Genomic DNA, 57671 nt, shown 5'->3' on the forward strand with positions numbered 1-57671 from the left:
CTGTTAAGGACACTTGGGCAGATGTCAATCTCAACGAGTGAGTTCTGCCAGATAATAGGCAGGATGAGATTATATCAAGCTCTTACACCCAACCAACAGAAACGCTTACCTCGTCTATTGCTGGGAGACAGTCAAATTAATGCAGCTTGTAGAGCATTCGTTTCTGATGTGAATTTCAAGAGTACTGGGGACAGCATTACAGGCTGGCAGCTCTTAAACCTGCTCAATGGTTCTGTAAAGTCAAGTTACATTGATAACTTCTTGGAGAGGAATCTTAACTGTACAGAGTTTGTACAAGGCATTCAACGTGCCAAATTAGGAGATAGTGAATACGCTTGGTTCTTGGGCTGAGTGGATTGTTGATTGAGAGAGGAAGGGACATCATTAAGTTGGTGTCCTTTCTTTATTTCTACCAACTTATTAAACATTGTACATTATGGATATAGATTATACTGTGGGTGAAGTGGAACTGTCCTACAAACCAAAATTTAAAAGTCTGCATCAAGTAACTTGTTCAGAGGATGCTTATAAATACTTGCTTCCTACCTATAAGGAGGGTACAATCTGTTACAAAGAATACTTCAAAGTACTGTTTCTTAACCAAGCCAAGCAAGTTTTAGGTTACACTCTTATATCAGAGGGTGGAATTACTGAAACTTGTGCTGATGTAAGAGTAATTCTACAAGCTGCATTGCTCACCAATTCAGTAGCCATTATCCTTGCACATAATCATCCAAGCGGTAATCTGAAACCAAGCAGGCAGGATATGGAGATTACTAAGCAAGTCAAGGATGCAGCCCAACTTATGAGAATTACAGTTTTAGACCACCTCATACTTACAGATGCAGGATATTACAGCTTCGCTGATGAAGGACAGTTATAGCGTATCATCTTGAAAAGGACATTCAATTTTTAAGTTGGGTGTCCTTACTTACATAAGCTGAATGTTCGTTCAGCATTTGTAACCAACTATTAATAATTGTGAATTATGAAGACATACATAGCATATCTAAGGCAATCCACCATGAAGCAACAAATCTCAGGTCTTGGTGTAGAAGCACAACGAGAGATTATACACAACCATGTGAAGAACCAGCCTATACTTGTTGAGTACATTGAAACGGAGAGTGGGAAGAAATCTAATAGACCTCAACTTCTTGCAGCTTTGGCGATGTGCAGGAAAACCAACTCTATTCTGATTGTAGCCAAATTGGATAGACTATCAAGAAATGTAGCGTTTACTTCCAAGCTGTTGGAGAGTGATGTTGAGATTGTGTTCTGTGACTTTCCACAAGCCAACAGATTAATTCTGCATATCATCAGCAGCATAGCCGAATATGAAGCAGGATTAATCAGTCAGAGAACCAAACAGTCACTTCAAGCCAAAAAAGCAAGGGGTGTAAGGCTCGGTAAATCGGAGAACTTGATGAGTAAATTTGAACAAGCTGTTCAACATAGTATCATTACCAACAAGGCTAAAGCAGATAACAATCCAAATAACATGAGAGCGATAGCACTGTTACGGTCGCTGTCAATGCAAGGCAAATCATTATCTGAAATGACTTGTCTGTTGAATGAGCAAGGCTTTGTTACATCTAAGGGATGCAAGTTTCAGATTACACAAGTCAAGAGATTACTTGTCAGAGCAGGGTTGATGTAGTGAAATCACTTTGAAAGGCAGGACAAATTTAGAGCAAGGTTAGTCTTATATACCCCAATCCAAGTTTGTCCTGCCTCTAAATTCAGTCGGAGAAATTGACTTTAGCTTTATAAATCCATGTGGGTAACAAATTCTAAAATTCACTTCTTATAAGGGGAATTACCATTTTGATACCCGCATGGATTTACAGAGTATGGATGCAAATCTTATTAAATATCCCGTTCAGACCATGTTTGAGAGCATGGAAGTTACTATTAATCCTCACTTCATGCCTATTAATTTAGAACCTTTCGCTATCTTTGCACCAATTCCAATGAACTGATGCGTCAAGGAGTTGGAAGGACATATTTAACGAAAGGTGTTATTGAAATTATCTTCCATTCTCAAATCTCGCAAATTTGACAACGGTACGAAGATGATAGCAGTAGCGCCACATCATGGATATATACCTACCCAATCTTTGGGCTTAGATATTATCTTATGGTGTGGGCTATTGTTTTATCCGTACCAAAGGCAATGCGAGAGCCTGAGAATGAGATAAGACAGTACGTTCCCACACCTTTTTATTTTATAACAGCTTATCGTAGGGAACAGGTGAGCAGAATAAGTCAACAAATATGAAAGCGAAAGATTGGTTCATTCTAATTTTTGCACTAATATGCTTACTGTTTTTAATTTGCTTCTTAGGAGCTGCAATCATTAAAAACTTACCATTAATAATAATAGGAATTATCGTCATTGTTATTATATACTACATTATATCATCACTTTAACAATATGGATATATTCTCAGTTTTTACAGCAGGCCTATTCATTGGAGGATTTATTATAGTTATTATCATGTGCAGTTTTAAAGATTAAATTTTAATTAACAATGAGAACATTTAGATTATTAGCAGCCTCATTATTGGTTGCATTAAGCATGGGAGTTAGTTCCTGTGGCGATGATGTTACGAACGAAATTATTCAACAAGAGCCAGACAATACTTTGGAGTTGTTGCTTGGTACTTGGCAGGGAACAGGTGAAGCAGAGGGTGAAACACTTACCTTTAACAAAGACGACACCTATACAGAAATAAGTGAGAATGAAACTCTAAACGGTACATTTGAGTACTTCCCTAACAGATATATGTTTGTTACTTACTATACAACTGATTGGGGAGAGGAGAATACCATTTACACAGTAGTTAAGATAACAGAAAAGGAACTATACCTTAACGACAACGGACATAGTGATATAGTAATTTATAAACGTAAATAATAACCAATTTAGCAACAATGAGAACATTAAGATTCTTAGGAATGACCTTGTTAATGGTCATGTTAGCTGTAAACTTTACAGCTTGTAGCGATGATGAAGAAGAACAGACAATCATTGACCAAGCCAACCTTATAGGTAAATGGCAGTCCACTTGGGAGAAGATTCACAAAGTGGAGAATGGCAAGGAAGTGGTTACCTCTGATGAAGCCTACACCAATGGCTTAAGAGAGTTCAAAGCTGACGGTACTTGTACAGAAGGCTATGCGGACGGTGGATATACAGAAACAAGTCGCTGGTCTTTGAAAGGCAATAAGCTGACTATCTCTTACGATGACGGTTATTCGGATGTCCTTACTATCAATGAGCTTACAGCTAATAAATTGGTTCTCGCCTTTGAGGATTGGGATAATACGGATGACGGTGGTTTAGAGTTAGACGATATTACTACGACCACCTACAAGAAGATTAACTAATTGCCAAACTAATTTAAGGCAGGGCAGCATTTGAGGGAACTCTTATGCTGCTTCTCTTTTATAGAATGTTCCACAACACCCCATTCGCAAGAATATAACAACCAAAGCATTGCTATTAAAAGAGGAATGATTACCTTTGTCTTAAACTCATAATCAAACAAATTATGGAATACATCAACGAATTTCACAAAGAATGGATAGAACGCACTCGTCAATCAATAGCCTCTTGGAGCAAGCGACCTGCATCGCCAGAAGAAGTAAGGAAGCAGCAGGAGAAACTGAATCAACAGAGGGCTATAAGAGAAGACAAACAGAAGAACTGATAAAGTTTGCCAATGACAATGGTCTATGGATTGACTTATCACACCTCAATATTACTTATATGGATAGAGGTGGTGAGAATGAAGTGTTCCATGATGGTAATGTGTCTGTTGTAAAATTAAATAACTTTGAGTACGCAGGGGATGATTTAGAGAACTTCTTCATCCGCATTGCTGCACATAACAAGTTCTTTGGCAATGTGCCTTATCAAATGATAGGCTTCGCTTATAACAGTCAGCAAGAATTTTGCGCAGTTCTCGTACAACCTTATATATTAGCTGAACGAGAAGCTACGGAAGACGAGATAGCTGCTTATATGCAAGCATTAGGCTTTGAAATGGACTATTACGACGAATACCATAATTCGGATTATGAAGTGTTTGATGCAGTTCCCAATAATGTACTTTATGGCATAGACGGAGATTTATACTTCATTGACACGCAAATTAGATTACGGTCTTAACTCCATTAGGAGTACTCTCATCTAAAGGGTAACGCATAGGCATTTGCCCATGATGCAGCCCTTTTTGATAATTCGTTCTTTTATTTACTAACAAGGAGTTTACCCATTGCTATTATAGTATTGATTAATAACAGCTTGCAAATACTTACAGGGATGCTGTGTCGCTGCTTCTTACGGTATGACGGACACTATGGGGCGTATGCACTCAGACGCTCAGTTCGCTGGTTCTTCATCAGTTCCTGCTCACGTGGAAATGATGGGATTCCTCGGTATCGGTAACAACCCGATGGTAGGATGTACAGTGGCTTGTGCGGTTGACGTAGCTACTGCCTTGAATAAGTAATATAATACATTACTAATATATAAATCCCTGTAACTGTAATGGTTATAGGGATTTTTATTTTATATCCATTACAATACTTATCTCCCTATTCTGATACTCATTTCTTCTTATAATAGGCGGTGATTGAATGATGGCAATAAAATAAAAGCGCAATTCAGATTGCTAATGAGTTGTGCTTTTATTATTTTTGCCTTTGGTATCTTAGTGTTAAACGAATAACTACATACGCACTATGAAACAGATATTATTTTTATTACTAATAACCCTATGTTCTTGCCATTCCACTACTTCTAAGAAAGGGCAAGAAAATGAAGCAGACAGCATCCTATTACAAGAAGAGTTGTATCCAGACAGTATTTTTAAATCTAAACCTATTCCAACGGAAGAAGAACAAGAACAACCATCGGAAACAACATCCTTTGTCCTGCAACCTGTTCCGCGTGATATTCCTACAGGAGAAGCCGTCAGCCCTACTTCACTTTCCATGCAGACAGAATACGATTATTATCCACTGTCAACTACAGAAGTGAAACTAACCGTTACCAATTATTCCCAACAAGAGTATATGTGTGGAAACGATTACAGCCTTACCTATTACAATAATGATAAACGACAATGGGAAACATTGCCGACCGACCCGATCATTGAAGATATAGTTTGGATATTAGACCCTGAATATCCTTCGGGAGAACAGACAATCAAGCTTTATACTTCCGAAGTTCCTAATCGTGCTGGCAAATATCGTATCTACAAAACTTTCAACAGAAACGCCCAAGTTGCTTATGCAGAGTTTGAATTAGTTGGTGAAGCCGGAGCCAAACGGCTGAGAAAACAGATGGATGCCGCTTCCTGGAATGGCAAGACAATTTCATCACAGAATATTTATGGCTCTGGTATGCGCGGTGATTCAATCTTTGTGGATCTGATTAATAATTCCATTCATTTTCAAAAATTATTCAGAAAGGAGATGCTTAACTATTCTGCCATTAACTATGGAGCAGTACGCAAACCTTCCCCCTTTACACAAAGAGCATATACCGACACACTGCAAATAAGCATGAAAACCGAGAAGCCTGTTTACCCGATTGGAACAGAAAGTGTAAATGTAATACTAACCAACAAGAACTTGAGCCAACAAAATTTATTCTTTGGCGAATATTATTTTGTAGCACGCAAACAGGGAGAACAATGGATACCATTACATGACAACAGTTTGGTACACGACATTGGCATTATATTGAAACCTGACGGTGATTACCATTTCAAAGCCAAACTCTATCCATTGTTCAATGACAATACTTCCGGTCAATATCGGGTTTACAAGGAAGTTGAATTTAACGGTACAAATAAGAAGTGGTATATGGCAGCAGAATTCAAGATTGAATAAAAATAATAGCATAAAACCATTACTGTTTTTTAGACAGATTAATATCCTTACAAGTATCTGTCACGCCTATATACCTGTTATAAGAAAACAAAAACTATACACAGTAACAGATAAAACGAAGTATAACCTATTAGTCCTCAGCATGAAACTTTTAGTTTCGCTACAGGAAACAAAAATTCCAACTGGCAAAACATCTATTTTCCTTTCACTATCTTTATATTAAGATAGAATGCGGCTCGGCACAGTCAAGTTTGAAAACTGTGTTTTCACTTGCCTCTGCTCTCGCCTTTCACTATCTTTGCCGCATGAAAACGGAATTAAAGGAAAACGGAGGGCTCCCGGCACATATACTCTGGACGCTTGCTATCGTGGCAGGTGTCTCTGTAGCCAATCTGTACTATAACCAACCCTTACTGAACGTAATACGCCACGAGCTGGGCGTGTCCGAGTTCAAAACCAACCTTATCGCCATGATAACGCAAGTGGGCTATGCTATCGGTTTGCTGTTCATCGTGCCATTGGGCGACCTCTACCAGCGGAAAAAGATTATCCTGACAAACTTTACCTTATTGATATTCTCGCTCATCGCCATAGGTGCGGCCCCCGACATCTACATCATATGGGGAGCTTCGCTCATCACCGGAATCTGCTCCATGATACCGCAGATCTTCGTGCCGATAGCTTCCCAGTTTTCCCGTCCGGAGAATAAAGGACGCAACGTAGGCATCGTCATATCCGGTCTGCTCACCGGCATACTCGCCTCGCGCGTCGTCAGCGGGTTTGTCGGCGAAGTGCTGGGTTGGCGCGAAATGTACTTCATTGCGGCAGGCATGATGATGCTGTGCGCCATTGCCGTGCTGAAAATACTGCCGGACATACAGCCTACATTCCAGGGAAAGTACGGCGATTTGATGAAATCCCTGTTCTCCCTTATCAAAGACTATCCGTCTTTGCGCATCTACTCCATACGCGCAGGCATTGCATTCGGCTCTTTCCTCGCGATGTGGTCGTGCCTCGCATTCAAAATGGGACAAGCCCCGTTCTATGCCGACAGTGATGTTATCGGCATTTTGGGACTATGCGGAATAGCAGGTGCATCTACCGCATCCCTCGTAGGGAAATATGTGAAAAAAGTAGGAATACGCAACTTCAACTTTATCGGCTGCGGTCTGATTCTACTGGCATGGGCATTGCTCTACTTCTGCGGCAACACCTATGCCGGCATCATTGCCGGCGTGCTACTGATAGATATCGGCATGCAGTGCATCCAGCTCAGTAACCAAACGAGCATTTTCGATATATGCCCTTCGGCATCCAACCGGGTAAACACTATTTTCATGACAACCTATTTCACCGGCGGTTCATTGGGGACCTTCCTCGCCGGCAGTTGCTGGCAGACCTGGGGCTGGGTAGGAGTAGCAGGCATAGGCACGGTGCTGACCCTGCTGTCTCTTCTGATTACCATCTGCCACAAAGAGCAACAGCATGCCCTATTCCCTTGATATTTTTTCATGGAAAACGCAAAAGAAATTTCAAATTGCTTTGATTTTCTCCATAATTATTATACATTTGTCGAATACAGATTTAATTAATAAACATTTATCTAAAATCATCTAATTATGGAAACACACAAGAAAATCACAGTGACAGGAGTTCTTTCCGAAGGTATCGGCTTAGGCATTAAAAATGCAGTATCCATGTTGGGAGCTACTGTTCTCTGGCTGCTCACTATTTGGATTCCTTACCTGAATGTAGGCACAACCATCGCTATGAACACCATTCCCATTGAATTGAGCAAAGGAAAGGTTATTTCCCCCTTATTCATCTTCGACGGGAAATACCGTAAGTACATGGGGGAATATTTCACCTTGATAGGTTTGATGTACCTTGCCATTATTCCCGCCTTGTTTTTCATGATTATACCGGGGATCATCATATCCATAGGCTGGTCGCTCGCAATCTACATCTTACTCGATAAAGGCGTGGCTCCGGGCGAAGCCATGATTCGAAGCAACAAAGCCACTTACGGTTACAAATGGACTATCTTCGGCGTATCATTCCTGTTGGGACTGGCTTTCTATGTCCTTATGATGATTATCTTCAACATAGCAAGCGGCGGATTTGCAATGCTCCTTCTCTTCATCATTGCCATTGTATACACTGTGGCAGCACTTGGATGTACCGCTGTCATTTACCGCAACCTGACGGCAGAAGCACAGCCGGAAGCAACGGAAACTGCGGCAGAAGTATAAACAGCTATTGAAAAACACACCCCAAAGCCCCTTTCGCTTTTAAGAGGGTATGTCAAAACTAAAATTCGCTTACGATTTTTTAGGCACGGAATTACACAGAATTCACGGAAACACAAATTACACGGAAAACACAGATTTTCTTTATTCTTTTTTCGTGAAATCCGTGTAATTCCGTACCTAAAAGAAATCATTAAATGTATTTTGACCCCCTCATACGGAACAGCGAAAGGGGCTATTGTCTGTCGATATTTCCTCTTCTTATCTCGATACTCGTCCCGATGTATTTCCATTCATCAGGCTTTCCACCTCATCCACCGTCACCAGATTGAAGTCTCCATAAACGGTATTTTTTAATGCGGAAGCGGCAAGAGCAAAATCCAATGCCTTCCGGTCATCATCCGGATAAGTGATCAGACCGTATATCATACCACCCACAAAAGCATCACCAGCGCCTACACGGTCTGTTTCATGTTCAATATCATAAATGCCTGTATGCTTCAAAGTGCCGTCGGAATAAAGAACAGCAGCAAGCACGTTATGATTGGATGTTATGGAATTACGCAATTCCAGAAACACTTTTTGACAACGTGGGACAAGTCGCTCCACCTCTTGTCCGAACTTCTCGAAAGATGGCAAATCAGACTCAAAAGAAACATCGGCGGTATCAACAGCTCTAAATCCTACGGGCTGTATGCCGAGAATCTCCTGATACTCAGGTTCTGCGCCGAAAATGACATCGCTGTACTGCACCAACGGCTGCATCACTTCGGCAGCAGTACAACCGTAGTTCCAAAGTTTCTTGCGGAAATTCAAATCACACGAGATGGTAAGCCCCATACGGTCGGCTATTTCAAGCGCTTCCCGGCAAGCGTCGGCTCCCTCTTGCGAAAGGGCGGCAGCAATGCCCGACCAATGAAACCAGCCTGCATCGGCAAAAATGGTTTCCCAATCGATCATACCCGGACGAAGCGTGGCGAAAGAAGAACCCTCGCGGTCGTACACCACATTGGAGTTTCGGAAAGCTGCGCCGCATTCCAGATAATACAATCCCAAACGTTTACCGCCAAATACAATGCCGTCCGTCCCCAGCCCACTGGCACGAAGCGAATTGATACATGCACGCGACACGGCATTATCGGGCAGACGGGTAACAAATTCCGTAGGAATGCCGAAGTGCGCCAAAGACACTGCCACATTAGCCTCACTGCCACCATATGTAGCAATAAATTCATTAGTCTGCGAAAAGCGGCGGAAACCGGGCGTAGTAAGCCGTAGCATAACTTCACCGAAAGTAACGACTTTCTTATCGGTGGAAAGGGATTTCTTTTTCATAAGTCTTATATATTCAAAAGCATCAATGGGAAGTCAAATATACTATCAAAATTCCAAGTAAACGCAAAGAATTGATAATATTTATTGGCAGGAAAGGAAAATAGAAAGGTATTAGGCAGTTTTGTTGTATTTTTGTCACGTCATATTTACAGTAAGATTATCGCATGAGTACAACAAAGAAAATTCCTTCTCCTCTTGTATCCTTTCTCCCTATCGTCCTCTTAATAGGAATGCTGTTTGCCACCATCCGCACTTTCGGCAGTGACGCTTTGAGCGGCGGAAGCCAGATATCCCTGCTCACCACCACAGCCGTTTGTGTCTTTATAGGCGTAGCTTTCTACCGGATTCCCTGGAGAGATTACGAAATAGCCATTACCAACAATGTGGCGGGAGTGACTTCCGCCATTATCATACTGCTGATTATCGGTGCGCTGAGCGGCGTATGGATGATTAGCGGAGTAGTCCCTACTCTCATATACTACGGAATGCAGATTATACATCCGGACTTCTTCCTCACCTCCACCTGCGTTATCTGCGCATTGGTGTCCATCATGACGGGAAGTTCGTGGACCACCATCGCCACTATCGGCATCGCCCTCCTGGGAATAGGCAAGGCGCAAGGGTTTGAAGAGGGCTGGATTGCAGGTGCCATTATTTCGGGAGCGTATTTCGGCGATAAAGTATCGCCGCTGTCGGATACAACGGTACTTGCCGCATCCGTCACGGACACTCCGCTGTTCCGCCATATCCGCTACATGATGATTACCACCATTCCGTCGCTCGTCATTACGCTGGTTATCTTTACGGTAATGGGATTTGCCTGCGAAACCAGCGGTACGGAGCAGATAGCCGAGTTTACCGCATCGCTGAATGCCAGATTCCACATTACGCCGTGGCTGCTGATTGTTCCGGTGGTTACGGGGATATTGATTGCACGTAAAGTACCCTCTATCATCACCCTGTTTCTATCCACGCTGCTGGCTGCAACTTTCGCCATTATATTCCAGCCCGAACTGCTGCATGAGATTTCCGGAAACAATGATTTGTTTGAAGGAACAATGATGAGCCTGTACGGCAGTACCAGCCTGCAAAGTGACAGTGCCATGCTGACAGAGCTGATTGCCACACGGGGCATGGCGGGAATGATGAACACGATATGGCTCATTATCTGCGCCATGTGTTTCGGTGGAGCAATGACGGCAAGCGGCATGCTGGGAAGCATCACTTCCGTATTCGTCCGGTTCATGAAGAATACGGTCAGTGTGGTAGCATCCACCGTCGGTTCGGGAATATTTCTCAATCTTGCCACAGCCGACCAATACATCAGCATCATCCTTACCGGAAACATGTTCAGCAACATCTACGAGAAGAAAGGATACGAAAGCCGCCTGCTGAGCCGCACCACGGAAGACGCCGTTACCGTAACCTCAGCCCTCATCCCGTGGAACACGTGCGGAATGACTCAGGCCACCATTCTGAGCGTACCCACACTGACCTATCTCCCTTATTGTTTCTTCAACCTCATCAGCCCGCTGATGAGCATACTCGTTGCGGCAATCGGATATAAGATAGTGAGAAGGAAATAACTTCATAGCCCCGCCGCCGGCTCCTTAAATCTCATAAAATTAAAAAAGAGAGTGAACAATCGCGGATGGGCATTGTTCTTGCAATAAACTTATAACGAACAATATAATTTAAACCTAAACAAAAATTAAGTATGAAAAAGTTTATTGCATTAGCAGCATTAGTATTGACGAGCATGGTGACAACCACCGTGTATGCACAAGAGAGTAACGCACAACGCCGTGCAGACCGCAAAGCCCAAAGAGACGCAGAGCGCGCACGCCTGAAAGCGGAACAGCAGGCAGCCGACGCTGTTTCCTACGATGATGCCGTAGCAGCGCTGAAAGCACAGAAGTTTGTATTGGAAGCCAACCAGGTAATGTTCCGCAACGGGCAGACGGCTTTCGTCACTTCCAACACAAACTTCGTATTGGTAAATCAGGCACGCGGTACGGTACAGGTGGCTTTCAACACGGTTTATCCCGGTCCTAACGGTATCGGCGGCGTAACAGTGGACGGAACGGTATCGGACATGAAAATGTCTACCGACAAACGCGGCAACATCAACTGCAATTTCAGCATCCAGGGTATCGGCATCTCCGCACAGATATTCCTTACGCTGACCAACGGCGGCAATAATGCAACCGTTACCATCAGCCCGAACTTCAACTCCAATACTATGACTTTAAGTGGCAGCCTGCTGCCGTTGAACCAATCGAATATCTTTAAGGGACGTTCCTGGTAGGCCTATTACAATATATATATTCTCAACTCCGCTGCAAGTCGCTTAAAAAGTGTACATTTGCAGCGGAGTTTTATATATTATATTCATCATGAGAGAATTTATCATCGCGGACAATCAAGATATAACCAAAGCAGGCATGATGTTTCTGTTGAGCAAACAGAAAGACACCGCCTTGCTGCTGGAAGCCGACAATAAAGCGGAGCTTATACAACAGCTACGGTTACATCCCGAAGCGGTGGTTATATTGGACTATACACTGTTTGACTTTACCGGCGCCGATGAACTGATTGTATTGCACGAACGCTTCAAAACAGCGGACTGGTTACTGTTTTCCGACGAACTGAGCGTCGGCTTTCTGCGACAAGTATTGTTCAGCAGCATGGCGTTCGGAGTAGTGCTGAAGGATAATTCCAAAGAAGAGATACTCACAGCACTGCAATGCGCTTCACGTAAGGAACGCTTTATATGTAATCACGTCAGCAACTTATTACTCTCGGGAAATAACCAGTCAGCTGCTCCCCACCCCGCTCTGCAAAACGCTCTGCTGACGCCTGCCGAAAGAAGTATTCTGAAAGAGATTGCATTAGGAAAAACGACCAAAGAAATAGCAGCCGAAAGAAACCTCAGTTTCCATACCGTGAACAGCCACCGGAAAAACATCTTCAGAAAACTGAATGTGAACAATGCCCACGAAGCTACGAAATATGCTATGAAAGCGGGCATTGTGGATTTGGTGGAGTACTATATCTGATTTCCCCGCTTCCGATACAAAGCTTGGCAGCCTCATCATATACAACGCCAAACTGGCCGGGAGCTATGCCCTGCAACTTCTCATCTGAAACAATACGATAGCCTGTTTCGTCCTGCCACAGCCTGCCGCCGATAAATCCGGGAGCATGGCGTATCTTGAACGTAACCGGAATCTCATCTTTAATGCCTTCCCACGGATTTTCCGTAATAAAATGAAAATCCTGCATACTGAACTCATGTCCGTATTGCAGTTCCGTATCATATCCGTGCGACACATAAATTACATTCTCGTCCGTATCTTTACGAACCACAAACCAAGGTCCGCCACTCAAGCCCAAGCCTTTACGCTGACCGATAGTATGAAACCAATAACCGCGATGCGTACCCAGTATCTTTCCCGTTTCCAACTCAACAATCCGGCCTTCCTTTTCTCCGAGGAAACGACGGACAAAGTCATTATAATTAATCCGTCCCAAGAAACAGATTCCTTGACTGTCCCGTCTTCGGGCACTGGGCAACTGAGCTTTCAAAGCAATATCGCGCACTTCCTGTTTCATCAGTCCGCCCAACGGGAACATCAGTTTGGACACTTGCAGGTAGTCTATCTGCGCAAGAAAGTCCGTCTGGTCTTTTACGGGGTCGAGGGCTGTTCCCAGCCAGGTCTTTCCATTCTGCAGAACGGTAGTAGCATAATGTCCGGTTGCCGTAAAGTCGAAGTGCCTGCCGACCAGCTGTTCAAAGCAACCGAATTTAATCAGCTTGTTGCACATCACATCCGGATTCGGAGTGAACCCGCGGCTAACTTTTTCAATAGCATAAGCGGCTACATTATCCCAGTACTCCCGATGTAAATCGACGACTTCCAGCGAAAGACCGTAACGGCGCGCTACGGCAGAAGCCATCTCCAGGTCTTCCTCTGCCGAACAGTCCATATACTCGGCATCATCCTTTCCTATCTTTATATAAAACAGAGAGGGACGGTGACCTTGCTCACAAAGGAGATGTACGACAACCGAACTGTCAACACCCCCGGATAATAAAACGGCAATATTCATATTAATAATGTATCTAACATTTCATCCGACGAACAAATGGTTTCATCGGACGAAATGCTCTTTTGTTCCGGACTTAAATTTTCTCCAACGCTTGGGACAAATCATCCAACAAGTCATCTATATGCTCTGTCCCGACGGAAAGGCGTACCGTTCCCGGCTTGATGCCCTGCTCTGCCAATTCCTGTTCATTCAATTGCGAATGGGTGGTAGTAGCGGGATGTATGACAAGCGACTTTACATCTGCCACATTTGCCAATAATGAGAATATCTGCAAGTTGTCAATAAATGTCTGAGCTTCCTTCTCTCCACCCTTTACCTCAAAGGTAAAGATGGAACCTGCTCCTTTCGGGAAATACTTCCAGTATAACGCATGGTCCGGATGATTTGGTAAAGACGGGTGGTTCACGGCCGCCACTTTAGGATGATTCTTCAAAAACTCCACCACTCTCAGCGCATTCTCCACATGGCGTTCCACACGCAAAGAGAGTGTTTCCAAACCCTGCAAAAGAATAAAGGCATTGAAAGGACTGATGGCAGCTCCGGTATCACGCAACAAAACGGCACGGATACGGACAGCATATGCAGCCGCACCTGCCGCATCGGTAAAGCGCACGCCATGATAGCTCGGATCGGGTTCGGTCAGTTGCGGAAATTTACCGGAAGCAACCCAATCGAACTTGCCGCCATCTACAATAACACCGCCTAAAGAAGTGCCATGCCCGCCAATGAATTTTGTGGCGGAATGTATCACAATATCAGCGCCATGTTCGATAGGGCGAATCAGATAAGGAGTACCGAATGTATTGTCGATAATCAAAGGGATTTTATGACGATGAGCGATTTCGGCAACAGCATCAATATCAATAACATTGGAGTTAGGATTTCCCAATGTCTCGATAAATACGGCCTTTGTATTCTCCTGAACAGCTTTCTCGAAGTTGGATAAATCGCTCGGATCAACAAAGGTGGTCGTGACACCGTAAGCCGGTAATGTATGCGCCAGCAGATTGTATGTTCCGCCATAAATGGTTTTGGCGGCTACGATGTGGTCACCTGCACGCGTAATATTCTCGAAAGCATAGGTCACAGCCGCTGCACCGGAAGCAACCGCCAGCCCTGCAACACCGCCTTCAAGGGCGGCAACACGTTGCTCGAATACTCCTTGTGTGGGATTCGTCAGTCTGCCGTAGATATTCCCCGGCTCTTGCAACGCAAAGCGGGCGGCTGCATGTGCCGAGTTGCGGAATACATACGAAGTAGTCTGATAAATAGGTACGGCACGCGCATCTGTAGCGGGGTCGGGCTGTTCTTGTCCTGCATGAAGTTGCAGTGTCTCAAAATGTAAATTCTTTGTGTCCATTGTCAGTTGTATTTATGAGAGGATAAAAGCCTGTTTCCAATCCTCCCCGATTTATACTCGGATGTTGCAAAGATAGAGGGATAAAACCAAGCAAGCTATGACATACAATAGGGAATTTTATACCATATTTGTGGTAGATACAAGAAGTATTCGCTATTTTTGCGGACGAAAACCAAATGATATAGAGACTGATGAAGATAAGGAAGCTATTATATTTTCCCTTACTGGGACTCCTTGCACTGACAAGCCTGTTTTCCTGCGGAGAAGACCGCTGGAAAGAATACTATCCGCTGACAGGGCGCGACCTGTGGATGGACAGCCTGATGCGGGAAGTCTACTTATGGTACGAGGATATTCCGGCTGCCAACAGTCTGAACTATTTTCAGGCTCCGGACGCTTTCTTAAAGAGTATCTTATCAAAAAACGATAAAGGTTTTTCCACCGTCGATTCAATAATGGATACGCCGCTGCCAAGTTATGGTTTTGACTACACATTATATAAAGTGGCTACCAGCGACACAACCTATACTGCCCTCATATCATACGTGGCAAACAACTCTCCCGCCGAGGATGCCGGACTGGAACGCGGCAACTGGATAATGCTTGTCGACGGTGACTCCATCACCAAAAAGACGGAAGAAAGGCTTATAGATGGCGGTGCACGAACATTGCGCATCGGAAAGTATGTGATAGTAAAAGAGGAGAACAACGGCGACACAGAGGGGGATACGGAAAACGGAGAGAACGAAGAAGAAGATAAAGAGGTAGGAATCATACAGGAAACAGGAGATGTTGCACTCCCGGCAGTCCGTCCGGTAACGGAGAGCGCCATTTATGACACTAATTTTATACAACTGGAAGGCACTGATTACAAGATAGCCTATCTGGCATACAACTCTTTCACTGCCGGCACTGCGGAACAGAGTGAGAAGTACAACAATGAGTTACGTGCTTTCTCCCAAGAATGCAAGCAACGCGGCATTAATAATCTCGTACTCGACTTCCGCTATAATTCCGGTGGAGAAATGGAATGCGTGCAACTTCTCGCAGATATCCTTGTACCTGCCGATAAATTGGAAAGTCCTTTTGCTTTCTTGCAATATAATGATAAGCAAAGCGCCCAAAACCGTGACCTGATATTGGACTCCCAACTTTTGCAAGGCGGAGTCAATCTGAATCTGCCCACCGTTTATATCATCACAAGCGGAACCACTGCCGGTGCAGCGGAAATGCTTATTAACTGCCTGAAACCCTATATGAAGGTAGTGCTCATCGGACAGACAACCAAAGGAGAATACGTGGCTACGGAAACTTTCATCAATCCCAAATACCCCTGGGCGGTACGTCCGGTCGTATGCGAAGTATTCAACTCCAACGGAGAAGCGGACTATAGTGCAGGCTTTAAGCCGGATATTGCTATCAACGAAACATCCTACCTGCAATACTATCTGCCTTTAGGCGAGCCTGACGAAATTTTGCTCCATACAGCCCTGCAAGTCATAGCTGGAATTGTCGAGTTGCCGACCCCAAAAACAGGCACTGCCATAGTCCGGAGTTTCACCACTCAAAAGAACCTGCGCAAGGGGTTGATTGTCAAATAGCAGAAACAATGAATTAAACAACGGAAATAATGAGAAAAATAGTCTTTGCATTGTCGGTTGTACTCACAGTAATGACAGCTTGTGAAGACAATAATGACTCTACCATCAACGGAAACCGCTCTGCCGTACCCTTTTCCAAAATTCAATTATCGGAAAAAAGTGCCTATGAAGCGGGAGTACCTACAGTAACCACCACTCAAACCTACTCATACAGTCAGGGACAATTGACCGGATGTACTATCGTACAAAGTTATTCGGTTCAAGGCGAACCGATGTGCATTGAAAACGCAGCATCAGTAACTTATAGTGAACATCAGGCTGTAGTAACGGATAATTTCGGCAATGTGTCAGTCTATACCCTGGACGACAAAGGATACGCCACCTCATGTACACGGCAGGAAAACGGTACGGTCCGCACCTATACTTTCTCGTATTTCACCGCTCCGGAAGGTAAATATTACCTGAACAACATAACCGAAAGCATCAATGACGGCGTACACGCATCCATCGACATAGACTACGGCAACTATCAGGCATTGCGCATCCTACAAAAGACAGATACTTACGAGCAGGCATATACGGCTACCACCCCGGCAAATGACGGAATAAATAATCAATCAGGAGTTCCTTGCCTGTTTCTTGCCGAATTATATCCGCTTTCGCTACATACAGCCGCTCTATACGGGAAATTCCTGGGAGAGCCGTTTCCTATTTTAATAGACCGGATTATCCCCGATGGAAATAAAGAGGTCACCAATTATATCTTCTCTTTTGACAAACGCAATCTCATGACTTCCTGCAAAGAGGTCATAAACAGTTACGGCACGGATTATACCCGTACCGTAAGCTATGTGATTGAGTAATCATCTGCTAAAGAATTTGCAGAAAAACAGAATGTGATAATCTATGGAATTATTCCAATACGTACCGGTATGACCGCCGGGACGTGTTATAAAATCGTGGTCTATCTTGCACTCCAGCAACCTTTTGTGCAGACTCCTGTTCACATCAAGGAAGAAATCGCTTTCACCGCAATCGACAATCAGAGCCAAATCGCCGTTCTTCAGTTTATCAACCTGATTGATTACCGTATGACTATCCCATACCGCCTCATTGGCGGCAAGCTCGCCCAACTGCTTCTTCATTTCCCAGTTATCAGGAAACGGACGGATATCCACTCCGCCACTCATACTTCCCGCCGCACCGAATATGTCGCTGTGGCGGATGGCATTCCACAACGCACCGTGTCCACCCATACTCAAACCACTGATGGCACGCGCACTCTTCTTGGGAATCGTAGCATAATGCTCATCCGTATACTTCACCAGTTCCGAAGAGATGAAAGTTTCATAACGATAAGCGGAATTCCGGGGACTGTCCCAATACCAACTGTTCTTACCATCGGGACATGCGAATATTACGCCTTTTTCATCGGCAACCCGAGGCAGCTCCGGCTTGACGCCAATCCATGTACGTGCGTTGCCTCCATAACCGTGCAACAGATAGATTACCGGACAAGCTTGCGGATTTCCGGCAACGGCCTTATCCGGAAGGATATAAACCACCTTTACCTCCCTGTTCATCGAAGGACTTTTTACAAACACAGTGTCTACACGTGCGGCATGTACACTTAAAGCCAGCACTTGCAATAAGAATACGAACAGATAAAGTTTGTTTTTCATGCTATTTTGTTTAATCTTCTTAAGGAACGGCAATATTAATAATAAATATCCAAAAAACATTATCTTTGTACACAAACAATTTGTAATCCAAACATGGAATTTATCATTATTCTATTTCTACTTATCCTGAACGGCATCTTTGCCATGTACGAAATTGCATTAGTATCTTCAAGTAAAGCACGCTTAGAGACTCTTGTAAGCAAAGGAAACAAAAGTGCAAAAGGGGTTTTGAAACAACTGGAAGAGCCCGAAAAATTTCTATCTACCATTCAAATCGGCATTACGCTGATTGGTATCATATCAGGTGCATATGGCGGCGTAGCCATAGCCGATGATGTAACTCCGCTATTTGCCATGATTCCCGGCCTGGAATTGTATGCCAAAGACCTGGCAATGGTTACTACAGTAGCCGTTATCACCTATTTGTCGCTCATTATCGGAGAGCTGGTTCCAAAATCAATGGCACTGAACAATCCGGAACGCTATGCCACCCTGCTCAGTCCTTTTATGATTATCCTGACAAAAGTATCCTATCCGTTTGTCTGCCTCCTCAGTGCTTCAACCAAACTGACAAACAAGCTTATCGGCATGAAAGACGGGGAAGAACGGCAGATGACACAGGAAGAACTGAAAATGATTTTGCATCAAAGTTCCGAGCAGGGCGTTATCGACAAAGAAGAGACCGAAATGCTGCGTGATGTTTTCCGCTTCTCGGACAAACGTGCCAACGACCTGATGACGCACCGCCGCGATGTAATCGTGTTGCACCCCTCCGACACGCAAGAAGAAGTGCTTCGGATTATCCAGGAAGAGCACTTCAGCAAATATCTGTTGGTGGAAAACGGCAAGGACGAAATCATAGGTGTTGTTTCTGTAAAAGATATTATCCTGATGTTGGGTGGTGAGCAACCGTTCAATCTTCGCACAATTGCACGTCCGCCCTTGTTTATTCCCGAAAGTTTGTATGCCAAAAAGGTTTTAGAGCTATTTAAGAAGAACAAAAACAAGTTCGGAGTTGTTGTAGACGAGTATGGCAATACAGAAGGCATTATCACTCTGCATGATTTGACGGAAAGTATCTTCGGCGATATTCTGGAAGAGAACGAAACGGAAGAAGAGGAAATAGTGACCAGAGCCGACGGTTCCATGCTGGTAGAAGCTTCGATGAATATAGATGACTTTATGGAAGCAATGGGGATATTGAATTATGATGACCTGAAGGAAGAGGACTTTACCACTTTAAGCGGGCTCGCCATGTTCCTTATAGGACGCATCCCGAAAGCCGGTGACATTTTCAGCTACAGAAACCTGGAGTTTGAAATAATGGATATGGACCGCGGCAGAGTAGACAAACTGCTCGTTATTAAACGGAATGATGAAGAATAACGCCACCGGCGTCTCTTTATATTAATTTAAACCATTAAAGCAATGAAAAAAGTAATGATGATTGCAGCGATTGCCGCTGCATTGGTATCCTGCCAATCAAAAGGAAATCAAAACAACAACACCATGGACGAAGGCGTAATGACTGTTGCCGGCAACGATTCTTCCGCAGTAGCCGTTTACGAAGGCATACTTCCAGCTGCCGACGGTCCGGGTATCCAGTATGTGCTGAGTGTAGACAGTGTAGGCCCTAACGGTGAAAGCGGCTATACATTGGTCACAACTTATCTGGATGCGGAAGGACAGGGAAAAAACACATCCTTTACCTCCAAAGGGAAACGTCAGGTTATTCAGAAAGACGTTAACAATAATAAGAAAACCGCCTATAAGCTGACTCCCGACAACGGTGACTCTCCCGTGTACTTCGTGGTTGTAAACGATACTACATTAAGACTGGTAAACGATAGCCTGCAAGAAGCTGTAAGCGATTTGAATTATGATATCGTACAGGTAAAGTAAAACAGTTGCCACTGAATATAAAAAAGGAAGTTAACTTCATGCCAAGCATGACATTAACTTCCTTTCTTTATGATATAAACTTATTACGGTTATCTTCTTAACTCATTATATCAACCAAGCTAACAGAATATCCCGCAACTATATTCCGACTTATTTCTTCGGAGAAGAGTATCTTGCATTCAGACCGTCCAAAATTTCACGGGTAATGTTATAAATGCTGTCGGCATACAACAGATTGTCAAAACCGGTGTTGCTGATAATCATACTGTAACCCTTAGTCTTGTTATACTCCTTCAGGAAAGCATTGATAGAATCACGCAACTGCAAGCTGTTCTTTTCGTTCTCGCTCATCAGTTCAGCCTGCAACTTATTACCTAAGTTCTGCAAATCCTGTTCCAATTTGGCAATACGGTTATACTCCTGCTGGGCGCGTTCCTGCGTCAGATAAGCATTGTTCTGAACTTTTGTCTGGAATTCCTGTTTCTGACGGTCGAGGTCTTTGGCTTTCTGGTTCAAAGTCAAACGTACATTTTCGCTCTTCTTCACCATTGCCTCATTCAAATCGACACAGTAGTTATATTTTGCCAAAAGCGTATCTATTTCTACATAAGCAATTTTCATTCCGGACAGTCCGGCTGCCTGTGCTGATGCATTAGTCGTCTGATTATCCGCTTTACCGGCGCATTGAGAAAATAAAACGATTAGTGCAAGAGCTGCCAAACCGTTTACGAGGTAGTTTAATCTCTTCATAATTTGTAAAAATATTGTTTTTAGTTTATTTAGTTCATACTATCGTTTAAGGCTTTCTCCAGTTCATCGATAGAGAAGCGGCTTTTCTTCTGTGCTTCCCTGTCTTGCGACTGCACGCATCCGATTCCTCTATCACGCATCGCCTTATTACCGCTGACATGTCCGTTAGGAAACTTACCGCCTTTCACAAAAAAGACCTTCACGCCCAATAAAACAATGCAAATAGCAACTATTAACAAAGTTATCAATAATGTACCAAGCATTTCCATTAAATTTGTTGCACAAAACAGAATATCGTCCGATAAAAAGCATTTGGAATTTGTTTTTACTTTTATCAGCACTGTTTTGTGGGTGCAAATATAGGGCTTTGGTTGGACTAAGCACCCTTTTTTACTCTAAAAAAAGAGAAAGGGAAATAAAATAGCCAATTAATTTAACCATATTTAGCAATAAGAGGTTAATTTGTACAAGATAACAGAAGATCAGGATACGCTTCACTTGTATCCTGGCTGCTATAAACTATTAAGATATGGAAAAAAAAGATTTGAAACCGGCTGGCGTATTCCACTATTTCGAGGAAATCTGCCAGGTACCGCGCCCTTCCAAAAAGGAAGAAAAGATTATCGCTTTTCTAAAAGCATTCGGAGAAAAACATAAGTTGGAAACAAAGGTGGACGAAGCCGGAAACGTACTGATTAAAAAGCCTGCCACTCCGGGCATGGAAAACCGAAAGACCGTTGTGCTACAGTCGCATGTAGACATGGTATGCGAGAAGAATAATGATGTGAAGCATGACTTCCTCACCGACCCTATCGAGACCGAGATAGACGGGGAATGGCTGAAAGCCAAAGGTACGACGCTGGGGGCGGACAACGGTATCGGTGTAGCCACCGAACTTGCCATCCTTGCCGATGACAGTATCGAACACGGACCTGTCGAATGCCTGTTCACCGTAGACGAGGAAACCGGACTGACCGGTGCCTTTGCCTTACAAGAAGGTTTCATGAGCGGTGACATCCTGCTGAATCTCGATTCCGAAGATGAGGGAGAATTGTTCATCGGCTGTGCGGGCGGCATAGACTCCGTAGCCGAATTCACCTATAAAGAGGTGGATGTACCTGCCGGATATTTCTGCTGCAAGGTACAGGTAAAAGGACTTAAAGGCGGACATTCCGGCGGCGATATCCATTTAGGACTCGGTAATGCCAACAAATTATTGAACCGCTTCCTGAGTCAGACTTTCAAGAAGTACGATATGTATCTCTGCGAAATCGACGGCGGCAACCTGCGCAATGCCATTGCACGCGAAGCACATGCCGTTATAGCCATCCCCGAAGCCGACAAGCATGCGCTGCGTACCGACTTGAATGTATTCGCCGCCCAGGCAGAAGCCGAATATGCTGTAGCAGACCCCGATTTGCAGTTTACCCTCGAATCGGAAAATCCCCGTGCCAAAGCTATCGACAAAGACACTGCCAAACGTCTGTTACAGGCTCTTTACACAGCTCCACACGGAGTATATGCCATGAGCCAGGACATTCCGGGTCTTGTGGAAACCTCCACCAATCTGGCATCCGTAAAGATGAAACCCGGTAACATCATCCGTATCGAGACAAGCCAGCGCAGCTCTATCGAGTCTTCCAAACAAGACATTGCGACTATGGTACGTACCGTATTCGAAATGGCAGGAGCCAACGTATCTTTCGGCGACGGCTATCCGGGCTGGAAACCCAATCCGCACTCGGAAATCCTGGAAATTGCGGCGGAATCATATAAGCGTCTGTTTGGTGTGGATGCCAAAATAAAGGCTATCCATGCCGGACTGGAGTGCGGGTTATTCCTCGACAAATACCCCTCTTTGGATATGATTTCCTTCGGGCCTACCCTGCAGGGAGTACACTCTCCTGATGAACGGATGCTTATCCCCACTGTACAAAAGTTCTGGGATCACCTGCTTGATATATTGAAGCATATCCCTGCCAGGAATTGATGAGCTTACATAAATGGAGATATAAAGAAAGAATGCGGAGCAAAAGAGGACATGCTCCGCTTCTTTTTATCCCGCTATCCGCTCTGATGCTTCTTGCTTTCCTGACTTCCGCTCCACTCCACGGGCAAGAGAAGAAAGATACTCTTACCTTCCGCATCATGGGTTACAACGTAGAAAACCTGTTTGACTGCCGCCATGATACCCTGAAAAACGACCGTGAGTTTCTGCCCGATGCCGTCCGGCGCTGGAACTATACCAAATACAAAAAGAAACTGAATGCCATTGCACGTGTCATCATTGCCGCAGGCAAATGGACACCACCCGCACTGGTTGCCCTCTGTGAAGTGGAGAACGACAGTGTGCTACGCGACCTTACCCGCTACTCCGTCCTGCGTGAGGCCGGCTACCGCTATGTAATCACTCACTCTCCCGACGAACGGGGCATCAATGTGGCGCTGCTCTATCAAAGAGGCATCTTCAAATTACTTTCCAACCGAAGCTATCCGGTAATGAAACCTCGCAGAAACAGCCGCCCCACACGCGATATTCTCCACGTCAGCGGACAGCTTTTAAACTCCGACACTTTGGACGTATTTGTCGTGCATTTTCCGTCCCGGTCCGGCGGGGCAAAAGCGTCCGAACCGTACCGCCTGGCAGCGGCACAAAGATTGAAAGACACAACAGACAGCCTGCTCCGGATCCGCACCCGCCCTCAAATCATCATTATGGGAGATTTCAACGACTATCCTGACAACAAATCCATACAGAAGATACTGAAAGCCGGAATACCGCCCACAGAAACGGACTCTTTGGATTCCCGGACGCTTTACCATCTTTTAGCAAGAAAAGGCATTGACAACAAGCATTTCGGCAGCTACAAATATCAGGGGGAATGGGGACTGCTCGACCATATCATTCTTTCCGGCAACCTGCTGATGCCAGGTTCTCCCTTATACACCGCAGAGGAGAAAGCCGGTGTGTTCCGTGCTCCTTTCCTTCTGACCGAAGACCGGAAATACGGCGACGAACAACCCTTCCGCACCTACTACGGCATGAAATATCAAGGGGGATACAGTGACCACCTGCCCGTATGGGCAGAGTTCCGCCTACTGTATTAATCGGAATACTGGTAGAGCTTTAAATCGAACTTGCCGACTATTGCCAGCAAATGATCGAAAATATCGGACTGAATGCGCTCGTATTCTCTCCATACCTTATTACGGGAGAAGAAATAAACCTGTATGGGTACTCCGTAAGTGGTTGGTTCTTTCTGACTGATAATCAAATCCATATCCTGATTGACAACCGGAAGGCTGCGCAGATAGCGTTCAATATAAATACGGTAAAGCTGCGAGTTAGTGGGCACTTCCCCTTCCGCGGGCTGATAATCCGCCATCAGAGGTACATTCTTACGGATAGCATCCAAGTCTTCCGGCGTACAGAACTTCAGGGTAGTCATATCCAGATAGATATTTTTATTGACCCGGCGTCCGCCACTCTCCTGCATCCCCCGCCAGTTCTGGAAAGAGTTATTGACCAGCGTATAGGGCGGAACGGTAGATATCGTCTCATCCCAATTCCGGATCTTTACAGTATTCAACGTGATTTCCTCGACAGTACCGTTAGCTACTCCATTGGGCAACTGTATCCAGTCGCCGATACGCAGCATATCATTGGCAGAAAGCTGTACCCCCGCCACAAAACCCAGAATACTGTCTTTGAATACCAGCATCAGTACAGCCGCCGATGCACCCAAGCCTGCAAACAAAGTCATCGGGGACTTATTCACCAGCACCGCGATTATAACAATGCCGCCGATAAAGAACAGCAATACCTGAAGAACCTGCACAAACCCTTTCATCGGACGGTTCTTCTGCTTGTCCCTTGCATTATATACATCCAGCATCACCAGCAACAAGCCGTTGATAGTGAACAGTATGGCAGCAATGATATACACCGCACATATTTTCTGTGAGAAGTCCAGTATCTCTTTTCCCCGCACAAAGGCCAGGGGCAATAAGAAGTAAACCAATACACCGGGCAAGATATGAATAAGATGATGCACCACCCTGCGTTTCATTAGCAATGTATTCCACTGGTGGGGTGCACGCTTTGTATAATGTTTCATCCCCCCTACAAATATAGCCTGACACAGATAATCCAGCCCTATCGATACGCCTATCATCAATACGGCAATGATCGTCTCGTCAAACATGTTCGCAAGTTTCGGGTCTACTCCCCAATCGATGAGGATTTCGTTCATCCAGCTTCCTAAGCTCACCATAAGCATTCTGTTTTTATTAGTCTGTCGATAAGGATAACAAATCCAAAGGAAAGATGTTTATTCGCCTTTGCCTCAAAGAAGCGGACAAAGCAAGCCGCTACAACATCGCCCGTATCAGTGCATAAGCCAGAATGCCGGATATGGTAATTCCCCCTACCCAGATTGGAACATAGATATGCTCATAACTCTCTTTACGCCTATACTTACACAGCCGGCTGAAAAGCCAGTAACAGAGAGAAGCACCTACAAAGCCCACAAAAGCACCTACCAGCAAGTCGCCGGGATAATGTACTCCCAAGTAAGAACGGGAATAGCACGTTACCACCGCCCATAACATGATGAACCAGTTCAAGGCACGGTTACGAAACAGATAGAACAGGAAGAAAGCCAGGCCGAACGTATTGGCGGCATGGCAGGAGGGAAAACCGTACCGACCGCCCCTATAACCGTTTACTATCTGCACGAACTCCGAAACGGGATTCTCCAGATTCGCCGGACGAAGCCTGCACACTACCGGACGGATAACGGTTGCCCCCACCTGGTCGGCAAAAACAATGGTCAGCGCAATAGCCACGACACAGCCGATGGCAACTTTCCAATGCAGGTTGCGGACAATTACATAAAGGATGGCGGCATACAACGGCACCCAAATCCACTTCCCGCTAAAGGCATACATAAAATAATCCGCCCATTCGGCACGCCACCCGTTTATTGCGAGCAACAGGTCGGTGTCCGTTTCGACCAACCCCGACAAAACATCTGCTAATATCATTCTATCTTTTGGCTATATCGTCATACAACTTCTGCAGATAGGCCTGCCCCAAAGAGAGGTTTTGCCCTTTCTTCGGGCCTTCATCTACAACAATCGCATCCGCTTCATTATTAAATATCAATTGGTTGTCCGGCGTCAAAAAGCCGAAAGCGTCCGGCACGGTAAAGAAAGCAAAATGAGGAGAAGCCGGATTGAGCATATCTTTGCTGAACGTAAACTCACCGTGCGGTATCGACAACTGCGCCAATAACGTAGCGGCAATATCCTGTTGGGAACCGTAGACACCGATACGTTCCGGTCCGCGTACCGCCCCGCCCACTATCAGCAGAGGAATCCGGTATCTGCCCGTTTCAAGGTTTCCGATACGTTCGGGATAGGCTCCCAAGTGGTCGGGAACCAGTACCACTGCCGTATTCTTCCATTGCGGCAACCTGCGGAACAGTTTCACAAAATCACCGATGCAACTGTCCGTATACGCAAAAGCATTCAAACGTTCGTTCGCCAAACGGCTGTACGGAACTTCAAACGGCTCATGGCTGCTGGAAGTCTGCAACACACGGAAATGCGGCGTCTCCCTACCCGCCAGGGTACTGTCGGCAGCTTCCGCCTTCAGGTCGTCCAGCAAACGGCGGAATACAAGATGATCGTGCACGCCCCACTTGCTCAGACGCTCCGATACTGGAAAGTCCCGGTCGGCAACAATGTCCTCAAAACCGGACGACATCAGATAGGAACGCATATTGGTGAAGTCGGCATCACCGCCATAATAATATTTCGTCCTGTAACCGGCATTCTTCAAACTGCCTGCAATGGCAGGGATAGACTGCGTCTTACGGGGATACTTCATTATGCTGGTAGTGGGCTGTGCCGGATACCCGCTCAATATGGCAACCAACCCGCGGTCGGTGCGGAAACTGTTCGCATAGAAATTCGTGAAGAGAACGCCCTCTTGCGCCAGGCTGTCCAACTGCACGGCCACGCCGGGTTCTCCCCCAAGCGTTGTCATCAGCCACGAAGAGAAACTCTCCATGATGATAAAGAGCACATCGGGACGCTTTGTCGTAAACAACGAATGCAAAGAATCCGGAGCCTGCTGCAGGGAATCTGCCGAAATACCGTCCCGCATCGGAACGGCAGGGTCTGCCAAACCGGAAAAAATACGGTCGGCCGCATCCGCTTCCATGAAACGGTATTGACTGCCGAAGTCCTTCTGCTTAGAGAGAGACTCCATTAAGCTGAAAGCCGGATTAATGGCGGCATAGTTCAAGCGCTGGTCGGTACTGAAATACACCTTCCCGGTATTCATGGTGGAGACTGTAAATCCGCCGCGAATCGGGATAAACAATAATCCGGTCAGCAGCAACAGTACCCCCGATACCCTCAAACGCCGATAAGGTATCTTCATGCGTTCGAAAACCCGTTTCCGCAACAGCACGCCATGGAATATCCCGTATAATGCCGCCGCATAGGCAACCATTGCAATAATTCCCCCGATTACCACCCATATACTGACACTTGCCACCGCATCTTTGGGCGAAGAAAAGAAATAGAACAGAGGCGTAGCGTCCAACCGGAATCCCCAGTATTCGTATAATCCCAAATCGACGGTAAATATAACGGAGAGCAAAACCGAAATGAAAGCAAAATAACCGTACCATATACGGCGAAGAAGATTGGATACCGTCCAGGCAGAACAGATAAAGAGCAATCCAGGAACAGCAGTCAGATAGCCTGCAAGCGATAAGTCCAACGGAAGTCCATGCCACATCACACCCAACCACTCCGTCCACGAAACGCCCTCGTACAAGGAACGGTAGAAGAGCATAAAAAACGGTTTCTGTAATGCGAATATACAGATAAACAAGCAGTATGTCTTGAGAAATCCTATAAGCCTATCTTTCATCGGTGCTTTTTCTTAAACTGAATATATTCGGCAAAAATAAAGTTTTTTATTCTATTTCTCGCCAATATTGGTTAAGAAATGCGTGAAAGATAGGCTTATAAGAATTTAAGAGCTATCCGTTTACACGTTTATAGTCTTCCAGAAACTTCTTTAATCCGGCGTCCGTCAGCGGATGATTCAGCAGTCCTTTTATGGCGGAAAGCGGACATGTAGCTACATCCGCCCCTACCTCTATGCACTGGATGATATGCGCCGTATGGCGGATGGAAGCCGCAAGCACCTGGGTAGCGTAGCCATAATAACGGTATACGTCCACAATCTTACCCACCAAAGCGATACCGTCTTCACTGATGTCGTCAAGACGGCCTACAAAAGGCGAAACGTAAGTTGCTCCGGCTTTTGCCGCCAGCAGCGCCTGCCCTATGGAAAATACCAGTGTACAGTTGGTGCGGATACCTTTTCCCGAAAAGTATTTAATGGCTTTTATGCCGTCTGCGATGCAGGGTACTTTCACCACGATATGCGGATTGAGCGCGGCGAGTTCTTCACCTTCCTTAATCATGCCCTCGTAATCGGTGGCAATAACCTCTGCACTGACATCTCCCTGCACGATGTTGCAGATGTCTACATAATGCTTGCGCTGGTTTTCCACGCCTTTGATACCTTCTTTCGCCATGAGCGAGGGATTGGTAGTCACTCCGTCGAGTACGCCCATATCATAGGCTTCCCGAATCTGGTCTAAATTTGCAGTGTCGATAAAGAACTTCATAATATAATTTGTTTAAGGATTTATTTTACAAATATAGCGATTTACGCCATAGTCTGTTCTTTATCAGCAGGATATTTTAACGGTTACGCGTCAGGCACAAACGGTGGGTTATCGTTTCCGGCAACTCGTTCTCGTAATGGGTCACCATAATCATGGTCTTGTCCCTACGACGGCAGAAGGCTTCTATGATTTTCCTGACGCGACGGCGGTTGTACGTATCCAGCCCGTGCAGCGGTTCGTCAAGAATCAGCAGTTCGGGATCTTTCACAAAGGCACGCGCCAGCAAGGCAAGGCGCTGCTCGCCGCTGGACAGTTGCAGGAAAGGCTTGTCCTTCAAATGCGCCACACCGAAAATATCCATCCACCACTCGCACACAGCCATCTGGCCGGCATGCGGACGTTTGTACAAACCGATGCTGTCGTGCAGTCCGGAAGCTACGATTTCGATGGCAGGCAGGTTTTTCAGATAGGCACGGTGCATCTCCGGACTGACGTAACCTATATGCTTCTTGATTTCCCAAATGCTCTCTCCCGTACCTCGCTTACGGCCGAACAGACGGATGTCGCAGGCATAAGACTGAGGATTGTCCGCACATACCAGACTGAGTAAAGTGGACTTGCCCGCACCGTTCTCACCGCTCAATGCCCACTTCTGCCCACGCATCACCGTCCAGTCCAGTTCTTTCAGAATCGTACGGTCACCGTAGCGGATACTGACTTTGTTCAGCCGGACCACTTCGTCCGAAGTAAAGTTCATGTTTTCGTAAGGAAGACCGGCAATGCGCTGCTGCAATTCGCCCAAAGAAGCGACATCCGCCTCAGCACGGAGGGCATCTTGTTCACGGAAAGCCTGCAGGTAGGCTGCACGCGGCATTTTCTCTCCCACTGTTTTATTGTCAACAGGAACTACGTGGGTAATAAAAGACGGTATATCATCCAGCATGGAAAGTACCAGTACGATTTGCAGGGAAGCAAGTTGCGCCAGCTTCTCCAAGACAGTGTACAACAGCTCGCGCGTAGCAGCATCCAGTCCGATGAAAGGGTTATCCATGATAAGGACACGCGGAGCCGTAAGCAGCGTCTTGGTCAACTGGAACTTACGGAGTTCTCCGCTGGAAAGGAGAATAACCTTCTTGCCCAGCATCGGTTCGATACGGAAAAGCTCAAACAGTTGCTGTCTGAGAGACTCGTCCTTTACCTCGCCCAGCAGGTCGCACACCAGCGGAGCATCTTCCTGGTCGTGAGCATTCCAACGCTGCTGGTAGTAATAATTGGCATCGGCGGAACCGTAGGTGTCACGAAAAGCGATGTACCTGATGTTGTCGTAAGCGGTTTGTGTGGCGGAAGGACGGAAATCGTATGTCAGCGTACCGTCGCGCAAGGGATATTTGCCCGTAAGCAAATCGACCAACAGACTCTTTCCTGCCCCGTTAGGGCCTGCGATAGCGATATGTTCACCGTCGAGAAAATCAAGGGTTATGGGGTTCGATAAACGGACAAGCGGGTTGCGTGCCACGCCCCCCGCTATATGTATGGTATGTTGTTGCATCCTGTCAATGGTTTGTGGTTTGAACGGAGCAAAGATAAGAGAAAAAAATCTTTTTCCGACATCGCCACTCCTGTTGTTGTCACTTCCCGATTCCGTTTTCACATTTTTCAAACTTTCACCAATTTTGCGGATATGAGAACCGTATAACCACAAAGTAAGGAAAATAGAAATTCAAAATCTGTTAGCCGATGTTGAAAAACAGAAAACGGCTTAAAAAGCCAAAACAGCCCGTACCCGGTCAAGCATATTGCCTTTAACTCCATTCGACACGTAGCCAAGGTACATATTTACAAAAAATGCATTGTCGCCATTATCCGGAACTTCTGAAGAAGACCAATAAAGAGCTTCACCAACTTTTTGAGCTTCGAAGTCAGACAAAGCCTCTAACTTCTCATTGACAACGTTGACATTACTTCCGGAAACATTTATACCGCCATAGTTTCCATTTTCCGACCAGCCACTTTCTACCCAGCCCGAACAGAGTGTGGAGAGTTCACGTACAGAAGGAAAATACCAACCGCTACTGCTCTGTGGAGTCGGATTGTCAGAAGTGTATGCAGCAATTTCCATATAAGCTTTTAATAAACTGCCACTATTACTCGCATCATCATTCCATGCCTTCATTGCCTGTGTATTGCTATAACCACATATATGGCTTGTTTCGGAGACACCTATACCGGTTTGCCGATAAACGGATTGCCAACTGATGCCAGCGCTTGCATCCTTCAAGGCAACTACCAAACCATGTGCAGACTTTTTAATACTATTTACTTCATCCCCCATTATAATGGTTTTGGAAGTATCGCTTATTTTCCCTTTCAATTTACTATCATTCTCCGCTACATTACCTGTATGGAAAATGACACCTATCGGAGTTTTCGTATTGTCAAGAGTTGTGGAAAAAGTGCCGTCACTGTAATAATAATCGCCCACAGTCGCTGTGATATTGGAAATCAGTGCACGAGCAACACATGTTATTCTTCCGTCTGTCCCCACTATGGTTACCTCAAGCATGGCTTTGTCGCCAATATCAATGCCCGCAGGAGCATGAACGGTAATAACAGATGTATAAACTCCCTGTGAAGCAACAGGTTTCGTTATTGTTGCACTCCAAGGCGTTGCAACGGCTCGTGTCCGGATATCGGTGCCGACACCCTTGTCACTGACGACTTGAACCATGATAGCAGTACAGTCGCTTTCCCTGAAACCTGCTGGAAACGTGAAAGGAATTTCGGTAGTAAAGGCAGTTATGATTAAGGCGGAATTAGCCTGCCCTGCCTGGTCGTCACCAATGTAAAAAGCCCTATAAAGGGGAAGTTCTATCAGTTCAGTGCAAGTTACCATTCCTGCTGCATCCGTATTGGTTATAGTAATAATAACAGAATTGCCGCTATCGTCTACTGTAATAGAGCTGGAAGCCCCATTTATCCCGTCTGTGCCGTCAACGCCGTCTTTACCTATAGCTTTTACCCCTGTAGATGTCCAAGAAGCACCTTTGTCGATAGAGATTTCCCATTCTTTGCTAACTGCATTGATGCGGACTTTCGGAGCAACAGCATCGTCACCTTTCATACCGGTCTCGCCCCGTTCGCCTGTAACACGCAGAGGGCTACCATCGTTGTCCAATATATAGGAACCGTCCAAAGTCCAGTAATAAACGCCGCCGTTCTCTTTCACGCCTATATTGGGAACAATACCTGGAGCGCCGTCATTACCTTTTTCGCCTTGCCTTCCGTTCTTTATTATTACAGTTTCATTTTTCAGAAAAGCAATCATATAACCTGAACCATCTGGTAATTCACTTACACCTGTAACGTAATCGTTATCAGCAAGAGCAGCAATAAGACTTTGCATACTCTCGATTTGCACGTTAGCTGTCTTCTGCCACTCCTCAAGGGCAGAAAGTCGGGCATTGAGGGCAGTCTGTTCTGCACGTATTTCATCAAGGCTCTGATGAGCACAACTGCACAGTATAAATGTGGCAGCAAACAATAAAAATAAACTCTTTTTCATGAGAAGAAATTTTAATTGATTAACGGATTAGAAAGTAAAATACAGCCGGCAAATGCAAGAATGCTTCCTGCAAGAATATCTTTCCGATACAATTGCATCGGAAGCAGCACTTTTCGTTCCGTACAATTTTCCTTATAGAACATTTCCCGGTTGGAAGCATACAAGGAGTCTTGAGCTGCTGCCTGTAACTGCATAAAGGATGAGAGATGTGTTTTTTTCGTCATGTGGCATAGTATTAAGTTAAACATACAAAAAACGTGAGTCGCTGTATTTGTTTATCTTATCTATCAGGCCTTCGCATTGCCTTGCACTTAGATAAACAACAGCCACTCACGTCGTTTTGTATATAGATACTTTTCTTCCCGGTATACCTGGGAAAAAAGTAGGTATATAACACAGACGTGAGCGTTGTTGTTATCACCTTCAAGTGCATTTCAAAGTTGCGAAGTTTGATAGACGAAGATAATTTCAATAACGCTTCTTACAAAAATATAGCTCCATTGCACCCAACGGACTGTTACAAAGATAAACAGTTTTTCCCAACCAAAGCGGGATTGTTCTGTTTTTATTTCACTTTTTTCAGGAATACCTGAAACTGCCACCACTTATTACGCTAGCTTGCCAACGGATATGCTCATTATCTCTTCTCATTTCTCGCGGATGCATCACCAGTTTATCCCCATTAAACTTCAGGTTCATTAGGAATAAACTTCAGGTTTATTCCTAATAAACTATCAGTTTAACCTAAGTAATCAGGAATAAACTCCAGCATTCTTGTACCCAAAGCCCTCTTATTTATAGAAAATAAGCGCAGACTGTGCCGGAACAGAAATCTCCGGTCCGTACATCGTTCCCAATCCCTTCTCACTGATAAATCCGTCCTTACAAACAACCGTATATTTGCCTTCGGGTACTGATACCTTAGCCGTTTCCTTACGCGCATTCAACACCACATAGATATCTCCCCACGCATCACCACCGGCATGCTCTTTCAACCGATAAGCCACTACGTTGCCGCCCTCAGCCGGCAGGAACTCCAGGTGTTTGCGAACCAGTCCGGCATCTCCCAGGCGGAAAGCCGGATGATGCTTACGCAATTGAATCAATCCTTTATAATAAGCAAACACATCGGCATGCTCCGTCTTGCGTTTCCAGTCGATGGCATTGACGGAGTCCGGACTTTGATAGCTGTTGTGTACGCCCTTCTTATCGCGCATCACTTCCTCGCCTGCATAGATGAAAGGCACGCCCTGCGAAGTGAACACCGCCGTTTGCGCCAGCTTATCCAACCGGGCAAGCTCTTCGGGAGTGATACCGGGGATGCTGGACTTCAGTCTGTCCACCAGGCACATATCATCGTGGCAAGATACATAGCTAATCATCTGCGTGGGTTGTTCCGCCCAGGGAGCCTTACTGTAATTCACTTTTCCATTATCGACCTGCGGATGCCTTACAGCACCGACAATACCGAATTTGATACTCTCCTCTCCCCCCGGCAGTCCGGCAAGGAAAGCGCCCTGACGGTTATCGTTGAACGGACCGCGCAACGCATCACGCATTTCGTCGGAGAAAGCTGCGATGCCCGGCATCTTATAGGTATTGGCTTTCATCGCCAAAGAGTCCTGCGCCAATTGGGGAGCCGATGCGGCCCATCCCTCTCCATAAATAAAGATGGTAGGGTCTACCGCTGTTGCCGCCTTGCGTATTTCGTTCATGGTTTCGATGTCGTGAATGCCCATTAAGTCGAAACGGAAACCGTCGATATGGTATTCGTTTATCCAGTGTAATACGGATTCTACCATATATTTGCGCATCATAGGTCGGTCGCTCGCCGTTTCGTTGCCGCATGCAGAGGCATCTGCGAAACCGCCGTCTGGAGCCTGACGATAGAAATATCCGGGAACGGTACGCTCGAAATTGCTCTCGGCCGTATTGAAAGTGTGATTGTACACCACGTCCAACACTACGCGGATGCCTGCCTTATGCAAGGCTTGCACCATTTGTTTGAACTCACGGATACGCACATCCGGTTTATAAGGGTCGGTAGCGTACGAGCCGTCGGGCACATTGTAATTCTGCGGGTCATACCCCCAGTTGTATTTGTTCTCGTCCAGTCTGGATTCATCTACAGAGGCATAATCATAGGAAGGAAGGATGTGCACATGCGTCACCCCCAGTTCTTTCAGGTGGTCGATACCGGTTGCCAGCTTGTCCGGATTTACCGTACCCGTTTCCGTCATTGCAAGGAACTTGCCTTTATTCCGAATGCCCGAAGAGGGGTCTATGGAGAAGTCACGGTGGTGTACCTCGTAGATTATCACATCGGCAGGCGATGCCAGCGGCGGACGTTTATCTTCCGCCCAGCCTTCCGGGTCGGTTTCCCGCATATCGATAACAGCCGCACGCTTACCGTTTACACCTACAGCCTGCGCATTGATACCCGGCGTATCGCCCAGCCATTTTCCGTTGATTTTTACATTGAAAGTATAGAACTTGCCTTTCAAATCCTGCTCCACCTTAGCCGTCCACGTACCGTCTTCGGCGGGCGACATGGCAACCGTTTCGTAAGCATGTCCGCCCTCTCCCGCATCATACAGCATCAGACGCACTTCATCCGCAGTAGGCGACCAAAGCGTAAATTGCGTAGCAGCCGGAGCATATTCCATTTCTGCCAGACTGCCCGTACGGACCGGATAGAGTTCGTACGACGCGTATTCTTTCTTTGAGGGGGCGCAACTGGCAACTGTTGTAGCCGCAACTCCGATAATGACAAGATTGTTCAATTTCATGGTAGTATTTTTAAGTATAAAATATTAAGTATAATATATAAGGTATAGGTCAGCGTTTTACTTTGTCGGGATTCTTGGCTATGAAGTCTTTCCAGCCGTGATATCCTTTCTCTGCAACAGGACGCCCCATTTGCAGAAAATGGCAGTAGGCAGCGGCAAGCCCGTCGGTGGCATCCATGAATACGGGCATTTCCTCCTTCGGAAAATGAAGCATGCGCTGCAGCATATCCGCCACCTGCTCTTTAGATGCCTGTCCGTTTCCCGTTATCGCCATTTTTATCTTCAGAGGAGCATACTCGGTAATGGGAATATCACGGCTCAGAGCAGCAGCCATAGCCACCCCCTGCGCACGTCCCAGTTTCAGCATGGACTGCACGTTCTTTCCGAAGAAAGGCGCTTCAATGGCAAGTTCGTCCGGCAGATAACTCTCGATAATACCCAGTACCCGTTCGTGGATGTGGCGAAGTTTCAGATAGTGGTCGCCAAATTTGCGAAGGTCTATGATACCCATAGCAATCATTTCGGGCTTGGTTCCCGCCACACGCAGCACCCCGTACCCCATAATGGTAGTACCGGGGTCGATACCCAAAATAATTTTTTCCTTTACCGGCTGTATCACACTATCACCTCCATTAATGTCGGGAAACCGATTACTTTGTCCTTGAATATTTTCAGTAATTCCTCGTTCAGCTTCACTCCCTGTTCCTGATGCCAACGATGAAGTATGGCTGAATTTTCCACCTCAAACTGTACAGAGTAACAGACACTTCCCTCCTCAATATGGCTTAGTATGCGTGCAATGCGCGGAGCATACAGCGCACCGTGCTTCTCTACTTCGGGAAGATAAAATTCCTGCATCCAGGTGAGGAAGTATTTCTCCTGTCCTTCCTCTACATGATAGGTCGTATTATAGATCAACATAATTTCTTTTTGCATTTTATTGCGCAAACATAGCAATTATTTCAGAATAATGCATTATATTTGCGCCATCAAATAAAGCAGGTAGTTCTGCAAACGTTAGCAACGGGGCGTTAGCTCATCTGGCTAGAGCGCGACACTGGCAGTGTCGAGGTGATGAGTTCGAGTCTCATACGCTCCACAAAGGTTGACTTCATGGTCAGCCTTTTTATGCATTTAAGGAACAAATAACAACAATATGATAGCCAGAATCAACGAGCTTCTGCAAGAAGTAGAAGCACTGAAAGCCGCTAATGCCGAGGAATTGGAAGCACTGCGAATCAAGTACCTCAGCAAGAAAGGAGCCGTTAACGAACTGATGGCAGACTTCCGCAACGTGCCTGCCGACCAGAAGAAAGAAGTAGGCATGCGCCTGAATGAACTCAAGAACAAGGCACAGGAAAAGATTGCCGCTCTGAAAGAACAATTCGAGAGCCGGGACAACGGTTGCGAAGACCTTGACCTTACCCGTTCGGCCTATCCCGTGAAATTAGGGACACGCCATCCGCTCAGCATCGTAAAGAACGAAATCATCGATATATTTGCCCGTATGGGATTCAACATCGCCGACGGTCCTGAAGTGGAAGACGACTGGCATGTATTTTCCGCCATGAACTTTGCCGAAGACCATCCGGCACGCGACATGCAGGATACTTTCTTCATCGAAAACAATGCCGAGAATGTATCGCACAATATCATACTGCGCACACATACATCCAGCGTGCAAAGCCGTGTCATGGAGAATACACAACCGCCCATCCGCATTATCTGTCCGGGACGCGTATACCGTAACGAGGCTATCAGCTATCGTGCACATGCTTTCTTCCACCAGGTAGAAGCGTTGTTTATAGACCGTAATGTATCGTTCACCGACTTGAAACAAGCTCTGTTGCTCTTTGCACAGGAAATGTTCGGCAAGGATACCAAGATACGCCTTCGTCCTTCCTACTTCCCGTTTACGGAACCAAGCGCCGAAATGGACATCAGCTGTAATATCTGTGGCGGCAAAGGCTGTCCTTTCTGTAAAGGAACCGGTTGGGTCGAAATCTTAGGTTGCGGTATGGTAGACCCCAATGTACTGGAACTGAACGGTATTGACAGCAAGATATACAGCGGCTACGCTTTAGGTATGGGTATAGAACGTATTGCCAATCTGAAATATCGCGTAAACGACCTGCGCCTGTTCTCGGAAAACGATACGCGCTTCCTGAAAGAATTTGAAGCAGCTTATTAATATAGAAATCCTGATATTTCTATATTGGGCATAAAATTGGGATGTGCCAGAACCCAAAAAGGCACTCACCATTTATTTTTAGGCACGGATTGCACGGAGAAACACGGATTAAATCAAAAAAAGGACCGTGAAGTCCGTATAATCCGTGCCTAAAAGAAATTATCAGGCGTATTTTTACTCTCGATTATTTGCAACTAACGGTTTTTAATACAGCCTGATTATCAATCCTATTAAATCTCCACCCAATGAAAGATAGGCTCGTAACTCCCGGCTATTGTTTTATCCTCGCTGCCAACTTCCTGCTGTACTTCGGCTTTTGGCTATTGATACCCGTATTGCCATTCTATCTATCCGAAGTATTCAATGCAGGAAACTCCACTATCGGCATCATTCTTTCCTGCTATACGGTAGCTGCCTTATGCATCCGTCCGTTCTCCGGATATTTTCTGGACAGTTTTGCCCGCAAACCGTTGTATCTGTTAGCTTATTTCATCTTCATGACCATGTTTGCCGGATACATCATTGCCGGGTCACTCACTTTATTTATCCTGTTCCGCATCATACACGGCGTATCATTCGGCATGGTAACCGTAGGCGGCAATACGGTGGTCATCGACATCATGCCCTCATCAAGACGCGGAGAAGGCCTCGGATATTACGGGCTCTCCAACAACATAGCCATGGCAGTGGGGCCGATGTCCGGTTTGTTCCTGCACGATGCAGGCATGAGTTATACTACCATATTCTGTTGCTCGCTGGGTTCCTGCATTGCCGGGTTCATCTGTGCTTCCTTAGTGAAAACCCCGTATAAGCCGCCTGTCAGACGCGAACCGATTTCGCTCGACCGCTTTATTCTGCTGAAAGGCATTCCTGCAGGTGTCAGCCTGCTCTTATTATCCATTCCTTACGGAATGACTACCAATTACGTAGCCATGTATGCCAAAGAAATCGGTATCCATGCAACTACCGGCTTTTTCTTTACTTTCATGGCGGTGGGCATGGCTATCTCGCGCATCTTTTCCGGCAGGATTGTAGACAGAGGAAAAATAACGCAGGTGATTTCGGCAGGATTGTACATCGTGGTATTCAGTTTCTTCCTGCTCTCGGCATGCGTCTATATCATCGAGTGGAACAGTATGGCATGCAACATCGTGTTCTTTGCAGTGGCATTGCTGCTTGGCATAGGCTTCGGCATCATGTTTCCGGCCTACAACACACTGTTCGTAAACCTTGCCCCCAACAGTCAACGGGGCACGGCCACTTCCACCTACCTCACTTCGTGGGATGTGGGGATAGGTATCGGTATGCTGACAGGCGGATACATTGCAGAAGTCAGCACTTTCGACAAAGCCTATCTTTTCGGAGCCTGCCTGACAATTGTTTCCATGCTCTATTTCAACATCAAGGTAACTCCTCATTATCATAAAAACAAATTACGATGAGAAAGAAAGAACGTTATGAAAAGATACTCGCCTGGTTCAGGGAAAACCGTCCCATAGCGGAGACCGAGCTGCATTATAACAACCCATACGAACTGTTGATTGCGGTAATTCTTTCCGCCCAATGCACAGACAAGCGGGTGAATATGATAACTCCCGCCCTCTACCGGGACTTCCCCACTCCCGAAGCGCTTGCAGCCACTACTCCGGAAGTAGTATACGAATACATACGCAGCGTATCTTACCCGAACAACAAGGCCAAGCATCTTGTAGGCATGGCTCAAATGCTGGTGAAAGACTTCAACAGCCAAGTCCCCGACACACTGGAAAAGCTCGTGAAACTTCCCGGTGTGGGACGCAAAACGGCAAATGTAATCCAGTCGGTCGTCTTCAACAAAGCCGCCATGGCGGTAGATACCCACGTTTTCCGCGTCAGCCACCGTTTGGGACTGGTATCCGACAAATGCACCACCCCGTTCAGCGTAGAGAAGGAATTGGTTAAATACATTCCGGAAGCAGAGATTCCCATTGCCCACCATTGGCTCATCCTGCACGGACGGTATGTATGTCAGGCACGTACCCCTCAATGTGACAACTGCGGTTTGCAATTGATGTGCAAATATTACTGCCGGAAGTATAAAGTTAGTAAAGAGAGTAACGATGGAGAAGAATAAACAATAATTTAATAGCGGGAAAAAGAAATAAATACTAACTTTGCCGTCACAAAAAGAAAACGGTAACACTTTTAAATAAAAATAGAGTATTATGACAATTGATCAATTTAACTTTGCCGGAAAAAAGGCATTCGTTCGCGTGGACTTCAACGTGCCTCTGGACGAAAACTTCAACATTACAGACGATACCCGTATGCGTGCCGCTCTTCCTACATTGAAGAAGATTTTGGCTGACGGTGGCAGTATTATCATCGGTTCTCACCTCGGTCGTCCGAAAGGTGCAACCGACAAGTTCTCTTTGAAGCACATCCTGAAACATTTGTCAGAACTGCTGGGTGTTGAGGTACAGTTCGCCAACGACTGCATGGGCGAAGAAGCTGCCGTTAAAGCTGCCGCTCTGCAACCGGGTGAAGTGCTGTTGCTCGAAAACCTTCGTTTCTATGCTGAAGAAGAAGGCAAACCGCGCGGTTTGGCCGAAGATGCGACAGACGAAGAAAAGAAAGCTGCCAAAGCTGCCGTTAAGGAAAACCAGAAAGAGTTTACCAAAAAACTTGCTTCTTACGCTGACTGCTACGTAAACGACGCATTCGGTACCGCTCACCGTGCACACGCTTCTACGGCATTGATCGCCAAATACTTCGACAAAGACAACAAGATGTTCGGCTACCTGATGGAGAAAGAAGTGAAAGCCGTAGACAAGGTGTTGAATGACATCCAACGTCCGTTCACTGCTATCATGGGTGGTTCCAAAGTATCTTCCAAGATTGAAATCATCGAAAACCTGCTGAACAAAGTGGATAATCTGATTATCACCGGCGGTATGACTTATACCTTCACCAAAGCTCAAGGCGGTAAAATCGGTCTTTCCATCTGCGAAGACGACAAGCTGGATCTGGCTCTCGAACTGTTGAAGAAAGCAAAAGAAAAAGGCGTAAACCTCGTATTGGCTGTAGATGCCAAGATTGCCGACTCTTTCTCTAACGACGCCAACACTCAGTTCTGCAAAGTAAACGAAATACCTGATGGCTGGGAAGGTCTGGATATAGGTCCTGAGACAGAAAAGATTTTTGCCGAAGTTATCAAGAACTCCAAGACTATCCTTTGGAACGGTCCTACGGGCGTATTCGAGTTCGACAACTTCACTCACGGTTCACGCTCTGTAGGTGAAGCTATCGTAGAGGCAACCAAGAACGGTGCGTTCTCACTCGTAGGCGGTGGCGACTCTGTAGCTTGCGTCAACAAGTTCGGTCTGGCAAACGGCGTTTCTTACGTTTCTACCGGTGGCGGTGCATTGCTCGAGGCAATCGAAGGAAAAGTTCTTCCGGGTATCGCTGCTATCAACGAATAACAAGAACCTCATTCATACAAAAGGCAGCTCTTTGAAAAAAGGGTTGCTTTTTTTTTAATTATATATCCGACACATGAAACGAATTCTACTATCCTGTCTTCTTCTCCTCTCCATATATACATTAAAAGCCCAGGATACGCGTCTGAACAATGTAGTGAATACATTGAAAGAACGCATCACCCTGGCAGGGTATGCCCAAGTGGGATATACCTATGATGATGCCGGCGAAAAGGCCAGCAATACCTTCGACCTCAAACGCGCCATATTCATGGCACGCGGCAAGATTACCGACAAATGGTCGTGCTACTTCATGTACAGCTTCGCCAATACCGGAAAGATACTGGAAGCTTATACGGAATACCGGTTCCTGCCCCAACTCACTGCCCGCATCGGACAGTTCAAAACAATGTACACCATTGAGAATCCGATGTCTCCCTGTTTTGTCGAACTGATAAACTGTTATTCACAGGCGGTCAACTATCTGGCAGGCATCAATGGCAGCGACCCACTCTATGGCTCGAACAGCGGCCGTGACATGGGTATCCTTATCTACGGCGACCTTTTCAAGAAAAAGCTGAGTTATAACCTTGCCGTCATGAACGGGCAAGGCATCAATCTGAAAGACAAGAACAATCAAAAAGACATAGTAGGCAGCCTGATGGTTCATCCGCTCGACTGGCTGTCGGTGGGCGGCTCGTTCGTCAAGGGCAAAGGCTGTGCCGTAGCCGCCTCTTCCGTCAATCCAGATATAGCGATAGGCGACAGCTACACACGCAACCGCTGGTCGGCAGGCGCCACCATACAGACAAAGCCTGTCAGCCTGCGTACCGAATACCTTGCCGGCAAAGACGGACATGTAAAAAGCGACGGATACTATGCAACCGCATCCATACATGTGCTTCCCAAATTCGACATTGTAGCATCCTATGATTATTTCAACAAAGACAAAGCGCAGGATTACAAACAGAGCAACTATGTGGCCGGCGTGCAATGGTGGTTCTATCCCAAATGCCGCTTGCAGGCACAATACACCTATTGCGTTCCCCACAAAGGAGAAAACTCCAACCTGCTGCAGGCACAATTGCAGGTGCGTTTCTGATTTATGAAAACATTCTGGCATTCTTTTTGTACATTTGTAGAGTATAATCACTTAATGAATACAATCTTATGAACGAGCAAGCCATACAAGAGCAATATCAGCATATAGTCAATCTACTGGAACAGAAACGTCTGAAAGAGGCTCAAGTACAACTGGAAGCCTTTTTATGGAACTGCAACGACTGGACGCTCCGCAACCGTCTGGAGCAGGCTAAGGTGTCCTACCAATACATGTTACAGTACATGCGCCAGGGCGTAAACGATCCGGAACGGCAGAAACTATACCGGCAACTTCTGGCAGAAACCTGGGAGCTTGCCGAACAGACCCGCATCAGCCTGCTCGATGAGGTTTCGACCCGTTATTACCACTCCCTGCACAAGAACAAAAAGAATATGGTAGCCGGTTACGGCATGTCTTCCTGGCTGAAAGTTCTGGAATCTTTTCCTGACGATATGGCGGTTTGCCAGCTTATGCCGGACAACAAACAAAGTCTGGACAGCGCCCTGCAACGCCATGAAGGCACTGCCCAATATCTATTCCTCACTACATGGGGCAACAGTGGCTGGACGGCAGAAGAAGAACAGGAAGCCAGGCTGTATCTGGAGTCCGAATTGTTGCCGGTAAATGACTTGTGTCTGTTCACCGGAGCCATCCTGCTCAGCCTGATGGAATGTTTCGATCCGCGGAAATTCTCATGGTTACTGGATGCCGCAACGCACGCCGACACACAAGTCAACCAGCGCGCCCTGGTGATTATTGCCATCATACTGCACATACACTCCAACCGCTTGCGGCTATACCCAGAGCTGATGGCAAAGTTATCGCTTCTCGATGAGGACGGCAGCTTCGGCAAACAGTTGAACCGGGTTTACATCCAGCTACTCCGCAGCCGTGAGACAGAGAAGATAGACAAGAAGATGCGTGAAGAAATCATTCCGGAAATGATGAAGAACGTCACCATCATGCGCAACATGAAGTACGGCTTCGAAGAAAACATTGATGAAGACGACCGCAATCCGGACTGGGAGAAAGCATTTGAGGAATCGGGCCTGGGCGACAAGATACGCGAGATGAACGAACTTCAACTGGAAGGAGCCGATGTATATATGAGTACGTTTGCCCAACTCAAGAGTTACCCGTTCTTCCAAAATCCGCATAACTGGTTTTATCCGTTCGACATGCAGCATTCCAGCATCATACGGGAGTTCGGACTGAAGCCTACCGGAGAAAACGCCGTCCTGTCACTGATACTGCAATCAGGCTTTTTCTGCAACAGCGACAAGTATTCATTATGCTTTACCATGGCACATATACCGCAAGCGCAGCGTAATATGATGCTCAGTCAAATGACATCACAGGATTTGAATGAACTGATGGACGAAAGCAAATCGTCCAGCCTGCGACAGTATGCTTTGCGACCGGATGTTATCAGCAACCAGTATATCCACGATTTATATCGGTTCTTCAAGTTAAGCCAGCGCCGCCATGAGTTCCGTGATATTTTCAAGGAAGAAATAGCCCTGCACCGCATACCGGCACTGAAAGACATTTTGTGCAAGCCCGAACTATTGGCAACCATAGCCGACTTCCATTTCCGCAAAGAGCATCCCGCAGAAGCCTTAAGCATCTATAAAGAAATAACGGATATGAACCATGCCGATGCGGAAATCTTCCAAAAGACCGGCTATTGCCTGCAAAAAGAGAAACGTTACAAAGAAGCTATCGAGGCTTATAGGAAAGCCGATGTGCTGAAACCCGACCATGTATGGACTATCCGCCACCTCGCCACCTGCCACCGCCAATTGCGAGACTTTGCAACGGCATTGGAATATTACAGAAAAGCGGAAGCCATGCAACCGGAAAACAGAAACCTGCCATTCCTCATCGGCAGTTGCCTGGCGGAGCAGGAACGCTACGAAGAAGCCTTGCAATGTTTCTTTAAGCTGGATTTCATGGAGAACGACTGCATCAAGGCATGGCGTGCCATAGGCTGGTGCTCGTTTGTCAGCGGAAAATTTGAACAGGCCATGCGGTATTACAACAAGATACTTGCCTTGAAACCGCTTTCCACAGATTACCTCAATGCCGGACACGCAGCATTGCTATTGGGAAATATGGAAAAGGCTGCCGAACTGTACGGGAAAGCTACCTCGGAAAGCGGTAACCGGGAGACTTTTCTTGAGATGTTCGATAAAGACAAGGAGATGCTCATCAAGTTGGGGGTAGACGAAAAAGACATACCGCTGATAAGAGATTTTGGTTTAACCGCTGATTAAAAGATAAAAAAACATATCCCGTCATTCAGAGACTCGTAGCAATGAAAAGCCTCCCTCCCCTATATAAGCTTACCGCTACACGTCTCTGAATGACAGTATGACGTAAGATTTCGCTTCCCATACCTCCTATATTTACCTCATTGGAGTAAAAAACAGGCGAAATGGTGTATTTTCCGTTCATATTACCTCTCCTTATTTCCTAATTGAAGGTATTTACTTATTTTTGCTATAGCTTTAAAGTAAATACAATGAAACGACTCGATGTTCTTATTCTTTTGCTATCAATAACCGTATTCATCATTGCCCAACCGGTTTGTCAGGTCAAGCACTTTTCTGTCAATGACGGTCTCGCCCAAGGAAATGTAATGGGAATGCTTCAAGACCAAAAAGGCTTCATCTGGTTCAGCACTTGGAACGGACTGAGTAAATATGACGGATACACATTCAAGACCTATAAGACTTCTCAGGAAGACCGTTACGCTTTCGGCAGTAACCGTATGGGAACAATCTCCGAAAGCAAATACGGAGATATCTGGTGTCCTACCTACGACGGACAAGCCTGTCTGTTCGATGTGGAAACGGAAAAATTCATCGATGTATTGCAACCTCTTGAAATTACAACCAAGCACTCTAACTATGTCTCACGCATATTGTCATTGAAGAAAGGCATAGCGTGGATTATCTGCAAAAACGGATACACATATAGAGCCGATGAACAACTATGCAAACGCGGAGAAGGTATCACACTGTACTCCACATTCACCAAGAATCTGAAAGGAGACCGTATCTATACCGTTTATCAGGACTCCGATGAAGACGAATGGATATTGACCAACAAAGGCGTCACCATTGTTGGAAACAAAAGGGTAGACACAGACTTTCCATTTCAATATATCACACAAATAAAGGAGAATATATATCTGATTGCCGACAAGGGTAAGCTGGCGCAATACAATTTTCAAACTCAAAAGCTGAAGTTTATCAATATCCCTTGTCCTCACAATAGAATAACCAATGTTACTGTAATAGGAACAGAAACGCTGGCATTAGGTACGGACAATGGTCTGATACTGTATTCCACTCCCGACAATACATTCCGCCAAATCGATATTCGTACATCCACCCAACCTTCCAATTATGTGGAACAGGTCTATCAAGACAAGCAACAAAATATTTGGGTATTCTCCCAAAGCTCCGGCGTCATCCGTATCTTGCCCGGCTGTGATGAAAAAGAGCACCTGTTTACTCCCCAGAATGAAGTTATCAGGCACGGGCGCAACAGCCGTAAACTGATATTCGAAGATAAAACCGGTAACCTATGGGTATTGCCCACCAACGGTAACCTTTCTTATTACGACCGGAAAGAAAAAAGACTCAAACCGCTGCTTACCGACACTGACAATCCTAAATCCATATTCAGCCCGTTGGTACGCTTTTACACTCTCGACACACAAGGAAACTGTTGGCTTGCCACTGCACGCGGAATAGACCGGATAAGTTTTTTCCCTCAAAGTTTCCAATTCAACCAAACCGATTACGAAGCAGAAACACGTGCCTTCCTGCGAGACAGCAACAATCGCTTATGGAGCGCATCCAAAGCAAGTTACATCCAGATATATGCCCCCGACGGAAGTTTGGAAGGCTACCTTTCGCCACAGGGAAATATTGTCAAAGAGAAACAACTGTTCTACAACGGCGTATACGCCATCATGGAAGACAAAGAGAAGAACATCTGGCTGGGTACGAAAGGCGCCGGATTATTCCAACTGACTCCCAAAGGAATAAATCGATATTCCGTCACTTGCTTCAAGCACCAACCGAACAATCCTTACAGTATAAGTGACAACAGCATATATTCCATTTTTCAGGATAGCCACAACCGCATCTGGATAGGTTGTTATGGTGGCGGACTAAACCTGCTGACCCGGCGAAATGACCAAATACCCATATTCATCCATAGCAACAATGAACTGAAAAACTATCCCACGGATTATGGAATGAAAGTGCGTAACATCACCGAAGCTCCCGGCGGCGTACTTATGGTAGGTACCACGAACGGACTGCTCACTTTCTCCAATAAGTTTGAATTGCCCGAAGAAGTAAAGTTCTACAGAAACTGCCATCAGCCGGGCGATAAAAACAGTCTTGCCACCAACGACATTACGCACATCTATACAGACAGACGAAAGACAACATACGTTATAAGTTTCACCGGCGGTATCAGTAAAATTATCTCCGGTCAATTGCTCAGCGAACAAATACGCTTCAAGAACTACGACCAAAGCAACGGATTGGCCTCCGACCTGACCCTCTCAATGACGGAAGACACCCACAATCACCTTTGGATAGTTTCCGAAATAGCCCTATCCAGATTTAATCCCGACAACGAGACTTTTGAAAACTACATGCTTGGCTCCACCTACCAGCAACAGTTCAACTTCTCAGAAGCTCTCCCTGTCATTAACGCCCGCAAACAAATCGTATTGGGTACAGACAAAGGTTTTCTGGAAATTTCTCCCGATAAGATGCGAAAAAGTACCTATGTACCCCCTATCGTATTTACCGGATTTAAAATACAAGGGCATCCGGCAGACCATCCAATCGACAATCTGAAAGAACTGGAACTGAAAGCATCCCAGCGGAACGTTACTTTCCAGTTTGCCGCACTCGATTACGTAAATCCCGACAATATACTTTACGCCTATCGCCTGCAAGGGCTGGAAGACGAATGGAATGAAGTCGACAACAACCGTTCCGCCAGCTATATCAATCTGCCGGCAGGACAGTACCAATTACAAATCAAATCGACCAACAGCGACGGAGTATGGACCGACAACATACGTACGCTATCCATCCATGTACTCCCGACATTTTGGGAAACCTATTGGGCATGGCTACTCTATTTCATTCTGTTTGTCCTGTTCACCGCCACCATTGTATATGTTCTGTTCTATATTTACCGTCTGCGCCACCAAGTAGACATGGAACAGCAACTCGCAAATGTCAAGCTACGTTTCTTCACCGATATTTCCCACGAACTGCGTACTCCGTTGACCCTGATAGGCAGTCCGGTTACAGAAGTCCTGGAGAACGAGCCCCTGTCTCCCACTGCCCGCGAGCACCTGACCCTTGTGCGCAGGAACACAGAACGGATGCTCCGACTAATGAACCAGATACTGGATTTCCGCAAAATACAAAATCAGAAGATGAAGCTGTTAGTGGAAAACACAGACCTTATTCCGCTCTTGCAGAAAGTGATGGACAGTTTCCGGCTGATAGCCAAAGAGAAGGAGATTGATTACCGGATGCAATCTGCGACCGAATCCGTTTTCGGTTGGATAGACCGGGACAAATTCGAAAAGATATTCTTTAACCTGCTTTCCAATGCATTCAAATATACTCCCAACGGCAAAGCTATCACAGTCAAAGTTACGCCACATAAAGACACGATAGACATCGAAGTGGCGGACGAAGGAATCGGAATCGCAACGGAAAAGTTGCGTACCCTTTTCCTGCGTTTTGAAACACTGGTAAAGGAGAATATTCTCCAGCCCTCATCGGGTATCGGACTATCACTGGTAAAAGAGATGGTAGAAATTCACCACGGTAGCATCAAAGTAGACAGCCAGCCTGGTGTGGGCAGCCGTTTTACCGTAACCCTGCCTCTGCAAAAGCAAGCTTTCGAGAAAGATACGCAAGCGGAATTCATATTGAACGATGCTCAGTCATCCTCTCCGACTGCCACCGATGAAGACACAAAAGGAACAGATGCAAAAGAGACTTATGACAATAATACCACCGACTGCCACTCCATTCTGGTGGTAGAGGACAACAAAGAACTGCGGACTTTTCTAAGGAACAGCCTGTCGGGAGACTACACCGTTATCACTGCTTCCAACGGAGAAGAAGGGCTGCAATCTGCCATAGACAATCTTCCGGACTTAATCATCAGCGATGTCATGATGCCCGTCATGGATGGATTGGAAATGGTGAAGCACATCAAAGAAAACAATTCCATTTGCCACATTCCCATCATCATACTATCGGCAAAGGCATCTTTGGACGATCGCATAGCAGGACTGGAGCAGGGAATAGATGACTATATAACCAAGCCTTTCAGCGCCACTTACTTGAAAACCCGTATCGTCACGCTCCTCCGCCAACGCAAATCGTTGCAGGAAATGTACATGGCGCAACTCACTGAAAGCAAGAACGCCATTATCTCCGGCAACCTCACCCCTTCACAACCTCAGATTACTCCTTTTGACGAACAATTCATGCAAAAGGTTATGGAGTTTATGGAACAGCAAATGGACAACTCGGAGCTGACTATCGACGCATTTGCCGAGCATCTGATGATGAGCCGTACTATCTTTTATCGGAAGTTGAAATCGATTATCGGGCTTACTCCCGTGGATTTCATACGCGAAATCCGCATCAAACGCGCCGTACAACTGATAGACAGCGGAGAGTATAACTTCTCGCAAATTGCTTATATGACCGGATTCAGCGATCCGAAGTACTTCAGCAAATGCTTTAAAAAGGTTATGGGGGTCACACCTTCGGAATATAAAGAGAGAAAATGAAAAAACATCCGAATAAAAAACACACTCTTTCGACCGGATATTACCCGTTTAAAAACCGGAAAGCGCGTACTATTGCAATCGTTAAACGGAATACCATAAAAAACGATTACTCAAAGATGAAAAAACAATGGATTATCGCCTGCCTTGCCGGTGTACTAACGACTGGTGCCCAGGCCCAACAATCAAACTATGTTTCCGAAGTATGGATAGCCGACCAAGGAAACGGCACCTACAAGAACCCTGTTCTCTATGCAGACTACTCCGACCCTGATGTCTGCCGCGTGGGTGATGATTTCTACCTGACGTCATCCAGTTTCGGCTGTCTGCCCGGACTACAGATTCTCCATTCCAAAGACTTGGTGAACTGGTCTATTATCAGCGCCGCCGTACCCGCCGCCCTTCCTCCGGTCACCACTCCCGAACGTCCGGAACACGGCAACCGTGTGTGGGCTCCCAGTATCCGCCATCATAACGGCGAATTCTATATTTTCTGGGGAGACCCGGACCAAGGCATATTCATGGTAAAGTCGTCCCGGGCAGAAGGTCCGTGGAGCAAGCCCGTACTTGTAAAAGAGATTAAGGGTATTATCGATACCTGCCCCATTTGGGATGAAGACGGCAAAGTCTACCTGGCACACGCATACGCCGGCAGCCGCGCCGGGCTGAAAAGCGTCATCGCCATCTGCGAGTTGAGCGCCGACGCTACCCAAGTCATCGGTCCTTCCCGCATCATCTTCGATGGACACGAACATCACGGCACGTGCGAAGGGCCGAAACTGTACAAGCGCAACGGTTATTACTACGTTTTCCTCCCTGCCGGCGGCGTGGCTACCGGCTGGCAGGTGGTGCTTCGCTCCCGTAACATCTATGGTCCTTATGAAAACCGTACCGTACTGGCACAGGGCAACTCACCCGTCAACGGACCTCATCAGGGTGGCTGGGTGGACACGCCTACCGGTGAAGACTGGTTCATGCACTTTCAGGATGTAGGCGCCTACGGACGTGTAGTACATCTGCAACCCATGAAGTGGATTGACGACTGGCCTGTAATCGGAACAGATAAAGACGGGGACGGATGCGGCGAACCCGTACTGACCTACCGCAAGCCCGATGTAGGTAAGACATACCCCGTATGTACTCCGCAAGAAAGCGATGAGTTCGACGGCTACACCCTGTCTCCGCAATGGCAGTGGCACGCCAACATCAATGATAAATGGGCATATTACGCCGGCGACCGGAGTATGGTGCGTCTTTACTCCTATCCCGTTCCGGATAATTACAAGAGCTTGTGGGATGTGCCCAACCTGTTGTTGCAGAAAACCCCGTCGGACAACTTCACCGCAACCATGAAACTGACCTTCCGCCCCAACCCGAAGTACAAAGGCGAGCGTACCGGATTGGTAGTCATGGGCATGGATTATGCCGGACTCATACTGGAGAATACGGAACAGGGAACCGTACTTTCGCAAATCGCCTGCCGGAAAGCAGACAGAGGCGGCACCGAAAAAACAAATGACAGCGTTGCCGTAAAAGACTCTACCCTCTACCTGCGAGTGAAGTTCAGCGCCGACGGCAGTAAAGTGAAAGGCACAGACGACCTGTTGGTACGCTGCAACTTCAGTTACAGTCTCGACGGCAAGAAGTTCCGTCCGCTCGGCGAAACCTTCCAAGCCCGTGAAGGCAAATGGATAGGAGCCAAAGTAGGAACATTTTGTACCCGCCCCGCTATCCGCACCAATGACGGCGGCTGGACGGATGTAGACTGGTTCCGTATCACAAGAAAATAAATGTTGATATCAAAACGTTATCAAAGCATACAGAAAAAAACAACTATATTCATATAATCATGAGAAACAGAATAACCTATCTGCTTGCCTGCCTCATTGTTTCGGGTAGCAGCCTTGCACAGTCCGTCTATAAGGACAACAGCTACAGTCCGGCAGAGCGTGCGGAAGATTTAGTGAAACAACTCACACTGGAAGAGAAAGTATCCTTGATGATGGACAACTCAAAGCCCGTGGAACGGTTGGGCATCAAACCCTACAACTGGTGGAACGAAGCATTGCACGGAGTAGCACGCAGCGGTTTGGCAACCGTTTTTCCGCAACCCATCGGCATGGCGGCTTCTTTCTCTCCCGAAGCTTTACATACAGCTTTCGTTGCCGTATCCGACGAAGCACGCGCCAAGAATGCTGTCTACTCGAAAGAGGGCAGCTACAAACGCTATCAAGGGCTGACCATCTGGACACCCACGGTGAACATCTACCGCGACCCTCGCTGGGGACGGGGTATAGAAACATACGGTGAAGACCCTTATCTGGCAAGCGTTATGGGCGTAAATGTTGTAAAAGGCCTGCAATGCCTGGACGAAAACCGGAAATACGATAAGGTACACGCTTGCGCCAAGCACTTCGCCGTGCACTCCGGTCCCGAATGGAACCGCCACAGCTTCAATGCGGAGAACATCAGCCCACGCGATTTGTACGAAACCTACCTGCCGCCCTTTGAAGCACTGGTAAAAGAAGGTAAGGTAAAAGAAGTGATGTGTGCCTACAACCGCTTCGAGGGTGAACCTTGCTGCGGCAGCAACCGCCTGCTGACGCATATTCTCCGCGAAGAGTGGGGATACGACGGTATTGTCGTATCCGATTGCAGCGCCATCAGCGATTTCCACAACGCCAAAGGACACAAAACCCACCCCGATGCCGCTTCCGCCTCTTCTGCCGCCGTACTGAGTGGAACAGACCTGGAATGCGGTTCCAATTACCGTTCGCTGATAGAAGGAGTAAAAAGAGGACTCATCAATGAAAAAGACATCGACCGCTCCGTAAAACGTCTGTTACAGGCACGCTTCGAATTGGGCGAGATGGACGAACTCAGCCGGGTGGACTGGGCACAGACACCCTATTCCGTAGTCGGCTCCGACAAGCACGATTCACTGTCGCTGGACATGGCACGCAAGTCCATGACACTGTTACAAAACAAAAACGGCATCCTTCCCCTCAAACGCGGCGGGAAAATCATCGCCGTAATGGGTCCCAACGCCAACGACTCCGTGATGCAGTGGGGAAACTACAACGGTACTCCCAAACGTACCATCACCATTCTGGACGGTATCCGATCGGCCATGGGCAAAGACGACAAACTGATTTACGAACAAGGCTGTTCATGGGTGGAAAGGAAATTGATACGCAGCGTATTCAGCCAGTGTAAATCCGAAAACGGCCCCGGCTTCAGCGCCCGTTACTGGAACAATACGGAGTTCAAGGGCGAACCCGCAGCCACGGCACAGCTAAGCACTCCGTTCCATCTCTGTACTTCCGGAGCCACTGTTTTTGCACCGGGCGTAAACCTCACCGATTTCTCTGCCGTTTACCAAAGCGTATTCACTCCCCGGGAGAGCGGCGATGTTGTGTTCGACTTCTACTGCTACGGTTCCGTAAAGCTGCTCGTCGACGGCAAAGAGGTGAAGAGCTTCACCAACAAACACGGCAGCCGTCCGCAAGCACACGGCATGCGTGTAGAGGCCGGCAAATCGTATGACATTGAAATCCGCTTCCAATACTTTGCCAGCGATGCCCAGCTCAACTTCGACATCGGCTTCAAGGAAGAGTGCGACATACAACGCTCGGTAGCCAAAGTGAAAGATGCCGATATCGTGATTTTTGCAGGCGGCATATCCCCTCAACTGGAAGGAGAAGAGATGGGCGTTGACCTGCCCGGCTTCAAGAGAGGCGACCGCACGGACATCGAACTGCCTGCCGTTCAACGGGAAATGATTAAAGCGCTTCACGATGCAGGCAAGAAGGTTATCTTCGTAAACTGTTCGGGTTCCCCCATTGCCATGGAAGCCGAGACGGAACACTGCCAAGCCATTCTGCAGGCATGGTATCCGGGACAGTCGGGCGGTAAGGCCGTTGCCGAAGTCCTGTTCGGCGACTACAACCCTGCCGGACGCCTGCCGGTTACGTTCTACCGTAGCCTGTCGCAACTGCCCGACTTCGAAGACTACAACATGGCAGGACATACCTACCGCTTCTTCAAAGGCGAACCGCTTTTCCCGTTCGGATACGGTTTGAGTTACACCACATTCAAATACGGTAAAATGAAAATGGATTCATCTGTCAAGGTAGGCGAAACGGCAAAAATCACCGTACCCGTCACCAATACCGGCAGCCGCGACGGCGAGGAAGTAGTACAGGTATATCTCAAGAAGAACGGAGAGACAGACGGTCCTATCAAGACGCTGCGCGCCTTCAAACGCATACGCATCCCGGCAGGAAAGACCGTGAAAGTGGAACTCGAACTGACTCCCAAACAACTGGAATGGTGGGACAACACCACCAACACGATGCGTACCATGCAAAATACCTTCGATGTATTGGTAGGTGGAAGCTCTCAAGAAAAAGACCTGCAAAAGAAAACACTAAAACTGTTATAAGAAACCGATAGAACTCCCACTCTGTAGCATTCAGAGAAGTAAAGCGATGAAGAATCTCTTCCCGGTATCTGCAAGGAAGAGATTTTTCATCGCTTTGCTTTTATCCGACAAGGATACCGGCCGTATTCTTTGGCACAACGTCCTGCCGGTCCGTCACACTGGCGGTTACTTCCGTTTCCATGAGGCGAAACGGAAGTTTCCACTAGCGAAACGCTCGTTCCCCTTAAAGGAAACTCCAGTTCCCCTTAAGGGAAATTCTTGTTTCCTTTAAGGGAAACGGTTGTTTCTCCCGTGGGAAACGGACCTTTCCATAAGTATGATAACCGTAAAGAGTTATAGATAAATACCAAACTGTATATAGAAGGGGAAAAAAGCGAATAGAGCACCTCCTGAAAATACAATAGGCACGGATTGTATGAAGTAGCCGCTTCCGGTTTACCAGTTCCATACAATCCGTGCCTTACCAACACGAAGTTATGTCTAAATTCAATTCTGTGTGAGCAATCTCCTTTCCGAGATTTTATCGTATGCCTTACCGTCGATGACTATATCCGTGGCATTCTCCACTTGCAGATACGCATCATCAGCCGTTTCTATTTCGATATTTTCCAGAGTAATTCCGGCAACCTTGTTTATGGAAGCTCCTTTCTGCGCATCGGTTACTTTCATATTCTTAACAGAGAAGTTCTCGATAGGCATTTCGGGCAGTCCGTTCAGGAACATGGCACGGCCGGCACCTTTGCAGGATACATTGGAGATGTGGATATTCCTGAAAGCCGGAGTCTCTTCGGTCACAGCAGGTACAGGAGCACCGGGCGCTTCTTTCACAGCATAATAGAGGTCGGCAATCAATGCATCACCCGGAATGTTTATCATATTGATATTGTCCACGTAGATATTTTCCACCACACCACCACGGCCGCGCGTACTCTTGAAACGCAACCCGACATCGGTACCGATGAATGTACAGTCTGCCACATACACATTCCTGACGCCGCCGGACATTTCACTGCCCACAACAAAACCGCCGTGTCCGTGCAATACGGTGTTGTCCTTCACTATCACATTCTCGCAAGGTTCTCCGCGTCGACGGCCGTCGGCATCTTTACCCGACTTTATACAAATGGCGTCATCACCCGCATCGAACAGGCAATTGGCTACCACCACATTCTTACACGATTCCACATCGAGGGCATCTCCATTCTGCGAATACCAGGGATTGAACACCTTGACGCCATCCAATGTCAGGTCTTCGCAAGAGAGCGGATGCAGGCACCAACTGGGCGAATTGCGGAACGTTACGCCTTCCAGCAATATGCGTTTACTCTTTACGAAGCTCAGCAGCACAGGACGCAACCAGCGTTTCATTCCTTCCCATTCATCGGCAGAAACTGTTCTTTTCTCTTTACTGCCGGTAAGTACAGAAGCTTTCAAAGCACCGGCATCGGGATACCACACTTTGCCGGCATCGTCTACCACACCACCCGACCTGAGCAGTGCCTTCCACTGTCCGTCCGTCATTTTATTACGTTTCACAGGTCGCCAGCTATCGCCCGAACCATCGAAGACCCCGTGCCCCGTAATGGCTATATTCTCTGCTTTCATCGCAGAGATAGGCGACTGGCAACGGAGCATGTCCAACCCCTCGAAAGAGGTATGTACCAACGGATACAAAGCGGCATCATCGCTGAAAAGTACAAGCGCGTTTCGTTCGGTATGCAAGTTGACATTGCTCTGCAATACAATAGGCCCCGTAAGCCACAATCCCTCGGGAATGATTACTTTACCACCACCCTTCTCGCTCACCGCCCTGATGGCATTGTTTATGGCTTCGGTGTTCAGTGTCTCACCGTCCGCCTTTGCACCGAAATCACGGATATCCACCTGATAGTCTGGGAAAGAGGGATGCTGTACGACAGGCATCTCAAAGGGAAGATTCTTATAAAGGTCTTCCTTGTTTGCGATGTCATAACGCTCCGTCGAAGCGCTTTGACAAGCGCAAAGTGTTCCTAAAATGACGGGCATGAAGCCCGCCATTTTCATTAATCTGTTCATCAGTTATAAAACTTTTAAGTATTTATATTTGTGTTTGTTTACTCCTTAAACCAAGAGGGATCATTGCCTTTCCAACTCATAATCTTTTCCCGGCTACCAAAGTTTTCATTAAACTGTGCCTCACTAAGATTAAGTACCGTAGTTCTCACAGCTTCAGGAATAAGATTGTAGAAATCGTCTCCGGATTCTGTCTTACCGTTGTACATCTTGCAACCGGCGGTAACCGACGGTACGGCAGGCTCCAACGGTTTATTTTCCCCTACAAAGTTCGGACCGTACACATCGGCAAATGTACAGTTCAGGAAAGTCAGGTTGTCAGGTGCATACTGATAAATCAATGTGGACTTAGTAACTCCCTCGCCTACCGTAAAACGGCAACGGTCGAACACATAACCCAAATAACCTTCTTTGACACGAGCCTGCATCACGGCACGAGTGCCGGTAGGTGCATGAAGTTCGCAGTCTTCGAACAACACAACTTCTCCCGAACCCCAGATAAAGTCCGTAGCACCTGCGATATAGCATTTGTAGAACCAATTATATCCACCGCCCGGAAGCAAAGTATCTTGAAAACTCAGAATACGGCAATTGACAAGAGCGGCCGACTTATTATCAATAAACAACGCTTCGGCTTGTCCGTTTTTGCCCAACGTCCATCCATAAGCATTCTCTATTGTAAGATTCTCAAAACGAATATGCTCGGAATTACCTTGAAGTATTACAACCGAACGACCACCAGAAGAAGGTACAACTGTTCCCACCGGAGCAAACTGATCGATATTCGTACCACCGCCGATACCGCCGTTTATATCATTCGAGTTATCATACTGAACGTTAACCGCTGTATTATCTCCCGGATTCCCTTTAATGGTAATATTACTTTGGTCGCGCAAATAAATCATTTCCTGATAAATACCATCATCCAACCGGAATACTTTCTGTGCATTTAAATCTACATTAACAGCACAAAAATCGATAGCTCCCTGCAATGTATAGAAATGGGCTGCCGCATCGGTATGGCTTATCCGTACATTATATTCCGGACCGTCAATCTGAGGAGCAGGCTTTGTCTTGAAAGTCCACGCACGACCGTAAATGCCTGGAAAATCTTCCTGACCGATAGCTTCGCGGTCAATAACCACATAGTACTCCGTATCAAAATCCAAACGTTGCTGATGGGGCTTGATGATAAAATCATTTTCTTCCACCCGTACCGGATAATAGTTCACCACGCGACGACTGACAGAAGAACCCTTAGGTGTCACGCCTATGATATCCATCCAAGTATTCAGAAGAGTTTTTCCATCTTCAATGGACACACGTCGTTCTCCCATATTAATCTCATCCACCATCTTATGGTCGCTCATCCGATAAATGCGGATGTATCCGCTTGTACCCAGCTCAGGCGCTACGCCGTCGAAAGAGATTTTCAATTCCGTATCGGCAAAAGCATCAGTTGCTTTATCGGCTGGAAAGAGATGGTACTCGGCAGGTTGATTCCCATCCGCCGTACCGTTTTCATTGCTGCCGTCTTCCCACGGAGCGGAGCTGTTTCCTGCATCCACATCTTCCAGACGGCCTATGATAATATCTTCCGTAGGATCGATATAAATTCCGAACGTATATTGCGAACCGGCATTGAATTTGGGCAGACTGATATCAAGGTCGGCAAACACCCATTCGCGTGTTCTGCCGTCCAAAACAAACGAAACCTTGTAAGCATCGCTTAAAGCAACGGGCAGAATGATGGCTTCACGATAATTGTTAGCAGAATTCACGTAAGGAGTTATATCGGCTACGGAATTATCATCTGTTGTCAACGCCCCCGTCTGCACATTGAATGCAGCGGAAACCGGCATACCCAGTATCTTCACATCACTTACCGTCAAGGGGTTCTTTTCCATATCCATGAACTTCAAAACCACCTTTGAGAGACGGTGTGTAAATTTCAACGCAATGTTCGTATCGCTTTCTTTATCATACACATACGGTTCGGATGCAGTACCGTACAGCAAGTCGCAAGCGGTACTTCCATTGCTTTGGTCGGCTATCGACACCGGATAGTTAAAATCCTGCATATCGACATTATACGGATAGTAAGCGACAAACTTCACCGGCTTGCCATCGTCCTGCACAGCAAGCGGTGTTTCCGAAGTGAATGCTACCGACTGACCGTCCTCAGCACATACATAAGGTACATTCACATTGTCCAATACCGGCTCGGACGTATCGGCATCCAAGGCGAATGTTCCAATCTTGTCCCCATTCGTCCAAGACGTGCCGTCTTGTGTGACACGGGTGGTAAAGCCTGTCAGGTCTACACCGAACGTAATCGTACCGGTAGTAGGCGCAGGATTATCACCCGTCTCCTGCTCGTTGTCCGAGCAGGAGAGGAACAATAGTCCCAAAAGGGGATATAATAGGGTATGAAATAATTTCATAAAGTTATAGTCTAAATAATTGTTATACGTAAACACGGATTATTCTACTGATTTATACCAGCGGGGATCACCTGCTTGAACATCAATTTTGAGCGTAAGGTCGCCGTTGGCTGCATTCACGAACAAGTCAGATACTGTATAATCGGTATTAA

At 46.4% G+C, this 57671-nt stretch carries 46 protein-coding genes, 1 tRNA gene and 1 pseudogene (1 of these 48 running past the window's edge); 29 read left to right on the forward strand and 19 right to left on the reverse strand.

What is annotated here, in order from left to right; genetic code table 11:
• The 10 genes and pseudogenes from H8S52_RS05490 to H8S52_RS05535 form a co-directional block, all read left to right on the forward strand.
• Positions 1-351: DUF3871 family protein (locus H8S52_RS05490; protein ID WP_186909428.1), on the forward strand; the 351-nt coding region annotated here is incomplete at its 5' end.
• Positions 352-436: 85 nt separating this feature from the next.
• Complete coding sequence (locus tag H8S52_RS05495) at positions 437-883, forward strand: JAB domain-containing protein (RefSeq protein ID WP_118207216.1); 447 nt, start codon at positions 437-439, stop codon at positions 881-883.
• A 105-nt stretch (positions 884-988) separates the two neighbouring features.
• Positions 989-1660, forward strand: coding sequence for a recombinase family protein (locus H8S52_RS05500; RefSeq protein WP_016661389.1), 672 nt, complete (start codon positions 989-991; stop codon positions 1658-1660).
• Between the two features lie 874 nt (positions 1661-2534).
• Complete coding sequence (locus H8S52_RS05505) at positions 2535-2921, forward strand: hypothetical protein (RefSeq protein ID WP_117667214.1); 387 nt, start codon at positions 2535-2537, stop codon at positions 2919-2921.
• A 17-nt stretch (positions 2922-2938) separates the two neighbouring features.
• The gene (locus tag H8S52_RS05510; protein ID WP_016661393.1) at positions 2939-3394 is read left to right on the forward strand and encodes a lipocalin family protein; all 456 of its coding nucleotides are present in this window, start codon (positions 2939-2941) and stop codon (positions 3392-3394) included.
• A 193-nt stretch (positions 3395-3587) separates the two neighbouring features.
• Positions 3588-4178: a hypothetical protein gene (locus H8S52_RS05515; protein ID WP_005832800.1), complete on the forward strand. Its 591-nt coding sequence runs from the start codon at positions 3588-3590 to the stop codon at positions 4176-4178.
• 166 nt (positions 4179-4344) lie between these two features.
• Positions 4345-4521, forward strand: a pseudogene (locus H8S52_RS05520) (GGGtGRT protein); the annotation flags it as partial.
• Positions 4522-4753: 232 nt separating this feature from the next.
• Positions 4754-5908 (forward strand): immunoglobulin-like domain-containing protein, encoded by a 1155-nt coding sequence (locus H8S52_RS05525; RefSeq protein ID WP_186909429.1) that lies wholly within the window; start codon positions 4754-4756, stop codon positions 5906-5908.
• Positions 5909-6213: 305 nt separating this feature from the next.
• Positions 6214-7410 (forward strand): MFS transporter, encoded by a 1197-nt coding sequence (locus tag H8S52_RS05530; protein WP_186909430.1) that lies wholly within the window; start codon positions 6214-6216, stop codon positions 7408-7410.
• A 117-nt stretch (positions 7411-7527) separates the two neighbouring features.
• Entirely contained in the window at positions 7528-8160 is a 633-nt protein-coding gene (locus H8S52_RS05535) for a hypothetical protein (protein ID WP_005654735.1), read from the forward strand.
• A 258-nt stretch (positions 8161-8418) separates the two neighbouring features.
• Here H8S52_RS05535 and H8S52_RS05540 read toward each other — a convergent pair whose 3' ends face one another.
• A complete protein-coding gene (locus H8S52_RS05540; protein ID WP_005654731.1) occupies positions 8419-9492 on the reverse strand; it encodes a sugar kinase in 1074 nt (357 codons plus the stop codon).
• A gap of 164 nt (positions 9493-9656) precedes the next feature.
• Between H8S52_RS05540 and nhaC the strand changes: the two genes are divergently transcribed.
• From nhaC to H8S52_RS05555, 3 genes are all read left to right on the forward strand, one after another.
• Entirely contained in the window at positions 9657-11078 is a 1422-nt protein-coding gene (gene nhaC, locus H8S52_RS05545; protein WP_117906318.1) for a Na+/H+ antiporter NhaC, read from the forward strand.
• 131 nt (positions 11079-11209) lie between these two features.
• Positions 11210-11800, forward strand: coding sequence for a DUF4251 domain-containing protein (locus tag H8S52_RS05550; protein ID WP_016661400.1), 591 nt, complete (start codon positions 11210-11212; stop codon positions 11798-11800).
• A gap of 88 nt (positions 11801-11888) precedes the next feature.
• Positions 11889-12551 (forward strand): response regulator transcription factor, encoded by a 663-nt coding sequence (locus tag H8S52_RS05555; RefSeq protein WP_186909431.1) that lies wholly within the window; start codon positions 11889-11891, stop codon positions 12549-12551.
• On the opposite strand, the gene mnmA is transcribed toward H8S52_RS05555, so the two are convergent.
• Positions 12508-13605, reverse strand: coding sequence for a tRNA 2-thiouridine(34) synthase MnmA (gene mnmA / locus H8S52_RS05560; RefSeq protein ID WP_186909432.1), 1098 nt, complete (start codon positions 13603-13605; stop codon positions 12508-12510). The two genes, H8S52_RS05555 and mnmA, sit on opposite strands and share 44 nt — an antisense overlap.
• Before the next feature lie 73 nt (positions 13606-13678).
• A complete protein-coding gene (locus H8S52_RS05565) occupies positions 13679-14965 on the reverse strand; it encodes an O-acetylhomoserine aminocarboxypropyltransferase/cysteine synthase family protein (protein WP_186909433.1) in 1287 nt (428 codons plus the stop codon).
• Positions 14966-15156: 191 nt separating this feature from the next.
• On the opposite strand from H8S52_RS05565, the gene H8S52_RS05570 reads away from it, so the two are divergent.
• Both H8S52_RS05570 and H8S52_RS05575 read left to right on the forward strand, forming a co-directional pair.
• Positions 15157-16566 carry a S41 family peptidase gene (locus tag H8S52_RS05570; protein ID WP_186909434.1) on the forward strand — a complete coding sequence of 470 codons (1410 nt, stop codon included), beginning with the start codon at positions 15157-15159 and terminating at the stop codon, positions 16564-16566.
• A gap of 29 nt (positions 16567-16595) precedes the next feature.
• Positions 16596-17429: a DUF4595 domain-containing protein gene (locus tag H8S52_RS05575; RefSeq protein WP_186909435.1), complete on the forward strand. Its 834-nt coding sequence runs from the start codon at positions 16596-16598 to the stop codon at positions 17427-17429.
• Here the strand turns inward: H8S52_RS05575 and H8S52_RS05580 are convergent, their stop codons facing one another.
• A complete protein-coding gene (locus tag H8S52_RS05580) occupies positions 17430-18248 on the reverse strand; it encodes an alpha/beta hydrolase family protein (protein WP_186909436.1) in 819 nt (272 codons plus the stop codon).
• Between the two features lie 93 nt (positions 18249-18341).
• Between H8S52_RS05580 and H8S52_RS05585 the strand changes: the two genes are divergently transcribed.
• The gene (locus H8S52_RS05585; RefSeq protein WP_022103755.1) at positions 18342-19634 is read left to right on the forward strand and encodes a hemolysin family protein; all 1293 of its coding nucleotides are present in this window, start codon (positions 18342-18344) and stop codon (positions 19632-19634) included.
• A 42-nt stretch (positions 19635-19676) separates the two neighbouring features.
• Positions 19677-20150, forward strand: coding sequence for a copper resistance protein NlpE N-terminal domain-containing protein (locus H8S52_RS05590; protein WP_005654717.1), 474 nt, complete (start codon positions 19677-19679; stop codon positions 20148-20150).
• Between the two features lie 150 nt (positions 20151-20300).
• On the opposite strand, the gene H8S52_RS05595 is transcribed toward H8S52_RS05590, so the two are convergent.
• Both H8S52_RS05595 and H8S52_RS05600 read right to left on the reverse strand, forming a co-directional pair.
• The gene (locus H8S52_RS05595) at positions 20301-20900 is read right to left on the reverse strand and encodes an OmpH family outer membrane protein (RefSeq protein WP_005654715.1); all 600 of its coding nucleotides are present in this window, start codon (positions 20898-20900) and stop codon (positions 20301-20303) included.
• Positions 20901-20929: 29 nt separating this feature from the next.
• Entirely contained in the window at positions 20930-21163 is a 234-nt protein-coding gene (locus H8S52_RS05600) for a hypothetical protein (RefSeq protein WP_016661408.1), read from the reverse strand.
• Positions 21164-21429: 266 nt separating this feature from the next.
• Here H8S52_RS05600 and H8S52_RS05605 point away from each other — a divergent pair, with 266 nt between their 5' ends.
• Positions 21430-22890, forward strand: coding sequence for an aminoacyl-histidine dipeptidase (locus tag H8S52_RS05605; protein WP_186909437.1), 1461 nt, complete (start codon positions 21430-21432; stop codon positions 22888-22890).
• Between the two features lie 32 nt (positions 22891-22922).
• Positions 22923-24008 carry an endonuclease/exonuclease/phosphatase family protein gene (locus H8S52_RS05610; RefSeq protein ID WP_370527558.1) on the forward strand — a complete coding sequence of 362 codons (1086 nt, stop codon included), beginning with the start codon at positions 22923-22925 and terminating at the stop codon, positions 24006-24008.
• Here the strand turns inward: H8S52_RS05610 and H8S52_RS05615 are convergent.
• The 10 genes from H8S52_RS05615 to H8S52_RS05660 form a co-directional block, all read right to left on the reverse strand.
• Positions 24005-25174, reverse strand: coding sequence for a mechanosensitive ion channel family protein (locus H8S52_RS05615; protein WP_016661411.1), 1170 nt, complete (start codon positions 25172-25174; stop codon positions 24005-24007). The two genes, H8S52_RS05610 and H8S52_RS05615, sit on opposite strands and share 4 nt — an antisense overlap.
• Before the next feature lie 97 nt (positions 25175-25271).
• A complete protein-coding gene (locus H8S52_RS05620; RefSeq protein ID WP_005654705.1) occupies positions 25272-25946 on the reverse strand; it encodes a phosphatase PAP2 family protein in 675 nt (224 codons plus the stop codon).
• A gap of 1 nt (position 25947) precedes the next feature.
• Entirely contained in the window at positions 25948-27849 is a 1902-nt protein-coding gene (locus tag H8S52_RS05625; protein ID WP_186909438.1) for an LTA synthase family protein, read from the reverse strand.
• A gap of 112 nt (positions 27850-27961) precedes the next feature.
• Positions 27962-28618 (reverse strand): fructose-6-phosphate aldolase, encoded by a 657-nt coding sequence (fsa, locus tag H8S52_RS05630; RefSeq protein ID WP_005654702.1) that lies wholly within the window; start codon positions 28616-28618, stop codon positions 27962-27964.
• A 76-nt stretch (positions 28619-28694) separates the two neighbouring features.
• On the reverse strand, positions 28695-30167 hold the full coding sequence (locus H8S52_RS05635) for an ATP-binding cassette domain-containing protein (protein ID WP_040315791.1): 1473 nt from the start codon (positions 30165-30167) through the stop codon (positions 28695-28697).
• 210 nt (positions 30168-30377) lie between these two features.
• Positions 30378-32180 (reverse strand): PL29 family lyase N-terminal domain-containing protein, encoded by a 1803-nt coding sequence (locus tag H8S52_RS05640; protein ID WP_005654698.1) that lies wholly within the window; start codon positions 32178-32180, stop codon positions 30378-30380.
• A gap of 11 nt (positions 32181-32191) precedes the next feature.
• Complete coding sequence (locus tag H8S52_RS05645; protein ID WP_005654697.1) at positions 32192-32404, reverse strand: hypothetical protein; 213 nt, start codon at positions 32402-32404, stop codon at positions 32192-32194.
• A 567-nt stretch (positions 32405-32971) separates the two neighbouring features.
• Entirely contained in the window at positions 32972-34969 is a 1998-nt protein-coding gene (pulA, locus tag H8S52_RS05650; RefSeq protein WP_117667760.1) for a type I pullulanase, read from the reverse strand.
• A 49-nt stretch (positions 34970-35018) separates the two neighbouring features.
• Entirely contained in the window at positions 35019-35588 is a 570-nt protein-coding gene (gene ruvC, locus H8S52_RS05655) for a crossover junction endodeoxyribonuclease RuvC (RefSeq protein WP_016661416.1), read from the reverse strand.
• Positions 35585-35890: a DUF4286 family protein gene (locus H8S52_RS05660; protein ID WP_022103763.1), complete on the reverse strand. Its 306-nt coding sequence runs from the start codon at positions 35888-35890 to the stop codon at positions 35585-35587. The genes ruvC and H8S52_RS05660 overlap by 4 nt, the downstream gene beginning before the upstream one ends.
• 104 nt (positions 35891-35994) lie before the next feature.
• On the opposite strand from H8S52_RS05660, the gene H8S52_RS05665 reads away from it, so the two are divergent.
• The 10 genes from H8S52_RS05665 (at position 35995) to xyl3A (ending at position 53023) form a co-directional block, all read left to right on the forward strand.
• Positions 35995-36068, forward strand: a tRNA-Ala gene (locus H8S52_RS05665).
• A gap of 57 nt (positions 36069-36125) precedes the next feature.
• Positions 36126-37160 (forward strand): phenylalanine--tRNA ligase subunit alpha, encoded by a 1035-nt coding sequence (gene pheS, locus H8S52_RS05670; RefSeq protein WP_117984373.1) that lies wholly within the window; start codon positions 36126-36128, stop codon positions 37158-37160.
• A gap of 245 nt (positions 37161-37405) precedes the next feature.
• Positions 37406-38602, forward strand: a complete 1197-nt coding sequence (locus tag H8S52_RS05675) for an MFS transporter (RefSeq protein ID WP_060385249.1) — start codon at positions 37406-37408, stop codon at positions 38600-38602.
• Positions 38599-39273 (forward strand): endonuclease III, encoded by a 675-nt coding sequence (gene nth / locus H8S52_RS05680; protein ID WP_005654667.1) that lies wholly within the window; start codon positions 38599-38601, stop codon positions 39271-39273. Before H8S52_RS05675 ends, nth begins: the two co-directional genes overlap by 4 nt.
• Before the next feature lie 88 nt (positions 39274-39361).
• Positions 39362-40621, forward strand: a complete 1260-nt coding sequence (gene pgk / locus H8S52_RS05685) for a phosphoglycerate kinase (protein WP_370527560.1) — start codon at positions 39362-39364, stop codon at positions 40619-40621.
• 73 nt (positions 40622-40694) lie between these two features.
• The gene (locus H8S52_RS05690; protein ID WP_186909440.1) at positions 40695-41720 is read left to right on the forward strand and encodes a porin; all 1026 of its coding nucleotides are present in this window, start codon (positions 40695-40697) and stop codon (positions 41718-41720) included.
• Positions 41721-41788: 68 nt separating this feature from the next.
• A complete protein-coding gene (locus tag H8S52_RS05695; protein ID WP_186909441.1) occupies positions 41789-43996 on the forward strand; it encodes a tetratricopeptide repeat protein in 2208 nt (735 codons plus the stop codon).
• 248 nt (positions 43997-44244) lie between these two features.
• Complete coding sequence (locus H8S52_RS05700; protein ID WP_186909442.1) at positions 44245-48582, forward strand: hybrid sensor histidine kinase/response regulator transcription factor; 4338 nt, start codon at positions 44245-44247, stop codon at positions 48580-48582.
• A 116-nt stretch (positions 48583-48698) separates the two neighbouring features.
• On the forward strand, positions 48699-50369 hold the full coding sequence (locus tag H8S52_RS05705; protein ID WP_186909443.1) for a glycoside hydrolase 43 family protein: 1671 nt from the start codon (positions 48699-48701) through the stop codon (positions 50367-50369).
• A gap of 59 nt (positions 50370-50428) precedes the next feature.
• Positions 50429-53023 (forward strand): xylan 1,4-beta-xylosidase, encoded by a 2595-nt coding sequence (gene xyl3A, locus H8S52_RS05710; protein WP_186909444.1) that lies wholly within the window; start codon positions 50429-50431, stop codon positions 53021-53023.
• A 486-nt stretch (positions 53024-53509) separates the two neighbouring features.
• Here the strand turns inward: xyl3A and H8S52_RS05715 are convergent, their stop codons facing one another.
• The 3 genes in view from H8S52_RS05715 to H8S52_RS05725 are tightly spaced (at most 39 nt apart) and all read right to left on the reverse strand, a layout consistent with a single transcriptional unit that may run on beyond the window.
• Positions 53510-55078 carry a glycoside hydrolase family 28 protein gene (locus tag H8S52_RS05715; protein WP_117901680.1) on the reverse strand — a complete coding sequence of 523 codons (1569 nt, stop codon included), beginning with the start codon at positions 55076-55078 and terminating at the stop codon, positions 53510-53512.
• 38 nt (positions 55079-55116) lie between these two features.
• On the reverse strand, positions 55117-57519 hold the full coding sequence (locus tag H8S52_RS05720; protein ID WP_186909445.1) for a pectinesterase family protein: 2403 nt from the start codon (positions 57517-57519) through the stop codon (positions 55117-55119).
• A gap of 39 nt (positions 57520-57558) precedes the next feature.
• Positions 57559-57671, reverse strand: the 3' portion of a protein-coding gene (locus H8S52_RS05725) for a fimbrillin family protein (protein WP_186909446.1). It continues 1735 nt past the right edge of the window; the window shows 113 of its 1848 coding nt (coding positions 1736-1848); the start codon falls outside the window, past its right edge — the gene reads right to left on this strand; the stop codon is at positions 57559-57561.

Source organism: Bacteroides sp. NSJ-48 (genome assembly GCF_014287405.1).
Classification (GTDB): Bacteria; Bacteroidota; Bacteroidia; order Bacteroidales; family Bacteroidaceae; genus Bacteroides; species Bacteroides stercoris.

Excerpts from the sequence above, each read along its gene's own strand:
- H8S52_RS05495 (WP_118207216.1), top strand. The coding sequence starts at position 437 with ATGGATATAGATTATACTGTGGGTGAAGTGGAACTGTCCTACAAACCA.
- H8S52_RS05500 (WP_016661389.1), top strand. The coding sequence starts at position 989 with ATGAAGACATACATAGCATATCTAAGGCAATCCACCATGAAGCAACAA.
- H8S52_RS05505 (WP_117667214.1), top strand. The coding sequence starts at position 2,535 with ATGAGAACATTTAGATTATTAGCAGCCTCATTATTGGTTGCATTAAGC.
- H8S52_RS05510 (WP_016661393.1), top strand. The coding sequence starts at position 2,939 with ATGAGAACATTAAGATTCTTAGGAATGACCTTGTTAATGGTCATGTTA.
- H8S52_RS05515 (WP_005832800.1), top strand. The coding sequence starts at position 3,588 with ATGGATAGAACGCACTCGTCAATCAATAGCCTCTTGGAGCAAGCGACC.
- H8S52_RS05525 (WP_186909429.1), top strand. The coding sequence starts at position 4,754 with ATGAAACAGATATTATTTTTATTACTAATAACCCTATGTTCTTGCCAT.
- H8S52_RS05530 (WP_186909430.1), top strand. The coding sequence starts at position 6,214 with ATGAAAACGGAATTAAAGGAAAACGGAGGGCTCCCGGCACATATACTC.
- H8S52_RS05535 (WP_005654735.1), top strand. The coding sequence starts at position 7,528 with ATGGAAACACACAAGAAAATCACAGTGACAGGAGTTCTTTCCGAAGGT.
- H8S52_RS05540 (WP_005654731.1), bottom strand. The coding sequence starts at position 9,492 with ATGAAAAAGAAATCCCTTTCCACCGATAAGAAAGTCGTTACTTTCGGT.
- nhaC (WP_117906318.1), top strand. The coding sequence starts at position 9,657 with ATGAGTACAACAAAGAAAATTCCTTCTCCTCTTGTATCCTTTCTCCCT.
- H8S52_RS05550 (WP_016661400.1), top strand. The coding sequence starts at position 11,210 with ATGAAAAAGTTTATTGCATTAGCAGCATTAGTATTGACGAGCATGGTG.
- H8S52_RS05555 (WP_186909431.1), top strand. The coding sequence starts at position 11,889 with ATGAGAGAATTTATCATCGCGGACAATCAAGATATAACCAAAGCAGGC.
- mnmA (WP_186909432.1), bottom strand. The coding sequence starts at position 13,605 with ATGAATATTGCCGTTTTATTATCCGGGGGTGTTGACAGTTCGGTTGTC.
- H8S52_RS05565 (WP_186909433.1), bottom strand. The coding sequence starts at position 14,965 with ATGGACACAAAGAATTTACATTTTGAGACACTGCAACTTCATGCAGGA.
- H8S52_RS05570 (WP_186909434.1), top strand. The coding sequence starts at position 15,157 with ATGAAGATAAGGAAGCTATTATATTTTCCCTTACTGGGACTCCTTGCA.
- H8S52_RS05575 (WP_186909435.1), top strand. The coding sequence starts at position 16,596 with ATGAGAAAAATAGTCTTTGCATTGTCGGTTGTACTCACAGTAATGACA.
- H8S52_RS05580 (WP_186909436.1), bottom strand. The coding sequence starts at position 18,248 with ATGAAAAACAAACTTTATCTGTTCGTATTCTTATTGCAAGTGCTGGCT.
- H8S52_RS05585 (WP_022103755.1), top strand. The coding sequence starts at position 18,342 with ATGGAATTTATCATTATTCTATTTCTACTTATCCTGAACGGCATCTTT.
- H8S52_RS05590 (WP_005654717.1), top strand. The coding sequence starts at position 19,677 with ATGAAAAAAGTAATGATGATTGCAGCGATTGCCGCTGCATTGGTATCC.
- H8S52_RS05595 (WP_005654715.1), bottom strand. The coding sequence starts at position 20,900 with ATGAAGAGATTAAACTACCTCGTAAACGGTTTGGCAGCTCTTGCACTA.
- H8S52_RS05600 (WP_016661408.1), bottom strand. The coding sequence starts at position 21,163 with ATGCTTGGTACATTATTGATAACTTTGTTAATAGTTGCTATTTGCATT.
- H8S52_RS05605 (WP_186909437.1), top strand. The coding sequence starts at position 21,430 with ATGGAAAAAAAAGATTTGAAACCGGCTGGCGTATTCCACTATTTCGAG.
- H8S52_RS05610 (WP_370527558.1), top strand. The coding sequence starts at position 22,923 with ATGCGGAGCAAAAGAGGACATGCTCCGCTTCTTTTTATCCCGCTATCC.
- H8S52_RS05615 (WP_016661411.1), bottom strand. The coding sequence starts at position 25,174 with ATGGTGAGCTTAGGAAGCTGGATGAACGAAATCCTCATCGATTGGGGA.
- H8S52_RS05620 (WP_005654705.1), bottom strand. The coding sequence starts at position 25,946 with ATGATATTAGCAGATGTTTTGTCGGGGTTGGTCGAAACGGACACCGAC.
- H8S52_RS05625 (WP_186909438.1), bottom strand. The coding sequence starts at position 27,849 with ATGAAAGATAGGCTTATAGGATTTCTCAAGACATACTGCTTGTTTATC.
- fsa (WP_005654702.1), bottom strand. The coding sequence starts at position 28,618 with ATGAAGTTCTTTATCGACACTGCAAATTTAGACCAGATTCGGGAAGCC.
- H8S52_RS05635 (WP_040315791.1), bottom strand. The coding sequence starts at position 30,167 with ATGCAACAACATACCATACATATAGCGGGGGGCGTGGCACGCAACCCG.
- H8S52_RS05640 (WP_005654698.1), bottom strand. The coding sequence starts at position 32,180 with ATGAAAAAGAGTTTATTTTTATTGTTTGCTGCCACATTTATACTGTGC.
- H8S52_RS05645 (WP_005654697.1), bottom strand. The coding sequence starts at position 32,404 with ATGACGAAAAAAACACATCTCTCATCCTTTATGCAGTTACAGGCAGCA.
- pulA (WP_117667760.1), bottom strand. The coding sequence starts at position 34,969 with ATGAAATTGAACAATCTTGTCATTATCGGAGTTGCGGCTACAACAGTT.
- H8S52_RS05660 (WP_022103763.1), bottom strand. The coding sequence starts at position 35,890 with ATGTTGATCTATAATACGACCTATCATGTAGAGGAAGGACAGGAGAAA.
- pheS (WP_117984373.1), top strand. The coding sequence starts at position 36,126 with ATGATAGCCAGAATCAACGAGCTTCTGCAAGAAGTAGAAGCACTGAAA.
- H8S52_RS05675 (WP_060385249.1), top strand. The coding sequence starts at position 37,406 with ATGAAAGATAGGCTCGTAACTCCCGGCTATTGTTTTATCCTCGCTGCC.
- nth (WP_005654667.1), top strand. The coding sequence starts at position 38,599 with ATGAGAAAGAAAGAACGTTATGAAAAGATACTCGCCTGGTTCAGGGAA.
- H8S52_RS05690 (WP_186909440.1), top strand. The coding sequence starts at position 40,695 with ATGAAACGAATTCTACTATCCTGTCTTCTTCTCCTCTCCATATATACA.
- H8S52_RS05695 (WP_186909441.1), top strand. The coding sequence starts at position 41,789 with ATGAACGAGCAAGCCATACAAGAGCAATATCAGCATATAGTCAATCTA.
- H8S52_RS05700 (WP_186909442.1), top strand. The coding sequence starts at position 44,245 with ATGAAACGACTCGATGTTCTTATTCTTTTGCTATCAATAACCGTATTC.
- H8S52_RS05705 (WP_186909443.1), top strand. The coding sequence starts at position 48,699 with ATGAAAAAACAATGGATTATCGCCTGCCTTGCCGGTGTACTAACGACT.
- xyl3A (WP_186909444.1), top strand. The coding sequence starts at position 50,429 with ATGAGAAACAGAATAACCTATCTGCTTGCCTGCCTCATTGTTTCGGGT.
- H8S52_RS05715 (WP_117901680.1), bottom strand. The coding sequence starts at position 55,078 with ATGAACAGATTAATGAAAATGGCGGGCTTCATGCCCGTCATTTTAGGA.
- H8S52_RS05720 (WP_186909445.1), bottom strand. The coding sequence starts at position 57,519 with ATGAAATTATTTCATACCCTATTATATCCCCTTTTGGGACTATTGTTC.